Consider the following 56,601-nt stretch of genomic DNA (forward strand, 5'->3'; position numbering starts at 1 on the left):
GCGGATGGAGAAGTTCGAGAAGGAATTCATCGCGCAGACCGGGGTGAAACTGATCGTCGGCAAGGGCGGCATGGGTCCGCTGACCGAGGCAGGATGCCGGGAGCACAAGGCGGTGCACGCGATCTTTCCGGGCGGCTGCGCGGTGGTGGCGGCGACGCAGGTGGAAGAGATCGAGCGGGCCGAGTGGCTGGATCTCGGGATGCCGGAGACGCTGTGGGTGAACCGGGTGAAAGAGTTCGGACCGCTGATCATCTCGATCGACACACAGGGCAACAACCTGATCGAGAAGAACAAGGCCGAGTTCAACGCCAAGAAGGCGTCGATCGTCGCCAGGATCCATCAGCAGGTCGGCTTCATCAAGTAATCGCCGCTTCGCCATCGGCCTGACGGGCGTGATGGCGATGTCATGGGCGCCGGGTGTGTGTCGTCCGGCGCCTTTTTACATCATTGGCGGTGGGTCGAAGTGTGTTTCGCCTTGGTCGCCATGACCAGGATCGAGGTTCCGTCGAAGAACCAGAGGCCGGCGATCGCCCACCGGGTTTCTGCCTGGAGCAGCGCCAGCAGCGTGTACGGCGAATACCAGCAGCGCTGCCCCGGCGGCGCGATCTCGGTGAGCGCGCCGGCGTCCCGGTTATATTCGAAATGCGTATTGGCGCATTGGAATGCGTCCGGCACCGAGATCAGCAGGCAGTCGGTGCCGAGTGCGTCCAGACGTGCCAGAAGTCCGGCGGCGTCAGCGACGTGGCCGAGCAGTTCGGGAACGATCACCAGGTCATAGTCGTCCTGGATATCCTCGAAGCGTGTGTAGAGACGTCCCGGCGCTTGCGCCGCGATCGCGTCGAGGGCGCCCGGGCGCGGATCGATGCCATCGAGGCGTGCGCATGCCGGTGCCAGTGCGAGGTGCAGCGGCCGTTCGGTCGCGGTGCATGCGGGCGTGCCGCAGCCGACGTGCAGAACGCGCTTTCCGCCGCAGAGCTTGGTGAAGACGTCAAGGCGAGGGAGCGTGGCGATGTCGTTGCTGATGCCGACGCGCTGGACGCACGGGGCCGGGTGTTGCGCCGCGATCGGCTGGCGCAGGGCGTGCTGCGCTGCCTGTTCGGGCGATTCGCCGTCATCTTGGCGCGTCGGGGCCGAGATCTTTTCGGTCGCTTCCAGGTAAAGGCGGTCGTAGCGGCTCAGCGTGCTGCCCCATAGCTGGCTGGCATAGACCGGGCCCTTGCCGTGGTAACGCACTCCCGAGAAATGCTCGGGAATGAAATAGTGGCTCGGGTAGATGCTCAGGTCCTGATACTGGTAGCGGCGGTAGGCGTCGGTCAGCCGTTGCGGTCCGACGGTGCGCCAGGCGCGTTCGTTGATGACGCTGACTTCGTCATGGATGTCCTCGATGATCTGGTGCAGGAAGGCGTTGCCCGGCACGCTGCCGAAATAGCCGGCGGCGATCAGGCCGGGGCGGGCGATTTCGTTTTCCCAGCAGGCGAAGGCTTCGTTGTCCAGGAAGTCGTCTTCGAGCGCACGCAAGCAGATGCTGTCGGCATCGATGACGATGCCGCCCTCGCGATGGAGAATTTCCCAGCGCATCATGTCGGCGACGCCGTTGAGCTCGCGGGCGAACATCGCCTGCATGTGGCCGGCGTTCCGCCAGTCGCACTGTTCCAGTTCGCGGTTTCCCCAGACCTTGATCTGCCAGTCCGGGTGTCGTTCCTTCCAGGTGTCGACGCAGTTGTCGGGGCGTCGGGTTTCGTCTCCGACCCAGATGAAATGCAGTGTCTTGGGAATCATGATGGAATAGGGCGCGTGCGCTTGCCGATAACGTCGGGATCGGACCGGAGGTGCCGCTCGGGCCGGACCGTCTCTGCGCAGGCTCAGGATACGGTTCGGCCGGGCCGGCCGGCGGAAATGACGGATGCTACCGCCGGCGCAGCGAAATGGCTACCCGGCGCTATCAGAATTCCGCGTGGAAACGCACGCCGACGATGTGGATCGGTCCGCGATCGGCGTTGTAGGCCGGGTTGCGCACGTACTGGTAGTCGGCAGTGACCCACAGGGCCTTGTTCAGCTTGGCGCTGTAATAGCTTTCCATGACCTGTTCCGGCTTGTAGTTAAGCCAGCCGTCGCCGATGAAGTACGAAATCCCGCCTTTTTCGAGATACTCGCGCCGGTCCTTCGAGAGGAAGTGCGCCAGGTAGGAGAGGCCCAGCGTGTCGTTGCCGCGTCCCCATGCCGCGCCGCTGATCGAGACGCCGGTAGCGAGCGAGCGGTCGACCTCGGCGAAGGCGTAGGTTTCGGTGCGGCCATCCGCCCACATGCCTTTCAGGAAAACGCCGAGATTGTCCGAGATCTCCTGGTCAATGTTGACGCCGAAGCCGTACTTGGTCCTTTCTCCATTGCGCACGTTCAGGATGTATTCCATGCCGTTGGTCGCGTCGGGCGTCCAGCCGACCGTGTTGCCATAGTTGATGGCGTCGCGGAATGAAGCCAGGTTCGCCCGGTTGCGCCAGGCGGTGGCGCGGATGGCGCCAGGGCGTCCGGCGATCTCGTGGTCGTGTTCGAGCTCGAGTTGGTCGCCGTAGTGCTTGCCGATCCGGAAATCCGTCGGCAGTTCGTTCGGGCGCTTGGGGCCGGTCATGCGGCCGAAGCGCAGCACCCAGTCGCCCTGGTACCACTCGCCGGCGGCGCCCCAGCCCCAGCCGCGGGAGTCGGCGGCGTAGTCGAAGGCGACGTTGTTCATGTTGCCCCAGTTCATGAACTGGCGGCGGGGATCGCCGGCATAGCGGTTCTTGTCGAACACGTCGAGCACCGAGAAGTTGCCGGCGGTCAGGACGAAACGGTTCTTGTCGACGCTGCCGGCCATCCAGTTGAGGTCGGATTCGACTTCTTCGCTGCCGCCGCCCAGGTTCCAGGTCTGGCGCAGGAACAGGCGCTGACGGTAGATCGTCGGACGCGAGCCGGCCGCCCGCGTGATCTCGCCGTTGTAAAAGCCGCCGAGTCCGGTGAGCGAGCCGCCGAACGGAACGCCTTGAGTGACTTCGGGGTTGAGGTAGAGTTCGCCGCCGGTCCACGGACGGAAACCGAAGTAGCCGGTGAAGGTGGCCGTGTAGCTCTTGTCCTGTTGCTTCGGCAGGCTGTAGAGCGGATAGGCGCCGCTGTAATTGGCGCTGTTGACGGTCGATGGACGGCGCTCCGAGAAGGCGCCATGGCGCTGCCAGATGTAGGTCGCCTGGAACTTGGCCTGGGTGTCCTCGTAGTCCTCGTCGTGGACGTCGGTATGTTGCGGCATCGGCGTCAGATTGGCGAGCAGGATGGCCGGCGCGGAATCTTCGCGCAGCTGGGCGTGAGCCGACTTCGGCAGAAGGCCGCACAGGGCCATGCCGAGAACGAAAGCGACGAAAAAGCGAAAACGATGCAGATGAAATTTGAACAGCATGCTTACCCCTTTGGCCATTGCCTTGGCAACGCCAAATTGGCCGGAACGGCCTGAATTACTTTTCAATGGGAAGCGAATCTGCCGCCGGAAACGGCATTTTGAAACGGCTACCCGCCATGGCTGGCAAGGTAGCAGGAGCGTATTACGCCCGTATTACCTGCCAGTTATTGATCGGTCATCAACCGACAACTGGGACAGTCCATAGTCTGCGACTCGGCAAAAGAAGGAGCGGCATTATAACAGCGAAAATGACGTAATGCCAGCGCTGTGTCGCTTAAGTGGCTGTTATTCATGCAATTTGTCGTGACGAAGTCATCCCAGGAGGGCTCCTGCGCCTGTCGTCTGCGGCGTTGCGCGTCGTGTGGCCGTTCCGGCGCTGGAGGCCAGTCCGGCGCTCGTTGGCGAACACCTCTTAACGGTGCGCCGTGCCGTGGCGCAACGCCAGGAACCAGTGTCGGGCGTCCTCGACGCTGGGGAAAATCGCGATGGTCATCAGCTTGCGGATGGACAGCGTTGCCTGCATGATCATCCGCGCCAGGCGGCCGGAGGTGACGATGTAGGCTACCGGACATTGCGTGTTCGAACGGTGGGCGACATGTTTGAGGCAGGCGATCTCGTCGAGCTTTTCGCCGGTGAAATCGTCGCCGGTGATGCCGGTCGCATCGACAATGATGTATCTCAGTTCGTCGAAGCGCGCGTCGGTTTGCACGACATCGACCGATTGCCCGTATTCGTCGGCCGAAACATAGCCCGACAGCTTCTTGAAGACGCCCCGGGATTCCCAGGTGATTTCGTAGGACATGGCAAGTCTGGATCGGGGGCCGATCCGGTTTTGAGTGTGAGCGCTATAACGGCTTCGCGCGTCGAAACTTGAGGGCTGCCGGCGCGATGGATCCTTTTCGTTCAAGGCCTTGCCGGCGAGTTGTCCCGAGGGCGCCGCTTTTTTACCGATTTTATCAACATCCGGTTTGTGGCGTCCGTGTCGGTGTCGGGGCGGAGATTTCCGGTTCGGTGCGGCGACGATCGCGCGGTCCATTTGATCGGCGTCGCGTCGGCTGGCGATGCCTGCCGGATGCGGAGTCAGTCTCTTTCGATTCGCTGCAACTGCCGCCAGGTCTGGCTTTCAGGCAATTACCGAAGGAATGGGCGGGCATCTGGCGCCGTGTCCTCATCGAATTTGTGCTGGGGGGATGGCGGTCGCGAACGGCGCTGCCTAATATTTAAGCGTCGCCGACTATCGGTAAGCCTGGCGGCAGAATCTGACGACCTTCCACAGACTTATCCACAGAAAACGGTGGACTTGTAGGACAACGGGAAGCGATCTGTACGGCAGGTGATTTTTTGCCGGTGGAGACCGTCCGCGAGCCGGGAGGGCGACCTTTTTTTGTTTCGCTTCGTCGGCTTCGCGGTCGGAAAATTGCGGAAATCCGATACAGACGCCTGCTCTTGTCTGTCATACACTCCGTCCGTTGCTCAGTTCCCCTACTGACAACGTTTGCTTAACCTTCATCAGAAAGATGAATTTCAACCCGCACCCCCTCCGGTGCGGGTTTTTTTTGCGCGTCGGGTTGCCGGTGTTGCCGGGAGAGTCCGGGTCACTTGATAAAATGTCGGTCATTACGCCCCGGCGCGTGTCGCCGCGATGACGTTCATCGGAGGGCGGACACGCAACAGGATGACTCGATGCCTGACTTGAACTGGGACTTCCCCCATCCCTACACCTTGCCGATCGTTCCCTCTGAAAACGAGATCGACGGTCTGAACCATACCAATAACGCCGTCTATGTGCAGTGGTGCGAAACGGTTGCCTGGGCGCATTCGCAATCGCTGGGGCTTGGCATAGACGATTACCGGCGGCTCGATCGCGGCATGGCGATCCGTCATGCCGCCTACGACTATCTGCTGCCGAGTTTCCTCGGCGACGAGTTGCTGCTCGGCACCTGGCTGGTCGCCAGCGACGGGAATCTCCTGCTCGAACGGCGCTTTCAGTTGCTGCGCGTCGCCGATGCGGCCGTCATCCTGCGCGGTACCTGGAAGCTGGTTTGCATCGAGTTGAGCAGCGGCAGTGTCAGGCGTATGCCGCCCGAATTCCGCGACGCTTATCTGTCTGCCTTGGTCGACGCGGAAGCACCCGCCTGACCCCTTTGGGGGCCGGCGGCAACTCAGGCGATGAAGTCGGCGCAGACGCGATTGCGTCCGCCGGCTTTTGCCCGGTAGAGCGCCCGATCGGTCCGTGCGATGAGTTCGTCGAGCGTCTCGTTGCCGTTGGCATAGGCGGCGATGCCGACCGAAACGGTGATCGGGGCATCTCGTTTGTCCATATTGACGTAGGTCATTTTCTCGATGCGGGCGCGCAGGCGCTCGGCGACCTCGACGGCTTTGCTCAGTCCCGTCTCGGGCAGCAGGACGGCGAATTCCTCGCCGCCGATCCGCGCTTGCAGGTCGGTTGCCCGCAGTTCGTCCTGAACCGCTTGCGTGATGGCCTTCAGGGTCAGGTCGCCGGTTTCGTGTCCGTAGTCGTCGTTGATGCGCTTGAAGTGATCGACGTCGTAGATCAGCAGTGAAAGCGGCCGCTCGTAACGCAGGCAGCGTTCGAGTTCCTGGCTGCTGTGCAGCATGAAGAAGCGGCGATTGGCGATCTGCGTCAGGTCGTCGATATTGGCCTGCGCCATCAGTTCGCGCTGGGTGCTGTCGAGATAACGCAGCGAACTGCGCAGTCGCCAGAGCACGGCGATGCCGGCGAGCGTGGCGGCGATGCCGAAGGCGACCAGGCCGGTGGCCTTGGTGTGCCATTCGCTGAGGGTGTCGTCGAGTGACGAGGTGGCGATCGCAACGAGCGGATAATCGGGTACTTTGACGAAGGCGCCGATGCGTGCGAGGCCGTCGCTGGTCCCGGTGGTCAGTTCGAAAACGCCTTCATTCCGCGTCCGGTTCTCATCATTCCAGAGCCCGCTGCCGCGCAGCGACTTGCCGATCAGGCCGGCTTCCGGCGAGCGGAACAGGATGGTGCCGTCCTGATGCACCAGGACGATGCTGCCGTTGGGTTTGGTGCGTGCCGCTTCGAAAGGCTCCGAAAAGGCGATGTTTTCGATGGCGGCAAAAATCACCGCGATGCCGTGCGGCCGGGCTTTGAGGGGATAAGAGATCGGCAGGCCCCAGCGATTGGTGTATCGGCTCAGTACCGGCTGGGCGATGAACAGGCCGTGCGGCGGGGACTGCATCTGCGCCTGATAGTAATCGCGGTCGTCGACCTGGGCGCGTCCTTGTCCATCGGTATCGCCACGGTAATACAGCGTGCCGTCAGCCGAGACGAAACGAATGTCGACGAAACCCTGTGTGCGCGCCCGGAAGTTGTCCATCATGACGCGGAAGTCAGGGTCGGTGCGTGGATCGGAACGCGGATGTTTCTCGAAGCGGGAATCTGCCGCGACGAGGAAATAATCGACGAAGGAGAACAGCGCGTGCGTCTGCTCTTCCACCATGCGGGCCATCCGCGCGAGTACGCGTTGCTCCTCGCTGATCCGGGCTGCTCTCGATTCGGTCACGAAATAACCGATCGCCGCCCACATCGTGCCGAGAAACAGAACGGTACAGGCAATGACAAGGCGGCTGACCTGTCGTGCTTGGCGCTTTGAGTCAAAGTAGGGCATGCGGATTACTATACGGTTTCCTGTTCGCTTTGTCCCGTCCTCCGGCGGTTCGGCGCCGGGCGACTCCATGGGGACGGAACGTTCATGCGTGTTCTCGCGTTTTTTCTGCTGGTTGCGGTGGCTGAGGCCGGTGCCGATGAGTGCGCTGCATTGCCGCCGCCGTCGGTGACGGTCAAGCAGATCAGCGCACCGGTGACGGTCAATCCGGATCACGATTATAGGGCGATTTCGCTGCTGAGTACGCAGGAACACCGGACGAACCAGCGCGTGCTTGGCCTGACCCGCGGGACGGCGCGGGTCGTCTTCGAGATTCGCGCGCCGGCGATCGTCGACCGCACGCGGCAGTGGGAATGCGTCAGCCCGCAAATCACCATGTCCTACGGGTTCAGTCCGATGACGGTGTATGTCGCGCGGGAATTTCCGCCCGAAGGTTGCGCCTATCGGGAGATCCTTCAGCATGAGCAGCGGCATGTCAAAACCTATCTCGACCACCTTGCCGCGCTGGCGCCGGAATTGACGGAGGCGCTGCAGCGCAGGTTTGCCACCGGCACGCCGGCGCGCGCGCCGGTAGGCCAGACGCGTGCCCTGCTCGAGCGCGAGCTTCAGGAACGCTGGATGCCGTTCGTTCAGCGCGAGATGGAACGCGTCAGATCGTCGCAGGCGTTGATCGATACGCCGGAGGAATACCGGCGCGTGTCGGAAAGTTGCGGCGGAGAAATTCTGCGGGTCGTCCGCTGAACCTTGCCCGTGACCACGCCGGCGGACGGCGTGTGTGTGGCAGGCCCCATCGATTCAGGACTGGGGGGCGTCGATACTCGATGTGTCGTCGCGCCGCCGGACGTAGAGGCGCTTTTCCGATGGCCGGAAATCGTGGCGCAAATAGAACGCGTCGGCGGTGTCGGTGTAGAGGTAAATCGACTTCACCTCGCCGGCGGTCTCGACCAGCAGGTCCAGCAGTCGGCCGCCGATGCCCCGGTCCTGATGGTCGGGACTGACCGCCATATTGTTGATGTAGGCGGTGACCGCGCCGTCGGAGAGAAGGCGGCCGAATCCGACGAGGCGGTCGCCGGCACGTGCCGTGACGTAGGCCGTCGAGCCTTCGATCAGGCGGGTCAGCATGGCTTCGGTATAGGCGCTGCCGGCCGCGGCGGCGAGCAGTTGGCCGAGTTCTTCCGCGTCGAGGCGGGCGGAGACGGAATAGTGGATTTCCTCTGGGCTGGACATGGGATGCCTGTGCGTGCGGGTTGCTCTCGCTTCCCATGATAAACGGATAGGGGAGGGTCGTCCTGCCGGGATTGGGGCTTGCGGCGGCGTTCGTCCGATGCATCGATCGGATTCCGCCGCCCCCGATGGGGGAGCATGGCGGGGAGAGAGATTCTGCGGCCGGGTTGATTTTTTTCGTCAAAACAGGGCGATACCTGTCATTTCTGACGTGGTTTTTTTTCATCGGTCCCGGATATGCTGGGCATGGCGCCGGCGACGCGCATTTTTCGCTCGCGTCGTGACGCTTTGGTGCAGGCCGCGGCTTTCTTGCGGCATGAGAATTCCCCCGGCAGGCCTTCTTTCGGATCGGATGCAATGACCAAGACTCCCCCCGTTTTTCTCATCGGTATCGCCTGTCCTCTGGGCGGACTCGAGGCGCTTCTGTCTTTTCTGGAGGAGGTTCCCCGGGATGGCGGAATGTCCTTCGTCGTCATCCAGTCCGATGCCCCGGCGAATCCCGGTATGTTCACGCTAAGCCCCGAATGCTCGGCGTTCCTGCAGGTACGGCCGGTCGAGGATTGTCTGACGATCGAGGCCAACCAGGTTTATCTGGTGCCGGCCGGCAAGGAGGTTTCGCTGCGGAAGAACGTCTTGCACATGGGCAATCCGCGCAGCGATGGCTATCTGCGCCTGCCTGTCGATTATTTTTTCCGCTCGCTGGCCGAATGTTGTGCGCATCTTTCGGTCGGCGTCCTGCTTGGCGGCGAGAGCGGTGACGCGTGCGATGGCGTCTTCGGCTTGCGCGCCATCAAGGGTAAAGGCGGGCTGACGCTGGTGCAGGATCCGGGGCCGACTGCCGGCGAAGGCCTCGTCCGGCAGGCGATCGAGGCCGGTGTCGTCGATATTGTTGCGGCGCCGGAGGCGATGCCGGTGCGCATTGTCGACTATCTGCGGCGTGCCGATGCCGAACTGGAACTCGAATCGCCGCATCAGGCGTACATGCTCGACGCGCTCGACCGGATCGTCCAGATGTTGCGCGAGCGCCGCGGCAACGATTTCTCGCTGTACAAGCGCAGCAGTCTTTTTCGTCGGGTCGAGCGCCGCCTGGCAGTGCATCAGTTGCCGACGCTCGAGGATTACGTCCGCTATCTGAATGAAAATGCCTCGGAGCTCGATCTCTTGTTCCAGGAGTTGCTGATCGGCGTGACGCAGTTTTTCCGGGATTCGGAGGTCTGGGAAGTGTTGCGCATCGAGGCGATTCCCGGTCTGTTCGCCCGTTATCCGCGCGGAAAGAACCTGCGCGCCTGGGTTTCCGCCTGCTCGACGGGCGAAGAGGCGTATTCGTTGGCGATCGCGTTTCGCGAGGCGCTGGCCGACGTCAAGCCGAGCCGGCGCTTTACCTTGCAGATCTACGCTACCGACGTCGATCCGGCGGCGGTCGATTTCGCACGCAAGGGTTTGTATCCGCCGAGTATCGCGGCGGATGTCTCGAGCGAGCGCTTGGCCCGTTATTTCGTCGCCGAGTCCGGCGGCAGCGCCTATCGGGTATGCAAGTCGGTGCGCGAAATGGTCGTCTTCGCGGCGCAGAACGTGGCCGCCGATCCGCCATTTACCCGGCTCGATATCCTGTGCTGCCGCAACCTGATGATCTATTTCGGTGCCGAGGCGCAGAAGGCCATGTTGCCGGTGCTTCACTACGCCCTGAATCCGGAGGGCTTGCTGCTGCTGGGTAGTGCCGAGACGGTCAATGAAGACGATGCGCTATTTTCCCTCGTGCATTCGGGAGCGCGTCTCTATCGCCGTTGCGGCGAGCCGAACAAAACCCCCGAAAGGGCGATGACGACGCCTTTCCCGATGTTGCACGCCTTTATGCCGGTGCGTAGTGACGGCGTCGATAACATCGGTCAGCTGACCGACCAGCTGGTTCAGCAAAATTTTGCGCCGGCCGCGGTACTCGTCAATCGCAATGGCGACATCCTGTATGTGAGCGGACGGACCGGCAAGTATCTCGAGCCGCCGGCGGGCAGGACCAACGTCAATCTTCTGGCGATGGCGCGCGACGGTCTGCGCGAGGCGCTGATGGGCGTTACGTATCTGGCGCTGCGGACGCCAGAACGGGAAGTGGTGCTCAAGGGCGTTCGCATCCGCAATGAACGGGGCGTGCAGACGGTCGACGTGATCGTGCAGGGGCTGGAGCAGCCCGATGCCTTGCGTGGGCGGGTGCTGGTGGTTTTTCGCGATGTCAAGGCAGTACCCAAGCGGCGGCACGAGCAACTGGTACCGCAGTCCGACGCCGATCGCGCCATGTTGCGGGAAATGCAGCGGATGCGGGAAAACTTGCAGGCGACGCACGCAGAAATTCAGATGACGGTCGAGGATCTGCGGGCGAGCAACGAGGAATTGCAATCGACCAATGAGGAACTGCAATCGGCGAATGAAGAACTGACGATTTCCCGCGAGCAACTGCAGTCGCTCAATGAGGAACTGCAGCTCATCAACGGTGAATTGCAGTCGCGGATGCGCGATCTCGAGTGGGTGCGCAAGGATATGAAGATTGTGCTCAACAGTCTGGAAATCGCTGCGATATTTCTCGATCGGGATATGCGCTTGAGGCGTTTCACGACGTGCGCGACCGATCTGTTCAGGCTCATTCCCTCGGATATCGGCCGACCGCTCATTCATGTCATGACCGACCTCAATTATCCGAATCTTGTCGACGATGCGGACGAAGTCCTGAAAAAGGTCAAAACCCGGCGGACCTTGGCGATGAGCCACGACGATCGCTGGTATGGCGTGCGCATTATGCCTTTCCGCAGTCAGCTCGATGTCATCGATGGCGTCGTCATCACCTTCATCGATGTTTTCGAACGTTTGCAAGACGATTCCGACCCTGGATGCCGCCATGTCTCCCATTGATACTTTTGCCGGCTGTTTCGTCGTTCCGGCCTTCGAAACCCTGTGGCGTGAAGCCGAGATCGCGCTGGCGGCGAGACCGACCAAGGACGGGGAAAGTGAAGACGACACCATACGCCTGCTGCACAAACTGCAGGTGCATCAGGTCGAGCTTGAAATGCTCAACGGCGTCATGCGGGAACTGCAGGCCAAAGGCGAGGCGGTGCTGCGTCGTCTGTCGATGGCCTTGAGAGCGGCCAGAGCGGGCTGCTGGGACTGGGATGTCATGAGCGGTCGCTGGACCTGGTCGCCGGAGGTCTTCCCTGTCTATGGTCTCGATGCCGCGTCGGTCGAAGCGGGTATCGACAGTTGGCGCGCCGTGCTGCATCCGGAAGATCGCGACCTGGCCATTTCCGGCTTTGTCGAGGCCTTGGCGATGCGCCGCCCGCTGTCGATGGAATACCGCATTCTCACGGCGAGCGGCGATGTGCGCTGGATACTGGAACGCGGCGATATTTGCGGTGGCGAAGGCGACAGCTTCTGTGTCATGACCGGGGTGGCGATCGATATTACCGAGCAGAAGGAAAATGCCATCGAACTCGACCGGTACCGCTTCCGTCTTGAGGAGCTGGTCGGCGAACGCACAGCCGAATTGGCCGCCGCCAAGGCCGCGGCCGAGACGGCGAGCATTGCCAAGAGCGCCTTCCTCGCCAATATGTCGCACGAGATCCGGACGCCGCTCAATGCCATCTCCGGCGCGATCTACATGATCCGGCGTGACGGGCTGACGCCCGCACAGGCCGAGCGCGTCGATATGCTCGAGGCGGCGAGCGAGCATCTGCTCGGACTCATCGCTGCGATTCTCGATCTGTCGAAGATCGAGGCGGGAAAATTCGATCTGGAGGAGGTTCCGTTTCGCGTCGATACGCTCGTCGGCAATGTCGCGTCGCTGATCCAGGAGAAGGCGCATGCCAGGGATCTGCGGGTGCTGATCGACGTCAAGGGCTTGACCTCCTCATTTCTCGGCGACGCGATGCGGATCCAGCAGGCCTTGCTCAACTATGCCGCCAACGCCGTCAAGTTCACCGAGACCGGTTCAATCGTCCTGCGCGCCCGTTGTATTCGTCATCAGGGCCGGCGCAGCTTGCTCCGTTTCGAGGTCGAGGATAGTGGCATTGGCGTCGATGCAGCCGCGCTGCCGCGTTTGTTCCGGCCTTTCGAACAGGCCAACGCGTCGATGACACGGCGATACGGCGGGTCGGGTCTCGGTCTCGCCATCACGCGCAAGATTGCCTGCTTGATGGACGGAGACGCCGGTGCCGACAGCACACCCGGTGTCGGCAGCCGTTTCTGGTTCACCGTCTGGCTGGCGAGCGCCGAGCCCGGGGCCGTGCTGGCGTACAGGAAGTTCGGCGTCGCCGGCGAACTCTTGCGGGCCAATTATGCGGGAACGCGAGTCCTGCTGGTCGAGGATGAGCCGATCAATCGCAATGTCCTGGCGAGCATGCTGGCGGATGTCGGGTTGCGGGTCGATCTCGCCTGCGACGGCCTTGAGGCGGTCGTCCGGGCCACATAAAACGACTACGGCCTGATCCTGATGGACATCCAGATGCCATCGATGGATGGCATCGAGGCGACCCGGCGGATCCGCCGCAACGCGCGTCGGGGAAATGTCCCCATCATCGCCGTGACGGCGAGCGCGTTCGAGCAGGACCGCGTGCACTGCAATCGTGCCGGCATGGACGATTTTGTCGCCAAGCCCGTGCATGCCGAAGATTTGTACCAGGTGCTGGCGCGCTGGCTGAAAGACGTTGCCAGCGACGCGAACCGCAATTAGAGGAGGGCGGGGGCGCAATCAAGCTTCGGTTTGCGCCCCGCGCCGGTTGTCTGCGGCGCTGCGTATCTTGAAGCCGCTCCGGCGATCCGGCGGCTCATTGAAAACCCGCCCCGGGGTTTCCGCCGGCGTGGTCGATTTCTTCCTTCGCTCACCGGACGCTGGCCCAGCGTCCGGTGCCTTGCCATGACGATCGAGCGCACCTCCGGCGTGAAGGGGCGGGGGGGTTCGGCATGCCTGCCTTGACTGTCCTGGCGATCAGGAAAATATTTCCAGTTCAATATGGAAAATGTTTCCGGATAGGATTAGACTGCGCTCACGCATCAGGGCGCGGAAGCTCGCGCCGGTGCACCGGATTCGAAATGCGCGCCCGGTTTTTCATGAGGCGCATGGCATATAGGACGGATGGCGGGGACGAACGGCGATGGCGAATTTGAGCGTTTCTTCGGTCGAGCGCGGGCTGGCGATTCTCGAGTTGCTCGTCGATCATGCCGATGGCTTGCAGATCAGCGCGATCGCGCAGCACTTGTCGCTGCCGCTCAGCGCGACGCACCGCCTGTTGCAGGCGCTGGCCAATCGTCATTACGTGCGCCAGGACCGTTTCAGCGATCGCTATGTGCTGACCTTGAAGCTCGGCTCGATCGGTCTGCGCCAGCTGGCCGGGATGAATGTCACCGAGGCGGCGCAGCCGATTCTCGACGACTTGGCGCGGCAGACCGGCGAATTCGTTCGCCTCGCCGTCGTCGAGGACGACGAGATGACCTGGGTCGCCAAGTCGCAGGGCGCGACCGGCGCGATCCGCTGCGATCCGATCAGCGGGCGGCACGTGCCCTTGCACACGACGGCGATGGGCAAGGCCTGGCTGGCGAGCCTGCCAGAGAAAGAGGCGATCGCCCGTGTCGTCGAGCGCGGTTTCGGGAGCGAACTCCTGGGCCCGAACGCGGTGCGCACCGTCGCCCAGTTGCGCCGCGAGATCCGGGCGACGCGCACGCAGGGCTTTGGCATCAACGAACAGGAATCCGAACTCGGCTTGTCGGCGATCGCCATGCTGGTCAAGGATCCGACCAAGGCCAATCACGTCGTCGGCGCAGTGTCGATCGGCGGCCCGACCTTCCGTCTCGACCGGGCCCGGCTGGTCGCCTTCGCCGCGCCCTTGCACGAAGCGATCCGCCGCATCGAGGAGATCTGGCCGATCCGCTCGCAGTCGATTTTCACGGCGCAGCGCGCCGATTCGTCATTTCACATTTAGGGAGTTGTCATGGTTGCACAGCCCTCGCGGATGCGCGAGATATTGGCCCGAGTGCCGGTCATGCCGGTGCTGACGATCCATGATGCCGCCATCGCCGGCGAACTTGCGACGGCGCTGGTGGCGGGCGGGGTGACGGTGTTCGAGGTGCTGATGCGGACGCCGGCCGCGCCCGAAGCGATCCGCGCCATGCGTGCGGCGGCGCCACAGGCCGCCGTCGGTGCCGGCACCTTGCTGCGGCCGGCCGATGTCGAGGCGGCGGTGGCCGCCGGCGCCTCCTTCGGTGTCGCGCCGGGACTGACCGACAGGCTCGCCGCCGCCGTGCGTGCGGCCGACCTGCCGTTCTTGCCGGGCGTCGCCAGCGCCAGCGAGATCATGGCCGCGGTCGAGCACGGTTTCCGTGAACTCAAGCTCTTCCCGGCGCATGGCAGTGCCGGTATCCAGTGGCTGCAGAGCATGGCCGGCGTCTTTCCCGAGCTGACTTTCTGCCCAACCGGCGGGATTCGGAACGAGGATGTGCCCGGCTATATCTCCTTGCCCAACTGCAAGACGATCGGCTGTTCCTGGGTGGCGCCGAACGAGCTGATCAAGGCGCGCGACTGGTCGGCGATCACCGCCCTGGCTCAACGCGCCATGGCGATGCGGCAGGGCTGAACGATGTCAGGAAATAAGCGGCCGGTGGCGGGCGCACCCTTGCGTATGGTGACGGTCGGCGGACTGTGTCTGTCGAGCCTGTACCGCGTCGACGAAATTCCGCCGGTGCCGGGCAAGGCGCTGGCCTCGGGTTTTTTCCAGGTGGCCGACGGCATGGCCTTGTCGGCCGGGTTCGCGTTCCTGCGCCTGGGCGGGCAGGCGACGGTATGCGCGCGCATCGGCGACGACGAACTGGGCGCGTCGATCCGGCGCGGCTTGGCCGGTGAAGGGCTCGACACGTCGGGGCTGCACAGCGTTCCCGCTGCCAAGACCTCGCAGGCGGCGATCATCGTCGATCGGCGCGGCGACCGGCTGGTCGTTCCCTTTCATGACGAGCGGGTCGATAAGTCGCCGGATTGGCTGCCGGTCGGTGACATCGCTCAGGCCAGTATCCTGCATTGCGACGCGCGCTGGGTCGAAGGGGCCGAACACGCGATGCGCACGGCGCGCAAGTTCGGCGTGCCGACGATGATCGATGGCGACGTCGCCCCGCTCGAGGTGCTGCAGCGGCTGGTGCCGCTCGCCGATTACGCTGTCTTTTCCGATGCCGGCCTGCTGCTCTATGCCGGCGTCAATGACGTCGAGACGGCGTTGCGGCGGGTGGCGGCCGAGCATGCCGGGCATGTCGGCGCGAGTTGCGGCGCGGAAGGGTATTTCTGGATCGAGGAGGGTGCGCTGCAGCATGTGCGGGCGCCGCGCGTCGAGGTCGTCGATACGCTGTCCGCCGGCGACGTCTTTCATGGCGCCCTGGCGCTGGCCTTGTTGGAAGGGCGGTCGATGACGGCAGCGGCACGCTTTGCCTGCGCTGCCGCCTCGCTCAAGTGCACGCGGTTCGGCGGACGTCTCGGCTGCCCGCTGCGCGATGAGGTCGAGGCGCTGGTGCTTGCCACCTACGGCGCCGCATAAACGGTTTTTTGGAGAGAGGTAAACGAGTCGGAGTATTTTTTTGTCGCAGGGAATGTGTCACCACACGCATTTTTTGAGGAGATTTCCATGAAAAAAGTAACGTTGCTTTCCGCTGCTGTTTCGGCCACGGCGCTCTTTGCCGCCACCTTCAGCGCACCGACGCTGGCGCAGGGGACCTTCCCCCAGCGTGAAGTCACCATCGTCGTGCCTTTCAATCCGGGCGGCGCCTCCGACATGACCGCGCGGATCATCGCCAAGGGCATGGAAGCCGATCTCGGCAAGCCGGTCGTCGTCGTCAACAAGCCGGGCGGTTCGGGCGGTGTCGGCATGTCGTCGGTGGCGCGCAGCACGCCGGACGGCTATATGCTGACCTATGTGCCGGTCGAACTGGTGATGCACAAGGCCTTGAAACTCTCCGACCTGCAGCCGGAAACCTTCGATTTCATCGGCCAGACGACTGTCGTGCCGGCGGCGCTGACGGTGCCGGTCGATGCGCCCTACAACACGATCGCCGAGTTCATCAAGTACGCGCAGGCGAATCCGGGCAAGGTCCGCGTCGGCAACTCCGGCGCCGGTTCCATCTGGCATATTGCCGCGTCGGCGCTCGAACAGAATCAGAAAGTGACCTTCAACCATATCCCGTTTGAAGGCGCGGCGCCGGCGGTGACGGCGCTGATGGGCAAGCATATCGAGGCGGTGACGGTGAATGCCGGCGAGGTCAAGGCGGGCGTCGATGCCGGCAAGCTGAAGATCCTGGCGATCATGACGCCGGAACGCGATCCGGCCTTCCCGAAGGTGCCGACGGCGATTGAAAGCGGCGTCAAGATCGAGTTCGCCGGCTGGGGCGGTTTTGCCGCGCCGAAGGGAACGCCGAAGCCGGTGCTCGACCGTCTGAGCGCGTCCCTGAAGAAGGCTGCCAGCAGCGAAGAGTTCAAGACCTTCATCGCCTCGCGCGGCATGGTCGTGCATTACCGGTCGTCGGAAGAATTCAAGAAGTTCGCCAATGACCAGTATGTGTTCTTCAACAACCTGCTGTCGAAGATGGAACTCGGCAAGTAAGACATCGCGGTGCGTCCGGCCGGGCCCGTCGGTGCGGCCGGACGCCGTTGCGTGTCGATGATGAAAGGATTAGTCGTGACAGTGTTGAACCAGGGCGGAATCGAACGATTTCGCCAGGCCGTCGGCGCCCTGCCGTTGATTGCGGTGCTGCGGGGAATTCGTCCGGCCGAAGCGGCGACGCTCGGCAAGGTGCTCTATGACGAGGGCTTTCGCCTGATCGAGGTGCCGCTCAATTCGCCCGAGCCTTTCGAGAGCATCGCGCAGATTCGCAAGGCCTTGCCGGCCGATGCCGTCGTCGGCGCCGGAACGGTGCTGGCGCCCGAACAGGTGGTGTCGCTGAAAGCCTGCGGCGGCGATATCGTTTTCATGCCGCACTCGGATCTCGAGGTCGTGCGCGCGGCGAAGCGCGGAGGCCTGCTCTGCGTGCCCGGCGTCGCCACGCCGACCGAGGCCTTCGCCGCCCTGGCGGCCGGCGCCGATGCACTCAAATTGTTCCCGGCCGAGATGATCGTGCCGAAGATCGTCAAATCGATTGGCGTCGTCTTGCCCAAAGGCACCTGCCTGGTGCCCTTCGGCGGCATCACGCCGGATAACATGGGGCCGTATATCGAGGCGGGCGCCAGCGCCTTCGGCTTGGGGTCGGCCTTGTACAAACCCGGCATGCGCGCCGACGAACTCGGCGATCGCGCCCGCGCCTTCGTCGCCGCGCTGCGACGGGACTGGAAGGGCCGGTGAAGGTGGCGTCGGCCGTCACCCCGCAGACGCCGCGGATGATTGCCGTCGGCGCCGTCTGTTCGGCGACGATCTTTCAGGTCGAGACGATTGCGCCGCCGCCGGCCAAGCTGCTGGCGCAACGGCGCGTTCAGCTGGTCGACGGCATGGCGATATCGGCGGCCTACGCCTTCGCGCGATTGGGCGGCCGTGCCGACATCTGGTCGCGCATCGGCGACGACGCCCTCGGCGTCGAGGTGCGCAAGGTGCTGAGCGACGAAGCTTTCGACGTGTCGGGACTGCAGGTCGTACCCGGCGCGGCGACCTCGCAGGTGGCGATTATCATGGACCGGCGGGGCGACCGTCTGGTCGTGCCCTTTCACGATCCCTGCGCCGATACGCGGGCTGACTGGTTGCCCTTGCAGCATCTTGACGGCGCCGATTTCCTGCATTGCGAGACGCGCTGGCCGGAGGGCGCCGAGGTGGCCTTGCGGGCGGCCCGGGCGCGCGGTATTCCGTGCATGGTCGACGGCGATGTGGCGCCGCCCGAGGTGCTGCATCGACTGATGCCGCTCGCCGACTATGCCGTCTTTTCCGATGCCGGACTGGCGATCTACGCGGGGTGTGAGGATGTCGAGACGGCGCTGCGTTGTGTCGGTCGCGAACACCGCGGCCATGTCGGGGCGACCTGCGGCGCGCGCGGCTACGCTTGGCTCGAGCAGGACGAGGTCCGCTGGGTCGCGGCGCCGGCCGTCAAAGTCGTCGATACGCTGGGCGCCGGGGATGTTTTCCACGGAGCGCTGGCGCTGGCCCTGCTCGAAGGCTGCGACGTCGCCGCGGCAGCACGCTTCGCCTGCGCCGCCGCCTCGCTCAAGTGCACCCGTTTCGGCGGCCGTCTCGGTTGTCCGACGCGTTCCGAAGTCGATGCACTTGTGTTGACAATGACATAATATGCACTTGGGGCCGCGACGAATTTCAGGCCGGTGTTCGCCGGCGAAAAAAATACCTTAACGGAACGGCAGCAGGAACAGGATTTGAATCAGGATCAGGGGATATCCATGAACGCGGATCTTACGGGGAAAAAAGCGGTGATCACCGGCTCGACGGCCGGGGTCGGATTCGATATTGCCAGAACGCTGGCATTGGCGGGGGCGGCGGTGGTCATCAACGGCCGTCGTCCGGCGGCGGTCGAAGCCGCCGTCGCCAGGTTGGCCGCGGTGGCGCCGGGCGTCTCGGTACAGGGCGTCGCCTGCGACGTCGGCACGGCGGAGGGCTGCGCCCGGCTGCTTGCCGAGCATCCCGAGGCCGACATCTTCATCAACAACATCGGCATTTACGAATCGCGCGATTTCCTCGATGTCCAGGACGAGGAATGGTCGCGCTATTTCGAAGTCAACGTCATGTCGGCGGTGCGGCTTTCGCGGGCCTATCTGCCCGCGATGCTGAAAAAATACTTCGGGCGCATCATCTTCATCTCGTCGGAATGGGCGCTCAATATCCCGGCCGACATGATTCCCTACGGCCTCTCCAAGGCCGCGGTCTTCCATCTGGCGCAGAGCCTGTCGAAGCGGACGAGCTGTACCGGCGTCACCGCCAATGCCGTGCTGCTCGGGCCGATCCGCCCGACCGGCGAGGATTCGCGCGGCGCTGACGGCGAGGCCTGCCTGACGATGGAGGAGACGCTGTCGGCCTTCAGCAGCGAGCACCACGCGCTGGCCTCGGGCTTCCCGCACGTGGCGACCACCGACGAGGTGGCCGACACCGTGCTCTATCTCGCTTCGGCGCAGGCCTCGGCGACGACCGGCGCGCTCCTGCATCTCGACGGCGCCGTCGGTGTCGCTCGCTTGCGAACGAACTGATCGCGTCGCGATGCATCGTCTACGTCTTGCCGTCGTCGGCCTGGGAGAAGCCGGCCGCGCCCATGCCGAACGTCTTCGCGATCATGACGATTGCGTGCTGGCGGCGGTCTGCGATCCGGTGCCCGGCGCGATCGAGCGGGTCGCCGGCTATGGCGTGCCGCGCTTCCATCGTCTTGCCGAACTGCTCGATGCGCTGCGTCCCGACGGCGTCATCCTGGCGATGCCGGCGGCGTCGCAGGTCGAGGCGGCGCTGTAGTGCCTGGTCGCCGGCGTGCCGGTGCTGATCGAGCCGCCGCTCGCCGATGCGCCCGACATGGTCAGCGGCCTGATCCGGTGTGTCGAGGCGTCCGGCGTGCCGGTGCTGGTCGGTCATCGGCGGCGCTACAGCCCGATCATCGACGAGGCGCGCCGGATCATCCGCGACGGGCGCTTGGGACGCCTGGTGTCGGTGATGGGCAGCGCCACCTTCGCGCGCCCTGCGAGCGATTTTCAGGCGGCGCCGTGGCGCCGGCAGAAGGAAGGCGGCCCGATCCTCTCCGAACTCGCCGATGAAATCGACACCTTGCGCGTGCTGGCCGGCGAGATCGTCGATGTGCAGGCGATCGCTTCGCATGCCGTGCGCGGTTTCGACGTCGAAGATACGGTGGCGATCAGCCTGCGCTTCGCCAGCGGTGCGCTCGGCACCTTCATGCTTTCCGATTGCGCCGCCGGACCGTTCAACTGGACCCAGGCGAGTGGCGAAAGCGTCGGCCATGCGCAGGCGCCCGGCGCCAACTGCTATGTCCTGTCGGGGACCCGCGGCACCCTGTCGTTGCCGGGCTTGCGCCTGCTGACGCATCCGGGAGCGCCGTCATGGCGGTCGCCGCTGGTCGAGGCAACCTTGATGCGGGCCGAGGCCGATCCCTTGAGGCGGCAGCTCGATCACTTCTGTCGGGTGGTGCGCCGGACGTCGGCGCCGCTCTGTACGGTGCAGGACGCGGCGCGGACGCTGGCGGGCGTGCTGGCAGTGGCACGCGCAGCCGAAACGGGCGAACGGGTGGTGCTGGCGTAGACGCCGTGCAGACGCCCGCGTGCAGTCGTCGGGGCGGCGGCGGAGGTTCCTATTTCTTCTCGAAACCGGCGATCCAGGCGCGCGCGTCTTCGAGCGTCGAAAAGACCTTGCGCGGATAGGCGTCGAAGGGATAGGTCAGGGCGGTGCGGCAGACATCGATGATTTCCGGGTCGGTCGTGATGACGGCGACGACGATATGCGGATTGATGTGCTTCCAGTGCATGTTCAGCGCCAGCCCTTCGAGCAGCGTCTTGACCCCGATGTCGAAGATGCGGACCTCGCGGTAATCCTTGATGATGTAGCGCAGCGACGGGAAATCCGGGGTTTCCGGAATGGCTTTCAGCGAATCGAATAATGCGGGCGGCAGGAGGTCGCCCCAGAATTTCTGATAGATACCGTGGGCTTCGCGTTCTGTCTGGTAAGGCATTCTGCAACCTGCTGCGTATGAAATCAGGGACGGGACTATTCTAACCGCTCCGGAGCAAAGCTTCACGGCCGATTAGCGCGGGATCGCCACAAACGGTGGAATACGGCCTTGCGACTGGCGAATACCTGTATATAATGACAGTATTCCTTGTCGGTGCACTGCCCGTGTTTTTATCTTTCCGTCATGATCATGAAGTTCGAATCGCTCCCGGAGGAAGGCCGGAATGAATGCCGTGTCGCTGGCCGAGGTGCTGGTTCGTCCCGATGTCTGGCGCGGCGCGGCGGCGACCGCCGGGGTTCCCGTCGTGCGCAGCGGCTTCGCGCCGCTCGATGCCGAATTGCCGGGCGGTGGCTGGGCGCGTGGTGGCTTGAGCGAACTCTTGTGCGCCGGGTCGGGCATCGGCGAGTGTTCGTTGCTCTTACCGGCATTGGCGAGCGTGCAGGCCGAAGGGCGCTGGGTGGTGCTCATCGCGCCACCCCAGGTCGTTTATGCGCCGGCCTGGGCCGAGCGGCTCGATCTCGCGCGCTTGCTCGTCGTTGCGCCGGAAACGCAGCGCGACCGCGTGTGGGCGGCGGAACAGAGCTTGTCGAGCGGGGCGCCGGGGGCCGTGCTGTGCTGGGCGCCCCAAGTCGAGAGCACAGCGGTGCGGCGCTTGCAGGTCGCTGCCGCGACTGGCGGCGCGCTGGGGTTTTTGTTTCGTCCCGAGTCGGCCGGGCGGGAGCCGTCGGCGGCGCCGCTGCGCCTGCAGCTTGGCGCGACGCCCGAGGGGCGGCTTGCCGTGCGGATGCTCAAGCGACGTGGTCCGCCCTGCGCGGAGACGCTGCTGCTCGATATGTCGTCGCGATTGATGCGGAGCGTCGCGCATGAAAGCGCCGATCTGGCTGGCGTTGCACCTGCCGGCGCTGGCGCTCGAGGCCTTGCCGTCGTCTCCGTCGCCTAGCGCCGTCGTGGCCCAGGGACGTGTTCTCCTGGCCGATGCAGCGGCGCAGCGCGCCGGCGTGATGGCGGGGGTCGGCGTGTCATCGGCCCGGGCCTTGCTGCCAGCGCTGAGCTTGCGGCCGCGCGATCTTGCCCGGGAAAGCGCCGCCATGCAGGCAGTGGCCTGCTGGGCCGGCCGTTTTACGCCGCGCGTCAGCCTGGCGGACGATACCGTCCTGCTCGAGATCGGCCGTTGTCTGCGTTTGTTCGGTGGCTTGCGCGCGCTCGTGGCGACGATCGGCGAGAGCGCCGCCTCGCTCGATCTGTCAGTGGCCCTGGCGGTGGCGCCGACGCCGCTGGCGGCGCACTGGCTGGCGCTGAGCGGCGTCGCTGTCGTCTGCACCTCACCGGCACGCTTGGCGCAGCATCTCGATCCCTTGCCGGTGACGCTGCTGCCGGCACGCGCGGCGGCAGCGCTGCAGGGTTTCGGTTCGACGACGCTGGGCGCGGCGCGGCGCCTGCCAGCCGCAGCGCTGGCCCGGCGCATCGGCGCCGACGCCGTCTGCCTGCTGGCGCGCGCGTTCGGCGAGTTGCCCGATCCCCGCCCCGATTTCGTCTTTCCCGAACAGTTCTCCATGTCCTTGCCTTTGCCGGCTGCGGTCGAGCATGCGCCGGTGCTGGTGTTCGCCGCGCGCCGCCTGGTCGCGGCCTTGTCCGGCTGGCTGACTGCCCGCCAGGCCGGCGTGCGCCGCGCGACCTTGCGCTTGCGGCATGTGTCCGGCGAGACGGCGCTGTCGCTCGGTTTTTCCGAACCGATCGCCGATGCCGGACGCATCGAGCGGGTGCTGCGCGAACGGCTCGACCGCCTGACGTTGACGGCACCGGTCGAGTCGCTGTGTCTCGATGCGCTCGAGGTGGCGGCGCGGCCGGGGCACGACGGTGCGCTGTTTGGCGATGCCGGCGGCGAGCGCGAGCGGATGGGTGCGCTGCGCGAACGCCTCGGCGCGCGGTTGGGCGAGACGCAGGTGGTCTTTCCGGCGGTGTGCAACGATCACCGGCCCGAGTGCGCGACGCGGTGTGGCGCACAGCCGGAGGCTTCGCCGCCGTTGTCGTCAGCGCTTTTGTCATCGCTTTTGTCATCATTGCCGCCGCGTCCCCTGTGGTTGCTGGCTGCGCCGGAATCCCTGCGCGAGGTGGCCGGGCGACCGTATCGCGGCGGGCGGCTCGACTTATTGACCGGGCCGGAACGCATCGAATCGGGCTGGTGGGACGAAGGCGAGCGTGGCACTGAGACCGGCGCCGTCGATGTCCGTCGCGACTATTTCATCGCCCGCGACGCGGGCGGCCGCGCCGTGTGGATTTTTCGCGAGTGCCGCGCACCGGGCGGCTGGTTCCTGCACGGTTTCTTCTCATGACGAATGAATTGCCCGGCTATGCCGAGCTGCATTGCCTGTCGAACTTCAGCTTTCTGCGCGGCGCCTCGCATGCCGAGGAACTGGTGGCGCGGGCGCAGGCGCTCGGTTATGAGGCCCTGGCGATCACCGACGAGTGTTCGCTGGCCGGCGTCGTGCGCGCCCATGTCGCGGCCAAGGCGGCCGGCCTGAAGCTGATCGTCGGCAGCGAACTGGTGCTCGCCGATGGGGAAAAGCTGGTGCTGCTGGCGCAGGATCGTGCCGGCTATGGCAATCTTTCGGCGATCGTCAGCCTCGGCCGGCGCCATGCCGCCAAGGGCGAGTACCGCCTGACGCGCGGCGATCTGGCGCGCGGTGTGCCCGATTGCCTGGCACTCTGGATACCGGCCCCGGCGTCGGCGGCGACCTGGGCGGCGACGGCGGCCTGGCTGGCCGAGGCCTTTCCCGGTCGCGCCTGGATCGCGTATGAGCGCCATCTGCTGCCCGAGGATCGCGATCGGCTGGCCGCCTTGCGCATGCTCTCGGCAACGAGCGGGGTGCCGATCGTCGCCGCCGGCGATGTGCATATGCATGTGCGCAGCCGGCGTCCGCTACAGGATGCGCTGACCGCCCTGCGCCTGAAAACGACGGTCGATTCGGCCGGGCGCGCCCTGTTCGCCAATGGCGAGCGGCATCTGCGCTCGCGTGCGCGGCTGGCGCAGTTGTATCCGTCCGAGTTGTTGGCCGAGACGCTGCGGATCGCCGAGCGTTGCGATTTTTCGCTCGATTCCTTGCGTTACGAGTATCCCGACGAGGTCGTGCCGCCGGACATGACGCCGTCGGCCTATCTGCGCGCCGAAACCGAAAGCGGGCTGCTGCGGCGTTATGCCGACGGCGTTCCGGCGGCGGTGCGCGATCAGGTCGAACAGGAACTCGCGCTGATCGCCGAATTGGTCTACGAGCCGTACTTCCTTACCGTCTATGACATCGTCAAGTTCGCGCGCGGGCGTGGCATCCTCTGCCAGGGGCGGGGTTCGGCGGCGAACTCGGCGGTCTGCTATGCGCTCGGTATTACCGAGGTCGACCCGGCGCAGTCGGCGCTGCTCTTTGCCCGTTTCATTTCACGCGAACGCGACGAGCCGCCGGATATCGACGTCGATTTCGAGCACCAGCGACGCGAAGAGGTGATCCAGTACCTCTATGACAAATACGGTCGCGAGCGCGCCGCGCTGGCGGCGACGGTGATCTGTTACCGAACGCGCTCGGCCTTGCGCGATGCCGGGCGGGCGCTCGGCATCGATCGCGAGTGCATCGACGCGCTGACCTCGTCGCTGGCCTGGTGGGACAGTCGCGAGCAGTTGCCGCAACGCTTCGCCGAAGTCGGTCTCGATCCGGCGGCGCCGCGGGTCGTCAAGTGGTTGCTGCTGGCCGAGCAATTGCGCGGTTTTCCCAGGCATCTGTCGCAGCACGTCGGCGGCTTCGTCATCAGCCGCGGCCGCCTCGACCGTCTGGTGCCGATCGAAAACGCGGCGATGGCCGGCCGCAGCGTCATCCAGTGGGACAAGGACGACATCGAGGCGCTGAAACTGATGAAGGTCGATGTGCTGGCGCTCGGCATGCTGACGGCGATCCGGCGCGCGCTCGAGAGCGTCGGCGCTCGCCGGGGGCGGCCGTTCGTCCTTTCCGACATTACGCGCGAGGACCCGGCCGTCTATGAGATGATCGGCCGCGCCGATACCATCGGCGTTTTCCAGATCGAGTCGCGCGCGCAGATGGCGATGCTGCCGCGCCTGCGTCCGGCCCGGTTCTATGACCTCGTCGTCGAGGTGGCGATCGTCCGTCCGGGGCCGATCCAGGGCGACATGGTGCATCCCTATCTGCGCCGGCGCCAAGGGCTTGAAGCCATCTCGTATCCTTCGCCGGAAGTGCGCGCCGTGCTCGAACGCACGCTCGGCGTGCCGATCTTCCAGGAACAGGTGATGCAGCTGGCAATCGTCGCTGCCGGTTTTACACCGGGCGAAGCCGATCAGTTGCGCCGTTCGATGGCGGCGTGGAAGCGCCAGGGCGGTCTCGGCCATCTGCGTGAGCGACTCATCGAAGGCATGCGAACCCGTGGTTATGACATCGCCTTTGCCGAGGCGATCTATCGCCAGATCGAGGGCTTTGGCGAGTACGGCTTTCCCGAATCGCATGCCGCCAGTTTTGCGCTGCTCGTTTATGTCTCGGCCTGGCTCAAGCGGCATGAGCCGGCAGCCTTTCTCGTCGGCCTGCTCAACGCCCAGCCGATGGGGTTTTATTCGGCGTCGCAACTTGTCCAGGATGCGCGTCGACACGGCGTCGTCGTCTTCTCGCCCGACGTTCAGCACAGCGACTGGCTGGCGGCGCCGGCAGGCGAGCGCCGTGATGCCGTTCGCCTGGGCCTCGGCCAGATCGGCGGACTCGGCGCCGCCGCCGGGTTGCGCATCGCCGCCGCCCGGCCGTTTCGCGATGTCGCCGATCTCGTTCGGCGTGCTGCGCTCGGCCGCGACGATCTCGATGCGCTGGCGGGTGGCGGTGCGTTGGCGGCGCTCGCCGGCCATCGTCGTCAGGCCGCCTGGGCGGTGGCCGACGCACCGTTGCAGCGCGACCTCCTGCTCGAAGCCTCGTCATGTCAAGACGACGTCATTTTGCCGGCGCTGAGCGAAGGCGAGGACCTCGTCGCCGATTTCGCCAGCCTGCGGCTCTCGCTCGGCCGGCATCCGCTGGCGCTGTTGCGTGAGACCTTGACGCGGCGGCACTATGCGACGACGGCCGCCCTGGCTGTGATAGAACACAATCGCCCGGCGCGCTGCGCCGGCATCGTCACCTGCCGGCAGCGGCCGGGGACGGCGCAGGTGATCTTCCTCACACTCGAGGATGAACACGGCCTCCTCAATGTCATCGTCCATCCGCGCCTGGCCGAGCGGCAGCGGCGCGAGTTGCTGTCGGCACGCCTGCTCGGTGTGCTCGGCGTCGTTCAACGCGAGGGCGGTGTGCTGCATCTGGTCGCCGGTCGCCTCGTCGACCATACGCCCTTACTCGGCGCGTTGGCGACGTCGAGCCGCGATTTTCACTAGGGCTCGTCCTTGTGAACATGCCGCTTTTTTAAGCAAGGTAAAAAAATCCTTTTGCGCCAATGGAGTTGGCTCGTCTGTCCCAAGGCTATCCACAGGCTTTTCAACGGGAATTGTGAACGGGGAACGCTGTTTTCGCCCGTGTTATGCGATTAGCATTGATACGGCGCGATCTGTCGGTATTTGGGCGACGCGGTAGCGCCAGATGCGCGTGTCCGGCAGTGTTTGCCTATTTTTTGGGCGAGTGAAAAAAATCCTTTCGCACCAATGGACTTGGCGCATCCGTCCCAAGGCTATCCACAGGCTTTTCAACGCAAAATGTGAACGAGTGGCGAAGGGGTGGGCGATTCTATGCGTTTGGCATTGAATCTCCGCGCTTTCTAGCCAGTGCAATCGACAAACACGCCTGTATCGTGGCGTTTGCCTGTTTTTTAGGCAAGTGACAAAAGTCCTTTTCCACCAATGGGCTTAGCGCATCTGTCCAAGGGCTATCCACAGCCTTTTCAACGCGAACTGTGAGAATGCCGTACGGCCCGGGATCTGTGCGATGCCGAGAGACTGTCAGATTTGTCAGTTATGTCATGAAGGCCTTCGCGTTAGCCTTACGGCGTCGCTATCGGCGGTGTGTTTCCGGGGAGTGAGAGTGTGCGGTTTTTCACCAGCAAGCCGGGGTGAGCGACTTTGTATCGCAAGACGACGAACAACCCATTGAGGCTTTTCATGCGAACGTTGTTGCTGGTGTCGATACTCTGCAGCGCATTCTTGCCTGGCGCGCATGCGGCCATGGACGACTGCGGGAAGGAGGTGTACTTCGCTCGCGAGGATATGCTTAATGAATTGCCGCTGGCGCGACCGGCGCCCGAGTTCATGAAGCGTCTCCGTGCCGCCGGGAATGGAAACGCGGCCGAGCAGCGCAACCTGGCGGCGAGTTACGAGAGTGGCTATCTCGTCAGTTCCTGCAAGGAGAAAGCCGTTCGCTGGTACCGCCAGGCCGCCAGGAATGGCGATGAACAGGCGCAGCGCTGGGTGGCGCAGTTCGAGGCACTGGAGAAACTGGCTCAGGGGCCGGAGTGCAGCGATTATCTGTGCGATGCGTCGGCGGGTGACGACGGGCCTCGGGTGATGACCTTGCGATCCGGTCGGTACGGGCACTTTTTCGCCGACCTCACCATCAACGGCGTGACGGCGCGTGATGCCGTGATCGACACCGGGGCATCCGACGTCGCCATCAGCACGGCGACCGCCGGACTCATGGGAATTTCGCTTCAGGGGACCGAGACGCGCGCTAGTACGGCCAACGGGGTTGTCGCCGGGATCACCAAGATCGTGCCGCAGCTCCGCGTCGGGCAGATCACGCTGAAGGGTGTGCGCGTGACGATCCTGCCCAATCTGGGCAGGCCGCTGGTCGGCATGAGCTTTCTCGGGCGGCTGAAGATGAGCGCCGCCTACGGCCAGATGGTCCTGTCGAGATAGGTCGGTGCGGCGGATCCGGAGCGGCGGCGCCAGCTCAGGTTTCGTCGTTCCAGAGATCGTCGAGGGCGCGGGCGGCCTTGGCGAAACGCGCGAACTTGCGATCGTAGACAGGCTTCTTGCTGGCGTCGGGCCGCAGTCTTTCCTTGACCGTGACCATCTGCCGCGCCGCGTCGGCGAGGTCGCGACAATGGCCGGTGGCAACCGCGGCCGTCATGGCGCAGCCAAGGGCGCCGAGTTCGGCGGCGTCGACGATCTCGACCGGCAATCCGATGACATCGGCGAACATCTGCGCCCAGGTGCGATTGGCGGCGGCGCCACCGGCAAGCCGGATGGCCTCCGGTGGTGTCGTGCGGTTGGCGAGCAGGCGTTCGATATGAACGCGGTGCGAGAAGACGATGCCTTCCAGCACCGCGCGGATCAGTTGCGGGCGTGTGTGTGCGCTGTCGAGTCCGATGAAGGCGGCTTTGGCCTGCGGGTTGTCGTTCGAGCCGTAGAGGAAGGGCAGGAAGAGGATCGACTGGGCGTCATGGGCGACCGTCGCGGCCATCTCCTCGGCCAGCGCGTGCAGGCTGATACCGCGCGCGGCCGCTTGCGCGCGCTCCGGGTCGAGGAAGAGCGTCGAAAACCAGTCGTAGTTGCTGGCCGAGGTCGGGCTCGATTCCTCGATGAGATAGAGGCCGGGCAGGCAGAACAGCGAATTCATCCGGATCGAGCGGTCGAGCACCGGCTGGCGCGACACGTATTCGTTGATGCCCCAGGTGCCGGCGATGACGCAGAGATAACGCTCGTCGACGACGTCCATGGCCACCGCGCAGGCGTCGATGTCGAACATGCCGCCGGCGACCGGCGTGCCTTCGCGTAGTCCGGTGAGCGCTGCGACCGTCGCCGTGACGCGTCCGCAGAGTTCGGTCGAGCCGCGCAACGGCGGCAGCTTGTCGCCGATGTCGGCAATGCCAAATGCATCAAGAACGCTCGGGTCGAAAACGGCGCGGCGCAGGTCCATCAGGCTGGTGCCGGAGGCGTCGGTGATCTCCGAGTACGCGTCGCCGGTGAGCCGGAAGCGGATGTAGTCCTTGACGGCGAAGACCCAGCGTGTGCGTGCGAGCACCTCCGGACGGTGGTCCTGGAACCAGCGCCAGAGCGCGACCGGTTGGCAGGCCAGCGGCGTCTGCAGCGTCCGCTCGAAGACCCGGTCGGCGGTGCCGTCCTGTTGCCACTGCCGGGCGTAGGCCCAGGCGCGGCCGTCGGTCGACACGATGCCGTCGGCGGCCGGTGCGTCGTCCTTGCCCCAAAGGTAGAGGCCCTTGCCGTGTCCGGTGCAGGCGATGCCGCGAATCGCTTCGACAGGGACCTTGGCCGCGGCGACCGTGTCGCGGATGACGGCGACGTTGGCCTGCCACAGCGCTTCCATGTCGCGTTCGGTGAATCCCGGCTGCGGTCTTTGCATCGGCACGCGCGCCGATGCGCTGGCGACGGCCTGGCCGTGCGCATTGAATAGAACGGCCTTGGTCAGCGTGCCGCCATTGTCGATGCCGAGAAAATAGGTGTCCATGCGCGATATCCTGGGGCGGTGAGTGCGGGCGCGGGCGGGGACGGCAATCGGCGCCCGGATTCCCGGCCGTCATGGCCATGACGCGATTATAGCCAAGGCAGGGCGGACGATCGGCGCCTTCTGTTATACTTTTTCCATCAACGATTCTCATTTGCCAATATCATGCCCATCAAATACCAAACCGTGCCGGTGACTCCGTTCGAGCAGAACTGTTCGATCCTTTGGTGCAGTGAAACGATGAAGGCAGCCATCGTCGATCCGGGTGGCAACATCAACCGCATCCTGGCGGCGATCGAGAAGAACGGGCTGACGCCCGAGCGCATTCTCGTCACGCATGGACATATCGATCATGCCGGTGGCGTCGCCGAATTGTCGGAGAAGCTCTCGGTGCCGGTCGAAGGGCCGCAACGCGAGGATGCGTTCTGGATCGAAGGGATGCCAGCGCAGAGCAAGCTCTACGGCTTTCCCGGCGTGCGCGCGTTTATCCCGGATCGCTGGCTGGAGCAGGACGATGTCGTGCGCTTCGGCAATGTCGAATTGAAAGTGCTGCATTGTCCCGGACACACGCCGGGGCACGTGGCCTTCTTCAACGAGCCCGGGCGTCTGCTGCTGGTCGGCGATGTGCTGTTCAAGGGCTCGATCGGGCGCACCGATTTTCCCAAGGGCGACTTCGATACGCTGATTGCGTCGATTCACGACAAGCTCTGGCCGCTCGGCGACGATGTCGCCTTCATTTCCGGCCACGGCCCGATGTCGACGATCGGCTATGAGCGGCGCCACAATCCCTTCTGCGGCGGCTGATGCGCCGTTCGGCGAGGCGCGCACCTACCAGTTGCTGATCCGGGTGGCGCGTCCGCTGACGGTGACGGTCGGTCGCTTCGGCACCTTCGATTTTCCCGCCGGGTGGTATGTCTATACCGGCAGCGCCAAACGCAATCTCGAGGCACGCGTGCGCCGGCATCTGTCGGCGCATAAGACGCTGCGTTGGCATATCGATTATCTGCTGGCGCAGCCGGGCGTGGCTGTCCGCGAGGTCCGGCGCTTTGCCGAGCCGGAGTGTGCGCTCAATCAGCGCCAGACGGGCGACATCCTGATTCCCGGTTTTGGCGCCAGCGATTGCCGCGCCGGTTGCGGCAGTCACCTGAAGCGCCTGCCGTCGCGTCTGTCGTTTAGAGCCTATTTCGGTAGGGATCGTGGGCCGCGCCGTTTCGTTGCGGGATGTAGCGCAAGGCGTGGGCGATGAAGTGGAGTTATTCTCCACGAATCGGCCACAACGTAGCGATACGCCCGCAACGAAACGGCCCTCCGGGTTGCCGATACGGGCGGCGTCTGCGGCGTTGCTCCGCTTGCGCATGGAACAACCATGCGCTGCGCCTCGCGCCTTGCATCCATCCGCCCGTATCGACAACGCGACCCGCGAGCCCTACCGAAATAGACTCCTAGTTGCTGTCGATGTTGATGCGGGCCGCCCAGTGCAGCGCCAGCACCTGGGCGGCGGCATGCGTGTCGGGGGAAATGTCGAGTTCGTCGAGCAGCAGCGAGGCGCGGCCGAACTGGCCCTTTTCGGTGTGGGCGACGATCGACAGCAATTTGCCGAGTATGCCGCCGTTCTCCGGGTCGGCGAGCGCGGCGACGACTTCTTCCTGTAGCGGCAGTTCCTTGAGGATTTCCGGCATCGGCATGTTGAGCAACACGTCGAGCAGCGAGAACAGCCCGGTCATGAAGGCGTTGTCGCAGCGTTCGGCGGTGCCCGAGGGCGAATTGATCGACTTGCACAGGAGTTCGATCAGACGTCCGCGGGTGGCGGCAAGTTGCATCAGCGGATTCGGGTGGTTGCCCTCGGCCAGGTTGTTGGCATAGATCAGCAGTTGCAGCCAGCGCTGCAACTGGCGTCGCCCGAGAATGGCGATCGCCTGCGAGAAGTTGCTGATGCGCGTGCGGGCGCCGACGGCGACCGAGTTGACGAGCCGCAGCAGGTTGTACGAGAGCTTCGGTTCTTCGCGGAAGATCGATTCGATCTCGCGCGTGTCGCCGTCGTGTTCGACGATGCTGAGCAGCTTGAGCAGTTTCAGGCGGGCGAGATCGGGCTGGCGGCCGCCGGCCGGGTTGCGCTCGGCGAGGAAGCCGCAATGGCTGGCGGCAAAGTCGTGCGCGCTGATCCAGCCGTACATCTCGTGGGTGGTGACCTCGGTCGCGATCTTGCGGAACCCGAGGTCGGAAAAATACCCGCTACCGCTCGTCGTCAGTTCATCGCGGGCCAACGCGGCCGTCATGGCAACGTGGTCGAAGGAGAGCCGCGGCACGCGCCGCACCATGTCCTTGTCGGCGATGGTGATGCCGATATGATAACCGTCGGCGAGCAGGGCCTTGCTGGTCGCCAGCACTTTCTCGTCGTCGAGGGCTGCCGGCGGCAGCATGAAGATCGCCTGGTTCGGCTTGAGCGCTTCGCGTAGTTCCGCTTGCTCCAGCCAGGCGGGCTTGCTGGCGATAATCAGCGGATGGACTGAAGCGAGCGAGCCGGCGTTGGCTTCGCGCAGACAACGGACGATGTCCTGGCTGCCGAGCTTTTCCTCGAGGCGTGTGCCGAGATCGAACGCGACCCAGCCATGGGCGGCGGATACGAGCGGGCGGAAGAAGAAGTATGTCAAACGCATTAGTGTGCGCGATCGGCGTGATAACTGGTTCGGGCTATTTTAGCTTGAGTGTGTTGATTTTACGGGCGCAGGCGCCGGAATCCGTCCTTTTTGCGCGCGGCTGTTGCTTTTCTGGTGCATTGTCCGCGAATGACGATGGATTCGACGCGTCAGGGCTGGCTGCTTTTTAGGTTTTTTCCGTTTTTCTCAATTCGTCGCGAAGTTCCCGGCGCAGGATTTTGCCGATCGGCGTTTTTGGCAGTGCGTCGCGGAATTCGATCTGACGCGGCAGTTTGTAGGCGGTCAGTTGAGTGCGGCAGTAGGCGAGCAGGACTTCGGCAGTCAGCGTCGGGTCCTTGCGCACGACCAGCAGACGCACCGCTTCGCCCGAGTGTTCGTTGGGCACCCCGATCGCCGCGCACTCGGCGACGCCCGGATGCGCCATGGCGATGCTTTCGATCTCGTTGGGATACACGTTGAAGCCGGAGACGAGGATCATGTCCTTTTTACGGTCGGTGATGCGGACATAGCCGTGATGGTCCATGTAGCCGATGTCGCCGGTCTTGAGCCAGCCGTCCTGCAGGGTGCGGGCGGTTTCCTCGGGGTTGTTCCAGTAGCCCTTCATCACTTGCGGTCCGCGCACGCAGATTTCGCCGGTGCAGGCGTCGATATCCGACTGCCCGTCCCAGAGTGGCAATTCCTCGAAAGCTTCGTTGCGGATGCTGACCAGTGTCGACGATACCGGCAAGCCGATGGTGCCGTCCCAGGGCGCGCCGAGGGGCACGCAGCAGACGCCGGGCGAGGTTTCGGTGAGGCCGTAGGCTTCAGTGACGTAGGCGCCGGTGACTTCGCGCCAGCGCTCGGCGACCGGCTTCTGCACGGCCGCGCCGCCGCCGACGACGACCTTGAGCGAGGAAAAATCGAGCGTGTCGAAGCCGGGTGTGTGCAGCAGTCCGTTGAACAGCGTATTGACGCCGGTCATGACGCTGAACTTCCAGCGCCGGAGTTCGCGAACGAAGCCGGGCAGGTCGCGCGGATTGGTGATCAGCACGTTGAGGCTGCCCCACTTCATGAAGCCGAGCGTCGAGGTCAGGCAGAAGATGTGATACATCGGCAGCGGCGAGATCACCACTTCCTGCGCCTCGCGGAAGCTGACGGAGATCCACTTGTTGATCTGCTCGAGGTTGGCGAGCAGGTTGGCATGCGTGAGCATGGCGCCCTTGGAAATGCCGGTGGTGCCGCCGGTGTATTGGAGGAATGCAATGTCGTCGTGGTGGCTGCGGACCGGCGTGAACGGCCGCGCGCTGCCGTGTGCGAGCGCCTGGCGCAGCGGCACGGCGCCGGGGATGCGCCAGGACGGCACCATCTTGCGCACATGCTTGACGGCGGCATTGAGCAGCCAGCGCTTCGGCGTCGAGAGCATGTCGCCGATCTGTGAGGTGACGACGTGTTCGACGGCGGTATTGGCGAGCACCTTCTGCAGTGTCGCGGCGAAGTTTTCGAGGACGACGATGGCTTTGGCGCCGGAGTCGCGCAACTGCGCTTCGAGTTCGCGGGCGGTAAACAGCGGGTTGATGTTCACGACGGTGAGGCCGGCGCGCAGGATGCCGAAGAGCACGACCGGGTATTGCAGCAGGTTCGGCATCATCACGGCGACGCGGTCGCCCTTGTCGAGCGTGCCGAGTGTCTGCAGATAGCTGGCGAATTGTTGCGACAGCGCGTCGAGACCGGCGAAACTCATGCGTTTGCCGAAATTGGAGAACGCCGGCTTGTCGGCGTACTTGCGGATCGTCTCATCGAAGAAATCGAGGACGGAGCCGTAGCCGGAGATGTCTATGTCGGCTGGGATGTTGGCCGGGTAGCTTTGCAGCCAGACGCGTTCTGTCATGTCGTTTTTATCGCGGAGAAAGCGTTTGAATTTCCCGATCTTGCCGCGTTGCGAGTGTTAAATCGTGCGAAGATTAGCCAAAATCCTCGGGCGCTGCAAACGCTTTTTGCATGCGCCGGAATTTCGACAACTCCCTGATTTCTCCGCAATAATGACGATCAAGTACTGGCGCGCGGCGCTGCGCGCCTTGTCTGAAAGCGATCCGGTCATGGCCGGCATCATCCGCAGCCATCCGGGCAGCGTTCTCGTTTCGCGCGGCGACCCCTTCGGGACGCTGGCGCGTTCGATCGTCGGCCAGCAGATTTCGGTGCGCGCCGCCGACAGCGTCTGGTCGCGACTCGCTGCGGCCATGCCCGAGGTGACGCCGGCGGCGGTACTGGCGCTCGACAGCGAGGCACTGCGCGCCTGCGGCCTGTCGGCACGCAAGACCGAGTACCTGAGCGATCTCGCGCGGCACTTCGCCGACGGCACGATCGAGGTCGAACAGTGGGCAACGATGGACGACGCGGCGCTGATCGCAGCACTGACCGCCGTGCGCGGGATCGGCGTGTGGACGGCCGAGATGTTCCTGATCTTCAACCAGATGCGTCCCGACGTCTTTCCGCTCGACGATCTCGGCCTGCAGAAGGCGGTGGCGCTGCATTATTGTGCCGGTGAGCGTCCGACGCGACGGCAGTTGATTGCCTTTGGCGAACGCTGGCGGCCCTGGCGTTCGGTTGCCACGTGGTACCTGTGGCGCAGCCTCGATCCGGTGCCGGTAGCCTATTGAGCGTCGCGCGCGCCGGTGTGCGTACAATGCCGTATCTCCTTCATTCCCCCATGAACTTCTGATGGCCTCTTCCCGCGATTCCACCGCCTGCATCGACGCGGCGCTTGTCGAGGCGCTGGCGCCGGACCTCGCGCAGGCGCCGCGTCTGTGCGTCGCGCTTTCCGGCGGGCGCGACTCCATCGTGCTCCTGCATGCGCTCAGCCGCCTCGTTGCCGCCGGGCAACTGGCCGCCGAACTGACGGCGCTGCATGTGCATCACGGCTTGAGCGACAACGCCGAGGCCTGGGTCGCGTTCTGCGCGGCCCGCTGCGACGAGCTCGGCGTGCCGCTGCGGGTCGCGCGCGTCGAAGTGCGGCGCGATAGCGGCGAGGGGATCGAGGGGGCGGCACGGCGCGCCCGCCATGCGGTGTTCGCGGCGACGCAGACCGACTGGCTGGCGCTGGCGCACCATCGCGACGACCAGGCCGAAACCGTGCTGCTCAACCTGCTGCGCGGGGCCGGCGTCGCCGGCGCCGCCGGGATGCCGCGCGCACGCAGGGTCGCCGGCGGTCCGGCGCTGGTTCGACCCTTGCTCGATGTGCCGCGGCGGGCGATCGAGCGCTATGCCGATGCGCACGCCTTGCGCTGGATCGAAGACGAGAGCAATGCCAACCGGCACTTCCGGCGCAATTTCCTGCGCCATGAGGTGCTGCCCCTGCTGGAAACGGCTTTTTCCGGCGCGCGCCAGTCGCTGGCCCGGGCTGCCGATCACTTCGGCGAGGCGACGCAGTTGCTCGACGAATTGGCCGGGCAGGACGCGGCGGCGATACGGCAGCCCTCCGGGCGCCTCGGGCTGACGGCCTTCAAGCGCTTGCCGCCGGCGAACGCGCGCAATGTGCTGCGCCACGCCTTGCGGGCCGCGGGTTTCCGTGCACCGGCAGCGCGCTGGCTCGAAGAAGCCTGTCGCCAGTTGGCGGCGACCGAAGCCGCGTCGGAAACCTGTGTGACGACGCCCGATGGTGCCTTGCAGGTGTATCGCGGCGAGCTCTATTTCGTTGCCCATACGCCGCCGGCGCCGGCGGCGCCTTTGCTCTGGGCCGGCGAGACGGAAGTGGCGTGGGCGGGTGGTCGCGTGCGTTTCGAGCGGGTTCGCGGGGCCGGCATCCGCGCTGCGGCGCTGGCTGGCGGCGCGATCGAACTGCGCGCTCGCCAGGGCGGCGAGCGTTTCCGTCCGCAGGCCGGACGTCCCCGCCGCAATTTGCGCAATCTGCTGCAGGAGGCGGCGCTGCCGCCGTGGGAGCGCGCCCGCCTGCCGCTTGGCTGGAGCGGCGATCGCCTGGTCTGGGTCGGCGGCTTCGGTGCTGATGCTGATTGCATGGCCGCCACCGACGAGACGGGTCTGCTGCCGGTCTGGTTGCCGGAGGGCTAGGGCGGCAACGTCCTTGCAGCCGTTGCTGCGACGCTGCGGTTCATTGGCGTCGCGACCTTCCTGTCGTTCCTACCATTCGACCAGCGAGATGCCGGCGCCGAACATCGTTTGCCGGTGGTTGTAATCGATCATGCTTTCGCCATAACCCGAGAAGACCGAGAGGTGCGCCTTGAGATGGCCCGAGATCGGGATTGCCCAGTCGAACTTGACCGATCCGCGCGAGTTCTCGCCGAAGCGCAGCGAATGGCGGCCCTGCAGCGACAGTACATGCTCGCCGAGCCGTTGTGCGACGATCACCTCGGCGCGACCGACGTAGTTCTCGATGCCGGGGTTGTTGTCGTCGACGGCCTGTTCCTTGATGCGTATCCAGGGGCGGATCTGCAGGCTCGTGTCGCCGCGCTCGGCGCCGACGTAGCCGACGATCCGGTTCCAACTGCGCGAGAGCGGATTGGCGCGTCCGTTCGACTGGTGGTTGATGCCGATGCCGGCCATGCGCCAGTCCCAACCGGCGAAGGACGACGAGGTCGGGAACATCAGCATGGCTTCCGGTTCGTAGTTCGTCTCGCGGAACGGGCGCGAGATGCCGCCGCTATAGACCTGCCAACGCGAGCTTTGCGTATAGCCGACCCAGAGGTTGCCGCGGCTGCCCAAAATGTTCTCCCAGACCTTGGTCTTGAAGCTCAGCTGGAACTGCGATTCGTTCGACAGCAGGCCGGGTAGTGGGCTGTTCACCGAGTTGATCGGGTTGGCCGACTGCGGCTGCCGGTTGATGTCGTTGGTATGGGTGCCGAGCAGGATGTAGACCGGCTTGTACTTGCGGATCTCGAAGGGCGAATGTTCATTGGCCGGCGAGAGGTCCCAGTCCTCGCTCATTTTCGAAATGCTGGCGGCGACCGGTGGCTTGAGGTCGGCGGTGCGCTCGGGCACCGGTGCCGCGTTCGGCGTCGCCACGACGGTTGCCGGCGCGCGGAACTGGCGGTCGTAGCAGGCGAGGCGTTGCGCGTCGTCGGCGATGGCCGGGCAGTCGGTGCCTTCGGCGCGGCTGGTCGAGGCGCTTGCGGCGACGGCGAGGCCGGACAGGGCGAGGAGGAGTTTGTTGGACATGACGTTGAAGACCTGATCAATGGGCGCCGAATCGAGGGGAGGGGGCTACGGTCGCTGCGGGACTTAGTCGTTCCAGAGCCAGGCCGCGCCACGCACGCCCGAGGAGTCGCCGTGGCGGGCGCGGACCAGCCGGGTGCGGACTTCGTCGGAGAAGACGTAAGGATCCCAGCGTTGCGGCGTCTCGGCGTAGAGGGCCTCGACATTCGACAGGCCGCCGCCCAGCACGATGACGTCGGGGTCGAGCACGTTGATGACGGTGGCGAGCGCCCGCGCGAGGCGTTCGATGTAGCGGTCAAGCGTGGCGATGCAGCCGGCGTCGCCGCCGATCGCGCCGGCGACGATCGCTTCCGGCGCCAGCACCTGGCCGGTGACGCGCGTGTGATCCTTGGCGAGCCCGGGACCCGACAGATAGGTTTCGATGCAGCCGGCGCGGCCGCAATAGCACTCGGGCAGCGGTTGGTCGAGCGCTTGCGGCCAGGGCAGGGGATTGTGGCCCCACTCGCCGGCGATCGCGTTGGCGCCGCGCAGCACCTGTTGGCGGACGACGATGCCGCCGCCGACGCCGGTGCCGAGGATGACGCCGAAGACGAGTTCGGCCCCGGCGGCGGCGCCGTCGGTCGCTTCGGAAAGCGCGAAGCAGTTGGCGTCGTTACTCAGGCGCACCGGGCGCCCGAGGCCTTGTTCGAGGTCGTGGCGCAGCGGCTGGCCGATCAGCCAGGTCGAGTTGGCGTTCTTGATGTTGCCGGTGAGCGTCGATTCAGCACCGGGAATGCCGAGTCCGACCGTCCCGGTCGTGGCCGTTTTCGTTTCGAGTGCGTGCACCAGCGAGACGATCGCTGCGAGCGTGTCGGGGTAGCTGCCGCGTGGCGTCGGGATGCGGATGCGGGCGAGTTCCTCGCCGTCGGGGGCGAGTGCGATACCTTCGATCTTGGTGCCGCCGAGGTCAATGCCGATGCTTGTCATTGTCGTGAGTGGGGTGTTCGGTTGTGATGCTATTGGAATTAGTCGGCGCTGATCACGCAATTGCGTCCGTTGCGTTTGGCTTCGTACATGGCGAGGTCGGCGCGGTTGAGCAGCGAGTCGTAGCTGTCGCCGGGACGGCATTGGGCGATGCCGAGGCTGGCCGTGACGCGCAATCCCGAGGGCGAAAGTTCTTCGAGCATTTCGAGCAGCTTTTCGCCTTGTCGGGTGGCGGCGAAAGTGTCGCAGTCCTTCAGCACGAGCATGAATTCCTCACCACCGATGCGGGCGGCGACGGCGTTTTCATCAAGGCTCTCCGTCAGTGCGCTGGCGACGGCGACGAGCACCATGTCGCCCATGGCGTGACCGTGCGCATCGTTGATGCGCTTGAAATGGTCGATGTCGAGGACGGCCAGGCAGAGCGGCCGGCCGCTGGCGTGCGCGGCCTTGATCAGGCTTTGCGTATGTTCGTTGATGTAATAGCGGTTGTAGAGCGAGGTCAGGCGGTCACGCATTGCCATGTCATAAAGCGTCTGCTGCTGTTCCTCGAGGAAATCGAGGGCCTGGCGCCACTGGATCAGGTTGCCGACGCGCACCTGCAGTTCTTCGGCGACGACCGGTTTGGCGACGAAGTCGTTGGCGCCGGAGCGCAGCATCTCGATGCGTCGCGCCGTGTCGTCGAAGCTGGAGATGGCGAGCAGCGGAATCTTGCCGGCGCGTCCCGGCAGCGCCCGGATCTGCCGGATGACGGCGAGCCCGGTCATGCTCCCTTCGAGCACGTAGTCGATCAGCGCGAGGTCGCAGCGATCCTGGCCGATCAGGGCGAGCGCCGCTTCGCCGCTGGCGGCATGCGCGGTGCTCAGGCCGAAGCCGTCGAGCAGGCGTTCGAAATGTGCCGCCTGCATCGCGCTGTCCTCGACGACGAGAACACGGCCGCGCAGCTTCGACGTGGCTGTTGTCGCCCAGTGGGTGACGAAGTCTTCGAAGACCGCCGGCTCATTCTTGGAAAAGCATTCGGTGACGCCGAGCGCCAGCGCTTGGGCACCGATGCCTTCCTGCGATCCGGTCAGGAGTACCGAGGGGTGTTGGCCGATCAGGTCGTTGGCCTTGGCATGCGCATAGAACTCGAGTCCGGTCATGTCGGGTAACTGCATGGCGAAGCAGAGGAAGTCGACCGGCGCGCGGGCCAGTTCGTCGAGCGCTTTGCTGGCCGTGGTGACGCCGATGGCGCGGACATTATTCTTGGCGAAGAGCGCGGCGAAGACGTTGCGGATCATGCGCGAGGGATCGACGATCAAGGCTCTCATGGCGGCTCCTGACGAGGTCAAAGGGCGGGTGTCGCGCGGGCCATTGTGTCGCGTTCTGCGGCCGAGGTCCAGCCAAGCGTCGCGAGGACGCCGGCGAAATCGTCGGCGAGCGGGGCGCTGAGCGTCAGCGACGCGCCGGTCAGCGGATGCTGCAGACGCATTTCGCTGCAGGCGAGCAGCAGACGCCGACAGTCGAAACGCTCGGCGAAGAAACGGTTGTGCCGGCCCTTGCCGTAGGTGGCGTCGCCGATGATCGGGTGGGCAATATGCTTGAGGTGGCGTCGGATCTGGTGGCGTCGGCCGGTCTCCGGTTTGAGTTCGAGCAGCGCATAACGGCTCGTCGGGTAGCGGTCGACGGCGACCGGCAGTTCGACGGCGGCCAGTCGGCGATAGTGCGTGACCGCCTCCTGCGGCGGGGTGTCCGGCGCATCCGCCCGGAATTCGTAGTCGTCATACTGGCGCGTCAGCGCATGGTCGATGCAGCCCGCCTCGGGTGGGTGGCCGCGGACGACGGCGAGATAGGTCTTGTCGATCCGCTGCGTTTCGAAAGCGGCACCGACCGTGGCGGCAGTCGCCGGATCGAGGGCGAAGAGCAGCACGCCGGAGGTGCCGCGGTCGAGGCGGTGCGTCGGATAGACGCGCTGCCCGATCTGGTCGCGCACGATCTGCAGCGCAAAACGTGTTTCGTGGCGGTCGAGCATGCTGCGGTGCACGAGCAGGCCCGAGGGCTTGTGCACGGCGATCAGTGCCGCGTCGCGGTAGAGCACCGGCAGCGTTTCGCTCATGCCGGCGTGGCGTCCGCAGCGTGTTCCGGAAAGTCGCCGTCGACGTAGAACCAGCGACCGTCTTCGCGCACGAAGCGGCTGATTTCATGCAGTCGCTGCGCGCGTCCGCCGATCTTGTAACGGGCGACGAATTCGACGATGGCGCGGTCGGTGGCGGGCGTCTCATGACGACGTACCTGGAGGCCGAGCCAGCGTGCCGTGTCGGCGGCGAGATCGAGTGATGCCGGTCGGGTACTGGCGTGCCAGGTGGCGAGCAGGTACGGTTCGAGGCGCAGGACGTAGGCGCTGTAGCGCGAACGCATCAGCGCCTCGGCCGTCGGTGCCGCCGCGCCGCCATGATAGCGGCCGCAGCAGTCGGCATAGCGCTTTGTCGTGCCGCAGGGACAGCCGTCGGGCGTGGCTTTCGGCTTAATGCTTCATTCCTCCGTGCATCATGCCCTCGGCATGAATCGGGCGCGCCGGCGCCTCGATGCGGAGCTGCGTCCCGTCGTCGAAGCGCAGCGTGATTGGCACGCTATCGCCGGCCTTGAGCGCCTGCTTCATGCCGATCAGCATGACGTGGTAGCTGCCCGGCTTGAGTTCGGTGCTGCCGCCGGCGGGAATCGGGATGGCCGGCACGGCGCGCATCTTCATCATGCCGTTTTCATTGATGTGGGTGTGCAGTTCGACGGTCTCGGCAGCGGGGCTGTCGGCGCGGACCAATTGGCGTGCGCTGCTGCCGTCGTTGTCGATGCGCATGAAGGCGCCGGTGGCGGCGGCGCCGGGCGGCGGCAGCCGCAGGTAGGGGGCGTCGACGCGCAGCGCGGCGGGGTCGGCCGCCAGGGAACAGGTCGTCGCGAGTGCCAGCAGGGCACCGATGAGTGGCTTGCGCATGAGGCTCCTCAGGGCTTGAGCAAAGCCCGGATTTTATCAACGATCACCTCGGGCGGCGTGCCGTGCGCCAGACGGGCGGCGAGGCGGCCGTCGGGAGCGACGAGGTAGGTGAAGGAGGAGTGGTCGACCGGATACGGGCCGCTGCCGTCGCCTTTCTGTTTCATGTAGCGTACGTCATAGAGGGCGGCGGTGCGGGCGATCTCCTCGGGCGTGCCACGCAGTCCGGTGATGGACGGGTGGAAGTAGGGGACGTAGACCTTGAGCACGTCGAGCGTGTCGCGTTCGGGATCGACGGTGATGAACAGGCCTTTGACGCGTTCGAGTTCGGCCGGCGTGAGTTGCGCGAAGGCCTGGGCAAGGCCGACGAGGGCGGTCGGGCAGACGTCGGGGCAGAAGGTGTAGCCGAAGTAGAGGGCGACGACCTTGCCGCGGAAATCGGCGAGGGCGACCGGGCCGTCGGCGCTGTCGAGCCGGAAGTTGCCGCCGCGCGGCAGGTCGGCGGAGGTCGGCGCGGTCGGCGAGGCGGCGCTGTCGGGCATCGGTTGCCAGAAGAAGGCGAGCCAGACGAGGAGTGCGGCAAGGGCGAGCGTCAGGGCGAGCCAGAACGGGCGTTGGGTCATTGCGGCCCCCTGGCGGCAACGTCGAAGTGGAAGGGGATGGCGAGCGTGCCGCCGCGCCGCGTCAGGCGCACGGTGGCGGCCCAGGTCATGGCGCCGGTGGTGCAGATCGGCAGCATCGCCTGGCCGTCGAATTGGCGGCCGTCGCCGGCGAGCGGAGCGCGTTGCTCGCCCATGTCCATGTGCACGCCGGTGAAGACGACCTCGACGCGTTCGGCCGGCGTCTCGTCGAGCGTGACATGAAGTTGCAGGGGGACAAGCGGGCGCACCGGATTTGGCGTCATCGACAAGGTCATGCGACTGCCGTCGGGCAGTGTCGTCGCGCAGCGTTCTGCCGCCGGGTCGCAGCGCTGTGGCGTCAGCGCCTGGTCGCCGTTGCCGGGTCGCGAGGCGGCGAATTTGAAGGCGATCACGCCGCTGCAGGCCACTGCCAACAGCAGCGCCAGTGCAGGCAGGCGGTGTTTGCGAAGCGGGGTGAAGCGATCGGAATCCATGCTTTGGGTATAAAAATTAGCTTTATTTTGGCGAAAACAACCCGATAATAACAGGGTGGTCGGCTTTCATAGCGCCGACCGAACCTTCTGTGAGGAATCGACCGGTAATGATGACGGATGTGCTCGACGAGCGTCTCGGGGCGCGTTTGCTGAACGAGTGGCAGCAGGATTTTCCCTTGTGCCCAGCGCCTTTCGCCGAATTGGCGAGCAAACTCGGGGTGGCCGAAACGGCTGTGTTGCGCATGCTCGAACGCCTGCGGCGCGAGGGGCGCATCGCCCGCGTCGGCGCGGTGTTCGCGCCCAAACGCATCGGCGCCAGTTCGCTGGCGGCGATGGCGGTGCCGGCGGACAAGCTGGCGCGGGTGACCGAGGCGGTCAATCGCTTCCCCGAGGTCAATCAGAACTATGTCCGGCAGCATTTCTACAATTTCTGGTTCGTCGTCACCGCCGGCTCGCCGGGGCGCCTGCAGGCCGCGCTCGGCGCGATCGAACAGGCGGCGGGCCTGCCCGTGTTGCGCCTGCCGATGGTGAGCGAATACCGGCGCGACGACGATCGCCGCCGCAGCGTCTCTGCCGACACTGATGGTGTGCTCGCCGCCGGTCTCGACGAGATTGGCCGGCGATTGGTCATGGCCTTGCAGGAAGGGCTGCCGTTCTTCATCCGGCCCTTCTCGGTACTGGCCAGCCGGGTCGGTTGCGAAGAGCGCGAGGTGATCGAGCGTATCCGTCGCTGGTCCGACGAGGGCGCGATCAAGCGCTTCGGCGTCGTCGTCCGGCGTCGCGCCAGCGATCGCGAGGTCAAGGCGCTGCTGGTGATGGATGTGCCCGATGCCGAGGTTGGCAGCGTCAGTCGCCGGCTGCTCGACGAAACCGGTGTCATTCTTGTCGACGAACGCGAGCGTGCCCTGCCGGCATGGCCGTACAACCTGTTTTGCACAGTTGGCGCGCCGTCCGAGGCGGCCTTGATCGAGCGTCTCGACGCCTTGCGGGGCCTGCCGGCACTGTCCGGATTCGTCCGCGAAGTCCTGCTCCACGCGCCGGAAGCGCCGGCGGCCTGATTCCCGCGTTCGTTCGCGAAGGTTTTCCGGCAGCCCCGTCGGGGACTGCCGGTGTCTCAGGTCGTGCGCCGCCGATTAGCCGGCAGCGACGCGCCCGGCGATGTGGGCGAGCGCTTCCTCGACCTGGTCGATGAGGACCAGGCAGAGATCGCCGGGCTTGAGCTCGGCGAGCGCCGTGTCGATGGCCGTGAATTCGCCGCGAATCTCGCAGACGTCCTTGGCGCGGCGCGTCTTTTCAAGGCCCTGGCGCAGCAGCGCCAGGACTTCGCCGTCGGCGCGTCCGCGCTGGCACTGATCCTGGTAGAGCACGACGCGGTCGAAGGCGTCGCCGAGGATTTCCGTTTGCTGGCGGATGTCCTCGTCGCGCCGGTCGCCGGCGCCGCTGATGACGACGGTGCGGCGTCCCGAGGATTTTTCCGGCATGCTGTCGATCGCGTTGACCAGCGCCTGGACGGCATCGGGATTGTGGCCGTAGTCGGCGATCAGCGTCGCGCCGCGGTAGTCGAAGAGGTTGAAGCGGCCCGGCGCACTGGCGGCGTCATTGACGAAGCCGGCGAGTCCGGTGCGGATGATGTCCCAGTCGAGGTTGAGCGCCCAGCCGGCGGCGGCCGAGGCCATCGCGTTCTCGATCTGGAAGCCGATGCTGCCGTTGGCTGTCACCGGGATGTCGGCGAGTTTCAGGCGCTCTTTGAAGTCGCCCTGTTCGGCGACGATCGCGTCGCCGTCGGTATAGACGATGCGCTGGCCCTGGGCGCGGTGCATGGCCATGACCGGATGGCTGCGGTCGCGGGCAAAGAAGATGACCTTGCCGGGGCAGGCCGGCGCCATGCGCACGACCATCGGATCGGCGGCGTTGAGGACGGCGTAGCCGGTATCGGGTTTGACGTTCTGGACGATGACGCGCTTGACCACCGACAGGTCCTCGACCGTACTGATGTAGGAGAGGCCGAGGTGGTCGCCGCTGCCGATATTGGTGACGACGGCGACATCGCAGCGATCGAAGCCGAGGCCTTCGCGCAGCACGCCGCCGCGCGCCGTTTCGAGGACGGCGGCATCGACGTCGGGATGGAAGAGGACGTTGCGCGCGCTCTTCGGGCCGCTGCAGTCGCCGGTGTCGATGCGCTTGCCCTGGATGTAGACGCCGTCGGTGCTGGTCATGCCGACGCGCAGGCCCTTGCTGCCGAGGACGCTGGCGATCAGGCGCACGGTCGTGGTCTTGCCGTTGGTGCCGGCGACGGCGACCAGCGGGATGCGGGCGTCATCGCCATCGGCGAACATCGTCGAGATGATCGCCTCGCCGACGGCGCGGCCCTTGCCGAAGGACGGCGTCAGGTGCATGCGCAGGCCCGGCGCGGCGTTGAGTTCGACGATGCCGCCGCCCTGCTCTTCGAGTGGGCGCAGCACGTTGTTGCAGACGATGTCGACGCCGGCGATGTCGAGGCCGACCATCTGGGCGGCGGCGACGGCGCGTGCGGCGAAGTCGGGGTGGACGTCGTCGGTGACGTCGGTGGCGGTGCCGCCGGTCGACAGGTTGGCGTTGTTGCGCAGGATGACGCGCTGGCCCTTGGTCGGGATCGATTCGGCCGTCAGTCCGTCCTGGGCAAGGCGCGCCAGGGCGATGTCGTCGAAGCGGATCTTGGTCAGCGAGGTGGCGTGACCTTCGCCGCGGCGCGGGTCGGCATTGACCAGCTCGACCAGTTGGCGGACGGTGTGCACGCCGTCACCGATGACGGTCGGCGGTTCGCGCCGGGCGGCGGCGACGAGCCGGCTGCCGACGACGAGAATGCGGTGGTCATGGCCGGGCAGGAAGCGCTCGACGAGGACGTCGTCGCTGATCTTGTAGGCGGCGGCGTAGGCGGTTTCGACCTGGGCACGCGTCGTCAGGTTGACGGTGACGCCCTTGCCCTGGTTGCCGTCCTGCGGCTTGACGACGACAGGTACGCCGGTTTCGATGCCGATTTCGCAGGCGGCCGCCCAGGCGTCGTCGACGTCCTTGACCGGGCGTCCGGTCGGCACCGGCACGCCGGCCGTCTGCAGCAGCCGTTTGGTCAGTTCCTTGTCCTGGGCGATGGCTTCGGCGACGGCGCTGGTGCGGTCGGTTTCGGCCGCCTGGATGCGCCGCTGCTTGCTGCCCCAGCCGAACTGGACGAGGCTGCCGCCGGTCAGGCGGCGGTAGGGAATGTTGCGGGCGACGGCGGCATAGACGATCGAACCGGTGCTCGGCCCGAGGCGGATGTCTTCGTCGATGTCACGCAATTGCTTGAGCGCGCCTTCGAGGTCGAAGGGCGTGTCGTCGAGCGCTGACTGGCACAGCTGCTGCGCCAGCTTGAAGGCATGCCGGCCGACGTCTTCTTCGCTGTATTCGACGACGACCTGATACACGCCGGTCTCGATGGTCTGCGCCGTGCGGCTGAAAGTGACCGGGCAGCCGGCTTGCGCCTGCAGTCCGAGCGTGGCGAATTCGAGGGCATGGGCAAGCGAGACCGGGCTCGTCGCGTCGGTCGTCTGCAGCATCGCGAGTTCGGGAAAGCGTTCGCGCAGACGTGCTTCGAAGCCGGCCAGATGGGCGATGTTGCGTTCGTCTTCGCTGCAGGAAACGATCGCTTCGATGGAGGTATGTCGGCTCCAGAGGTTCGGGCCGCGCAATGCCCTGATGCGGGAAACTTCCATAGTATGTTTTCCAGTGGCGTCAGGCGCTCAGGCCTGCGTTGAGTCAGCGGGAATAAAAGTGGTGATGCCGGTACGGATCAGGTCCGGCGGCAGATCGAGCGCCCAGGCGGCGGCAACGGCAGCGAGCAGGTTGTCGACGGCGTGGGCCGGCGTGCCGGCGGCGAGCATCGGCACATCCCCGGTCTGCACCAGCGACTGCTCGTTCATGCCGTGGGCGAGGATCACCCAGCCGTGGCGGACGAAGACGCAGCGGCCATTCTTCTTGCGGTGCTCGCCGAGCAGTTCGAGTTCCGGGTTGCGTCCGAAGAACAGGACCTCGCCGTCGGAGAGGTCGGCCATTTCGGCGACACGCGGGTCGTCGGCGTTGAGAATGGCGGCGCCGCTGTCCAGAACGACGTCGACCTGCGTGCGCATGACCTTGAAGACCTGGTCGAGATCATGGACGTCCCAGGCCTGGAGGCCGGTGGCGTCGTTGAGGTTGGTGACGATGCCGATCTGGCAACGGTCGTAGGCGAGACCGTTTTCGAGGATGCCGGCGACGCCGTTCTCGAAGACGGCGGCATCGACGGCGCGCGACATCAGCATCTGGTGGGCCGCCGTCCAGTTGGCGCAGTCCTTGCGGTCGAGCTGGCGGCGGCCGAGATAGAGACCGTCGCTGCAGGCGAGGCCGACGTTCTTGCCGGCGAGCAGCAGCAGGTGGCGGACGAGATGGGCGACGGCGGTCTTGCCCTGCGAGCCGGTGACGCCGACGAGCGGGATGCGGCTCATGGCGGCGTCGGGGAAGAGGTGGGCGACGATCGCCTCGCCGACCGGACGCGGCTTGCCGACGCCGGGCTTGAGGTGCATCAGCAGGCCGGGGCCGGCGTTCACCTCGACGATGGCGCCGCCCTGTTCGGCGAGCGGACGCGAGATGTCGTCGGCGACCATGTCGATGCCGGCGATGTCGAGGCCGACGATGCGCGCCGCCAGTTCGGCGATGGCGGCGGTGTCGGGATGGACGTCGTCGGTGACGTCGAATTCGTGGTTGGCGTTACGCTGGATCAGGACTTCGCGACCGGCCGCCGGGATCGAGTCCGGCGTCAGCTGCTGGCGTTGCAGTTCGATGCGCGCCGCCGAATCCATGCGGATCAGGTTGAGCGGGTGGTTCTCGCTGGTACCGCGGCGCGGGTCGTTGTTGATCTGGCTGGCGACGAGTTCGACGACCGTCGATTGGCCGTCGCCGGTGACCTTGACCATGTCGCCGCGACAGGCGGCGACGAGCTTGCCGCCGATCACCAGCAGGCGATGTTCGGTGCCCGAGATCGAACGCTCGACGAGTACGCCGCTGCCTTCGTCCTTGGCGACCATGTAGGCCTTTTCGACGTCCTCGCGGGTTTTCAGGTCGATGAAGACGCCGCGCCCGTGGTTGCCGTCGAGCGGTTTGACGCAGACCGGCAGGCCGACGTCTTCGGCGGCTTCCCAGGCGTCTTCGGGGCTATCGACTTCGCGGCCTTCGGGGACCGGGACGCCGCAGTTGCTGAGCAGCGCCTTGGTCAGGTCCTTGTCGCGCGAGATGCCTTCGGCGATGGCGCTGGTCTGGTCGGTTTCGGCCGTCCAGATGCGGCGCATCGCGGCGCCGTAGCCGATCTGCACGAGGTTGCCGGTTTCGAGCAGGCGGATCGTCGGGATGCCGCGGTCGTCGGCGGCCTTGACGATGCTCGCCGTCGACGGGCCGAGGCAGAGCGAATCGACGAGGTCGGCGATGCGTTCGACCGCCGCGTCGACGTCGAAGGGCCGGTCTTCCATGGCCGCCATGATCAGGTCGCGCGCTTCGTGGATCGCCGTGTGCGTCACCTGTTCCTGCCAGGCGGTGACGACGACCTTGTAGACGCCGCGCTTGGAGGTCTCGCGCGCCCGGCCGAAGCCGCCGGGCAGGCCGGCGAGGTTCTGCAGTTCGAGCGTGACGTGTTCGAGAATGTGGGCCGGCCAGGTGCCTTCCTCGACGCGGCGCAGGAAGCCGCCGCGTTCCTCGTAGCTGCAACGGTGCTCGATCAGCGAGGGCAGCATTGCCTTGAGGCGGTCGTAGTAGCCGGGGATGGTGTTCGACGGACAGTCTTCGAGGTCGCCGATGTCGACGATGGCTTCGAGGGCCGGTTGATAGGTCCAGGTGTTGGGACCGTTCAGGAGGCGGAATTCAAGAAACTTGATGTCTTTTGTCGTCATGGGGTCGATGGCTATACGGAGGTCTGTCCAATGATGGGGCACACTCGGGGCTGTTGGCAATAACGCGGGAGCATGCGGGCGGATGACAAGCGGATTATAGAAAACGATCGAGGATCTTGCGGCTGTGCGCGTCGAGCGCGTTGCGGTCGCGGATCAGGTAGTGGATGCCGTGGCTGTCGGCGATCATCAGCGCCGGCGGTGCGAGGCGGCGGATATCTTCTTCGCCCTTGAGGATGAAGTCGGTGCGGCCGTGGTCGGTCTCGACCGTCCACACGCAGGGCGTGGCGTAGCCTGAGACGGCGACGATCTGCGCGATCACCGGCATGAATTCGCGGCTCGCCAGTTCTTCGGCGAGCAACGTCCGCCACGCCTCGGGAACGTCGTCGAGGCGGTCGATCCAGGCCAGTTCGTGACCGTAGGGATCGACCAGTGCGAAACCGGCGTCGGCGGCCGAGATCGGGAAGGCACGCACCAGCGCGACGCCTTCGCAGACGGCGCCGTCGGCGGCGGTGAACACCAGGCGCCCGAAGGCGTTGCGATGCAGTCGATAGTCGGGTGCGGCGCTCATGCGCGATCTTCCTCCTTGTCGGCGTTGCCGGCGCGGCTGTCGCCCGGGCCGCTGCCTTCCTCGTTCTGGACCTGTGCCTGGTAGAGGCGGTAGTAGTGGCCTTCGCAGGCCATCAGTTCGTCATGATTGCCGGTCTCGACGATGCGGCCGCGGTCGAGCACGATCAGCCGGTTGGCGTCGCGCAGCGTCGACAGGCGGTGGGCGATGGCGATCGTCGTGCGGCCGCGCACGAGGTTGTCGAGCGCCTTCTGGATTTCCTTCTCGGTCGTCGTGTCGACCGACGAGGTGGCTTCATCGAGGATCAGGATCTTCGGGTCGATCAGCAGCGCGCGGGCGATCGAGATGCGCTGGCGCTCGCCGCCCGACAGTGCCTGGCCGCGTTCGCCGACGAGCGAGTCGTAGCCGTGCGGCAGGCGCAGGATGAATTCATGGGCGTGGGCGGCGCGGGCGGCGGCGACGATTTCCGCGCGCGTCGCGTCGGGCTTGCCGTAGGCGATGTTCTCGGCGATCGTGCCGAAGAACAGGAAGGGCTCCTGCAGCACCAGGCCGATATGCTTGCGGTATTCGGCGACCGGGACCGAGCGGACGTCGACGCCGTCGATCAGGATGGCGCCTTCGGTGACGTCGTAGAAGCGGCAGATCAGGTTCACGAGCGTGCTCTTGCCCGAGCCGGAGTGGCCGACGAGGCCGATCATTTCGCCCGGTTCGATGCTCAGGCAAATGTCGCGGGTGACGCTGCGGGTGCCGTAGCGGAAGCCGACGTCGCGCAGTTCGATGCGGCCGGTGACGGCCGGCAGGTGCACCGGCGTGACGGGTTCCGGCACGCTCGAGACGTGGTCGAGCACGTCGAAGATGCGCTTGGCGCCGGCGGCGGCTTTCTGCGTCACCGAGACGATGCGGCTCATCGAGTCGAGGCGCAGGTAGAAGCGGCCGATATAGGCGAGGAAGGCGGTGAGCACACCGACGGTGATCGTGTCCTGCGAGATCTGCCAGATGCCGAAGGCCCAGACGACGAGCAGGCCGGTTTCGGTGAGCAGCGTGACGGTCGGGCCGAACACCGACCAGACCTTGTTCACGCGGTCATTGACTTCGAGGTTGTGCTGGTTGGCGGCGCGGAAGCGGGCGGCTTCGCGGTTTTCCTGGGCGAAGGCCTTGACGACGCGGATGCCGGGGATGGTGTCGGCGAGGACGTTGGTGACTTCCGCCCAGATGCGGTCGACGCGCTCGAAGCCGGTGCGCAGCTTCTCGCGCACGGTGTGGATCATCCAGGCGATGATCGGCAGCGGCAGCAGGGTGACGAGTGCCAGCCAGTGGTTGATCGAGACCAGGATGCAGGTGGTCATCGTGATCATCAGCACATCGGTGGCGAAGTCGAGGAAGTGCAGCGAGATGAAGATGTTGATGCGGTCGGTTTCGTTGCCGATGCGGGCGATCAGGTCGCCGGTGCGTTTGCCGCCGAAGTATTCCTGCGAGAGCTTGAGCAGGTGTTCGTAGGTGGTTGTGCGCAAGTCGGCGCCGATGCGTTCGGAGACGAGCGCGAGGATGTAGGTGCGCGCCCAGCCGAGCGCCCAGGCGAGCAGGGCGGCGCCGAACAGGCCGGAAAGATAGAGCCCGACGAGTTGAACATTGATCGGTGCGCCGTTCTGGTAAGGAATCAGCACGTTGTCCATCAACGGCATCGTCAGGTACGGCGGCACCAGCGTCGCGGCGGTCGAGGCCAGTGACAGCAGGAAACCGGCGAGCAGCCGCCAGCGGTAGGGGTGGGCGAAGCGCCAGAGCCGGAACAGCGTCCAGGTCGAGGGCGGTTCGTTGAGTTCCTTGCTGCAGTTCGGGCAGTCGTCCTGGCCTTCGAGCAGCGGCGTCTCGCAGAGCGGGCAGAGCGCCTGGGCGGCGGCGGGCGGCAGGACACCGGTGGTGTGGAAGGCGATCTGGCGGTCGAAGTGGTCGATCAGCCGGCCGGCGGCGACATCGGCGCCGAGCGTGTAGCGCCAGACGGCGAGGCGGCCGGCATCGTCCAGGAGTTCCAGGCTGCCGACGCCGGCATGATCGTGGCGCTGCAGGCGCAAGCCGGCGCGGCACGGATGGCTTTGCCAGTCGGCGTCGCCACCGGCATGGGCAAGCAAGCGCCGGTCGGTCAGTATCACGAGCCCCGGCGAAAAACGCAGGCGTGCGTCGAGATCGATCTCCAGCCAGGCGAGGACGGTCTCCTGCGCGGCGAGTTGCGCTTCGAGCCGGGGGCGCCAGGCCTCCGGCACAGGCAGCGCCGACGTTCCGGCGGGTATCGAAACGGCGGGAGAGGGCGATGCGTCGCGGTTATTCATGAGGATGTTTGCTTGTCTCGTTTCTGGACAAAGTCCGACAGTATACTCGTCTTCCCCGGACCAGTCGCATGCGTGCGGGCCGGTATAATCGCCGGGGTCGGATCGGGCCCGGCCGGGTCGGGAAAGAGGATTGAAGGCATGAACAGGATTAAACGCATGAACGGGATTTCCGTTGTCCTGGCGGGTCGGCGATGACAGACAGGCTCGATGTCGCGCCGCTGGCCTTCGGGCCGGATGGCACGCCGGTTTCGGCGGCTTATGGCGACGTCTATCATTCGACCGCCGGCGGTCCGGCGCAGGCGCGCCATGTCTTTCTCGGCGGCAACGGCCTGCCGGCACGCTGGCGCGGACGCGCGCGTTTCGGCATCGTCGAGACGGGCTTTGGCCTCGGCCTCAATTTCCTGGCGACCTGGCAGGCCTGGCGTGACGATGTCGAGGCGTGCGATGTCCTCGACTACGTGGCGTTTGAAAAGCATCCTTTCCGCGCCGAGGACCTTGGCCTGGCACAGGCGGCCTGGCCGGAATTCGCCGATCTGGCGGCCGATCTGCGCGCTGCCTGGCCGGCGCTGACGCCGGGTGAGCACCCACTGCGGTTGGCCGGCGGGCGTCTCCGTCTTGTACTGGTCTTCGGCGATGTGCGGACGATGGCGCCCGGCGTGACGGCCGCGGCCGACGCCTTCTATCTCGATGGTTTTTCACCGGCCAAAAATCCCGACATGTGGTCGCCGGAGGTGTGTGCCGAGTTGTCCCGGCTGGGCGCGCCGGGGGCGACGCTGGCGACCTGGTCGGTCGCCGGCAGCGTGCGCCGCGCCGTGCAGTCGGCCGGCTTTGCGGTCGAGAAGCGGCCGGGCTTCGCCGGCAAACGCCAGATGCTGGTCGGCGCGCTCGCTTAAGAGCCTGTTTTGGTGGGGATCGTGGGCCGCGAGCCCAACCGAAACAGGCTCTAAGCCGTCGCCTTCAGTTTGCTTTGGCGTCCTGCGCCGGCTTGTTCCACCAACCGCCGCCGAGCGCCTGGAAGAGCAGCGCCGTGTCGCCAAGGCGGGTCGCCTGGGCCTGCGCCAGCGCCAGCGCCGACTGGCGATAGTTCTGTTCGGCGGCAATCAGCGCGAGCCGGTCGATATAGCCGCGCTGGAACTGCTTGCGCAGCAGTCCGAGCGAGGTCTTCGCCGTGCGTTCGGCGTCGCTGGCGGCGCTCAGCGCGGCGGCGTCGGAATGCACCGCATAGACCGCGTCGGCAACGTTTTGGTAGGCATTGAGGACGGTCGATTGGTACTGCGCCGTCGTCTGCTTGACCGTTTCTTCCATCGCCCGTTGCCGGTATTTCAGCGTGCCGCCGTCGAAGATCGTCTGCGCCAGCGTGCCGGCGATGTTGAAGAACTTGCCCGAACTCCAGAACATCTGGGTGAATTGGCTGGCGGCGCCGCCCCAGGTGGCGTCGATGGTGAATTGCGGCAGCCGGTTGGCGATCGCCGCGCCGAGTTGCGCCGTGACGATGTGCAGCTGTTCCTCGGCAGCGCGCACGTCGGGACGCTGGTCGATGATGTCGGACGGCAGGCTGAGCGGCAGTTCGCGCGGCAGCTTCAGCGAATCGAGCGTGAAGGTTTCGCTCATCGCCTGGTCCGGCGTGCCGCCGATCAGCGAAGCGAGCAGGTGGCGCGTCTGTTCGAGCTGCTTCTGCAAGGGCGGCAACAGCTGGCGTGCCTGCGCCAGCGCGTTTTCCTGCAGCGACAGGTCGAGCTGCGAGGCGTAGCCGTTCTTGAACTGGCGGCCGACGAGCTCGACGGCGCGGACGTTGTCGGCGACGATCGCCTCGACGAGTTCGAGCTGGCGGCGCAGCAGCGCTTCCTGCACGGCGGCGGCGACGACGTTCGAGGCCAGCGTGACGTAGGCGGCTTCGAGCTGGAGCGCCTGGATGCGGGTCTGCGCCTCGAAGGCTTCGACGAGGCGGCGGTTGAGGCCGAAAATGTCGGGCGTATAGCCGACGCTGAACTGCGCCGTGTGGAAGTTGTAGACGACCGGCTGGTTGAACGGTGCCGTGCCGCCCTGGCTGGCCGGCGTGTTTTGCGTCGTCGAGATAACCGAGCCGTTGCCCTGGACGCCGGGCGAGTTGCCGCCGACGTTGCCGGCGATCTTGGTGCGGCTCGGCGAATAGCTCGCCTGAATGGTCGGGAAGAAGTAGCCGCGCTGCGCCTGGACGGTGTATTGCGCGGCGCGCAGGGCGGCCTGCGCCGCTTCGATCGTCGGGTTGGCAGCGAAGGCTTTCTCGATCAGCGCCGTCAGTTGCGGCGATTCGAACAGCGTCCACCAGTCGGCCTGGATGGCCTTGCCGGCGACGAAACGCTGGGCTTCGCTGCCGCTTGTCGTCTCCGGCAGCGCCTGCGTCGCGTAGGCTTTGGCCGCGGGCAGCGTCGGCCGTTGGTAGTCGGGGCCGACGGCGCAGCCGCCGAGCAGTGCGGCGAAGAGTGCCGCGGTGAGGCCTGCGCGCCCGGCGGAAATGGTCGGGACGGACATGTGCGTGGGCTGGGTTCCGGTCTTCATGATCACATGGTCTCGTTGGCCGAATCGGCGTCGATGTTGCGGTCGAAGCCGCCGAACAGGTAGGCGACGACCGGCAGGATCATCAGCGTGAAGATCGTGCCGCTGACGATGCCGCCGACGATGACGCAGGCGAACGGCCGTTGCGTCTCGCTGCCGATGCCGTGCGAGAGTGCCGCCGGCAGCAGGCCGAGGCCGGCCATCAATGCCGTCATCAGGATCGGGCGCAGCCGGATGGCGGCGCCTTCGAGGATCGCGACGCTGGCTTCGGCGCCTTCCTGGACGCGCTTGACGACTTCCTCGACCATGATGACGCCGTTCTGGACCGAGATGCCGGCGACGGCGATGAAGCCGACCGCCGCCGAGATCGACAGGTGCAGTCCGGCGAGCCCGAGCGCGGCGAGGCCGCCGATCAGCGTGAAGGGCACCATGCCGATGACCAGCGTCGCCAGCCGCACCGAGCGGAAAGCCCAGAACAGCAGCGAGAAGATCAGCAGCGCGGTGAGCGGGACGATGACCATCAGGCGCTTGGTGGCGCGCTGCGAGTTCTCGAACTGTCCGCCCCAGGTCAGCTGGTAGCCGGGCGGCAGGCTGACCTGCTTGGCGACGGTCTTCTGCGCTTCGGCGACGAAAGTGCCCTGGTCGCGGCCGAGCAGGTTCATTTTGACGATGACCATGCGCGAGCCGGCTTCGCGGAAGATGCGCGAGGCGCCGAGACGGACGTCGACGGAAGCGATTTCACCGAGCGAAATGGTGCCGGGGCCGTTGCCGACCTGCGTGTTGGGCAGCGCGATCTGCAGGTTGCGGATGGCATCGACGGCGTTGCGGTACTTCTGGCCGACGCGGACGACGACGTCGAAACGCTTGTCGCTGTCATAGAAGGCGGTGACGGCCATGCCCGACATCGCCTGGTTGATTAGCGTGCTGACGTCGTTGATGGCGAGGCCGTAGCGGGCCAGGCGGGCGCGGTTCGGCGTGATGACGACTTCGGTCTGGCCGCCGATGCGCGTGGCGGCGACGTCGGTGGCGCCGCGGATGCCGCGGATCACCGAGGCGACTTCCTCGCCCTTGTCGTCGAGGATGTCGAGGTTCGGTCCGATGATCTTGGCGACGATCTCGCCGCGGAAGCCCGACAGCGCTTCTTCGACGTTATCCTGGATGACCTGCGAGAAGTTGGTCGAGACGCCGGGGATGACCGACAGCTTCTCGGTCATGTCGGCAACCAGCTGTTCCTTGTTGTCGAAACGCCATTCGCCGCGCGGCTTGAGGTCGACGAGCAGTTCGAGGTTGTTCGGGCCTTTCGGGTCGGAACCGTCGTCGGGCCGGCCGACCTGCGTGATGACGTGGGCGACTTCCGGGTATTCGCGGATCTTGGCGCGGACCAGGTGTTCGACGCCCTTGGTCGTTTCGAGTGCCGCCGAGGTCGGCAGCGTCACGGTCAGCCAGATGTTGCCTTCGTCGAGCTTGGGCAGGAATTCGCTGCCGAGCTTCGGCGCGAGGCCGAGGGCGATGACAACCGGGATGACCGAGAGGGCGGACGCGAGCTTGGCGCGACGCATGAGGAAATCGACGGCATGGCGGTAACGCTGTTGCAACCGGTCCAGCCAGGGCTTGTGCTTTTCCGCCAGCGTGCGCGTGTCGAGCGTGTAGGACAGCAGCGTTGGCAGCAGCGTGAAGGTCAGCAGCACGGCGCCGAGCAGCGCGAAGCTGAGCGTCAGCGATACCGGCGTGAAGATCTTTCCTTCGACGCGCTGGAAGGTGAAGATCGGTACGAAAGCCAGGATGATGATGGCCTTGGAGAACAGCACCGGGTGCGCCATGTCAGAAATCGATTTCTGCAGGATGCCCTGGCGCTGGTGGCGGGCCATGTTCGATTCGGCGTCGGTCGAGGGCTTGAGCGCCAGCCGCACCATCAGCGTCTCGACGATGACGACGGCGCTGTCGATGATGATGCCGAAGTCGACGGCGCCGAGCGAGATCAGGTTGGCCGAGACGCCGCGCGCGTTCATCAGGATGAAGGCGAAGAGCAGCGAGAGCGGGATGACGGTGGCGACGATCAGCGCGGCGCGCCAGCTCGACAGGAAGATGACGAGCACGGCGACGACGAGCAGGGCGCCGACAACGAGGTTCTCGGCGACCGTCGCGACGGTATGCCGGACGAGTTCGGTGCGGTCGTAGATCGGGGCGATGCGCACGCCCTTGGGCAGCTTGGCCTGGAGCAGTTCGATGCGCTGCTTGAGCTCGGCGTTGATCTTGGCCGGGTTGCCGCCCTTGGTCATCGAGACGATGCCCTCGATGATGCTGGTGCGGTCGTCGGATGCGGCGATACCGTAGCGCGGACGTTCGCCTTCGCGTACCTCGGCGACGTCGCCGACGGTGATCGGGCGGCCCTGGCGCGAGGCGATGACGACGTTGCGGATGTCGGCGAGGCTCGAGAAGAGGCCGTCGGAACGAACGACCAGCGAGGCGTCGCCGTGGCGCAGGAGACCGCCGCCGGCAGCGCCGTTGCCGAAGCCGACCGCCTGGTTGAGCTGGTCGAGCGTGACCTGGTACTTGCGCAGCGCCATCAGGTCGACTTCGATCTGGTATTCGCGGATCGCGCCGCCGAAGCTGACCACGTCGGCAACCCCCGGCGTCATGCGCAGGAAGGGACGCACGGTCCAGTCCTGCAGCGTGCGGATTTCGCGGTCGGAGAGTCCCTGGGCTTCGATTGTGTAGCGATAGACCTCGCCGACCGCCGTCGATAGCGGTGCCAGCTGCGGCTGCACGCCGGTCGGCAGGGCGATGGTGTTGAGGCGCTCGGTGACCTGCTGCCGGGCGAAGTAGTCGTCGGTGCCGTCGGCAAAGGTCAGCGTGACGATCGACAGGCCGCTCATCGTCACCGAACGGACGTTGATCAGGCGCGGGATACCCGAGACTTCGCGCTCGATCGGCAGCGTCACCGTCCGTTCCATGTCCTGCGGCGCCTGTCCGGGCAGCTGCGAGATGACGCGCACCTGCACGTCCTGGACGTCGGGGAAGGCCTCGA

General features: G+C 65.5%; 49 protein-coding genes (1 of these 49 only partly in view). 25 read left to right on the forward strand and 24 right to left on the reverse strand.

The annotated features are described in order from the left end of the window. Window positions 1-364, forward strand: a 364-nt coding sequence (locus BLR25_RS15870) for a fumarate hydratase C-terminal domain-containing protein (RefSeq protein ID WP_176785937.1), incomplete at its 5' end; no start/stop codon positions are given. An 80-nt stretch (window positions 365-444) separates the two neighbouring features. Here the strand turns inward: BLR25_RS15870 and BLR25_RS15875 are convergent. The 3 genes from BLR25_RS15875 to BLR25_RS15885 all read right to left on the reverse strand — a co-directional run bounded on the left by BLR25_RS15875 (window position 445) and on the right by BLR25_RS15885 (window position 4,226). Next, complete coding sequence (locus BLR25_RS15875; RefSeq protein ID WP_091938885.1) at window positions 445-1,779, reverse strand: glycosyltransferase; 1,335 nt, start codon at window positions 1,777-1,779, stop codon at window positions 445-447. A 163-nt stretch (window positions 1,780-1,942) separates the two neighbouring features. Beyond that, the gene (locus BLR25_RS15880; RefSeq protein WP_245715589.1) at window positions 1,943-3,424 is read right to left on the reverse strand and encodes a carbohydrate porin; all 1,482 of its coding nucleotides are present in this window, start codon (window positions 3,422-3,424) and stop codon (window positions 1,943-1,945) included. A gap of 412 nt (window positions 3,425-3,836) precedes the next feature. Further along, window positions 3,837-4,226, reverse strand: coding sequence for a hypothetical protein (locus tag BLR25_RS15885; RefSeq protein WP_091938886.1), 390 nt, complete (start codon window positions 4,224-4,226; stop codon window positions 3,837-3,839). A gap of 881 nt (window positions 4,227-5,107) precedes the next feature. Here BLR25_RS15885 and BLR25_RS15890 point away from each other — a divergent pair. Next, window positions 5,108-5,563: an acyl-CoA thioesterase gene (locus tag BLR25_RS15890; RefSeq protein WP_091938887.1), complete on the forward strand. Its 456-nt coding sequence runs from the start codon at window positions 5,108-5,110 to the stop codon at window positions 5,561-5,563. Window positions 5,564-5,586: 23 nt separating this feature from the next. On the opposite strand, the gene BLR25_RS15895 is transcribed toward BLR25_RS15890, so the two are convergent. Continuing rightward, window positions 5,587-7,074 carry a GGDEF domain-containing protein gene (locus tag BLR25_RS15895; RefSeq protein ID WP_176785938.1) on the reverse strand — a complete coding sequence of 496 codons (1,488 nt, stop codon included), beginning with the start codon at window positions 7,072-7,074 and terminating at the stop codon, window positions 5,587-5,589. 84 nt (window positions 7,075-7,158) lie between these two features. Here BLR25_RS15895 and BLR25_RS21365 point away from each other — a divergent pair, with 84 nt between their 5' ends. Further along, entirely contained in the window at window positions 7,159-7,812 is a 654-nt protein-coding gene (locus BLR25_RS21365) for a hypothetical protein (protein WP_176785939.1), read from the forward strand. A gap of 54 nt (window positions 7,813-7,866) precedes the next feature. On the opposite strand, the gene BLR25_RS15905 is transcribed toward BLR25_RS21365, so the two are convergent. Next, window positions 7,867-8,298 carry a GNAT family N-acetyltransferase gene (locus tag BLR25_RS15905; protein ID WP_091938892.1) on the reverse strand — a complete coding sequence of 144 codons (432 nt, stop codon included), beginning with the start codon at window positions 8,296-8,298 and terminating at the stop codon, window positions 7,867-7,869. Window positions 8,299-8,652: 354 nt separating this feature from the next. Here BLR25_RS15905 and BLR25_RS15910 point away from each other — a divergent pair, with 354 nt between their 5' ends. The 12 genes from BLR25_RS15910 to BLR25_RS15960 all read left to right on the forward strand — a co-directional run bounded on the left by BLR25_RS15910 (window position 8,653) and on the right by BLR25_RS15960 (window position 20,528). After that, window positions 8,653-11,193 (forward strand): CheR family methyltransferase, encoded by a 2,541-nt coding sequence (locus BLR25_RS15910; protein ID WP_176785940.1) that lies wholly within the window; start codon window positions 8,653-8,655, stop codon window positions 11,191-11,193. Further along, the gene (locus BLR25_RS15915) at window positions 11,180-12,745 is read left to right on the forward strand and encodes a PAS domain-containing hybrid sensor histidine kinase/response regulator (RefSeq protein WP_176785941.1); all 1,566 of its coding nucleotides are present in this window, start codon (window positions 11,180-11,182) and stop codon (window positions 12,743-12,745) included. Before BLR25_RS15910 ends, BLR25_RS15915 begins: the two co-directional genes overlap by 14 nt. A gap of 15 nt (window positions 12,746-12,760) precedes the next feature. Beyond that, window positions 12,761-13,006, forward strand: coding sequence for a response regulator (locus tag BLR25_RS15920; RefSeq protein WP_342718640.1), 246 nt, complete (start codon window positions 12,761-12,763; stop codon window positions 13,004-13,006). Between the two features lie 421 nt (window positions 13,007-13,427). Beyond that, window positions 13,428-14,252: an IclR family transcriptional regulator gene (locus BLR25_RS15925; RefSeq protein ID WP_091938899.1), complete on the forward strand. Its 825-nt coding sequence runs from the start codon at window positions 13,428-13,430 to the stop codon at window positions 14,250-14,252. Between the two features lie 9 nt (window positions 14,253-14,261). Next, window positions 14,262-14,903 carry a bifunctional 4-hydroxy-2-oxoglutarate aldolase/2-dehydro-3-deoxy-phosphogluconate aldolase gene (eda, locus tag BLR25_RS15930; RefSeq protein WP_091938901.1) on the forward strand — a complete coding sequence of 214 codons (642 nt, stop codon included), beginning with the start codon at window positions 14,262-14,264 and terminating at the stop codon, window positions 14,901-14,903. A 3-nt stretch (window positions 14,904-14,906) separates the two neighbouring features. Next, window positions 14,907-15,848 carry a PfkB family carbohydrate kinase gene (locus tag BLR25_RS15935; protein ID WP_091938903.1) on the forward strand — a complete coding sequence of 314 codons (942 nt, stop codon included), beginning with the start codon at window positions 14,907-14,909 and terminating at the stop codon, window positions 15,846-15,848. Window positions 15,849-15,935: 87 nt separating this feature from the next. Then, the gene (locus BLR25_RS15940; RefSeq protein WP_091938905.1) at window positions 15,936-16,907 is read left to right on the forward strand and encodes a tripartite tricarboxylate transporter substrate binding protein; all 972 of its coding nucleotides are present in this window, start codon (window positions 15,936-15,938) and stop codon (window positions 16,905-16,907) included. Window positions 16,908-16,982: 75 nt separating this feature from the next. Beyond that, window positions 16,983-17,642 (forward strand): 2-dehydro-3-deoxy-6-phosphogalactonate aldolase, encoded by a 660-nt coding sequence (locus BLR25_RS15945; RefSeq protein WP_245715590.1) that lies wholly within the window; start codon window positions 16,983-16,985, stop codon window positions 17,640-17,642. Next, complete coding sequence (locus BLR25_RS15950; protein WP_091938907.1) at window positions 17,639-18,568, forward strand: PfkB family carbohydrate kinase; 930 nt, start codon at window positions 17,639-17,641, stop codon at window positions 18,566-18,568. Before BLR25_RS15945 ends, BLR25_RS15950 begins: the two co-directional genes overlap by 4 nt. Before the next feature lie 108 nt (window positions 18,569-18,676). Then, window positions 18,677-19,477: an SDR family NAD(P)-dependent oxidoreductase gene (locus BLR25_RS15955; RefSeq protein ID WP_091939050.1), complete on the forward strand. Its 801-nt coding sequence runs from the start codon at window positions 18,677-18,679 to the stop codon at window positions 19,475-19,477. Between the two features lie 10 nt (window positions 19,478-19,487). Then, window positions 19,488-19,733, forward strand: coding sequence for a Gfo/Idh/MocA family oxidoreductase (locus BLR25_RS21565; RefSeq protein WP_218122777.1), 246 nt, complete (start codon window positions 19,488-19,490; stop codon window positions 19,731-19,733). A gap of 15 nt (window positions 19,734-19,748) precedes the next feature. Beyond that, window positions 19,749-20,528, forward strand: a complete 780-nt coding sequence (locus BLR25_RS15960; protein ID WP_218122778.1) for a Gfo/Idh/MocA family protein — start codon at window positions 19,749-19,751, stop codon at window positions 20,526-20,528. Window positions 20,529-20,577: 49 nt separating this feature from the next. On the opposite strand, the gene BLR25_RS15965 is transcribed toward BLR25_RS15960, so the two are convergent. Further along, window positions 20,578-20,955, reverse strand: coding sequence for a hypothetical protein (locus BLR25_RS15965; RefSeq protein ID WP_091938909.1), 378 nt, complete (start codon window positions 20,953-20,955; stop codon window positions 20,578-20,580). A gap of 223 nt (window positions 20,956-21,178) precedes the next feature. Between BLR25_RS15965 and imuA the strand changes: the two genes are divergently transcribed. The 3 genes from imuA to BLR25_RS15980 are packed head-to-tail and all read left to right on the forward strand — an operon-like array spanning window position 21,179 to window position 26,359. Then, on the forward strand, window positions 21,179-21,895 hold the full coding sequence (gene imuA, locus BLR25_RS15970) for a translesion DNA synthesis-associated protein ImuA (protein ID WP_091938911.1): 717 nt from the start codon (window positions 21,179-21,181) through the stop codon (window positions 21,893-21,895). Further along, window positions 21,819-23,288 carry a Y-family DNA polymerase gene (locus BLR25_RS15975; RefSeq protein ID WP_245715591.1) on the forward strand — a complete coding sequence of 490 codons (1,470 nt, stop codon included), beginning with the start codon at window positions 21,819-21,821 and terminating at the stop codon, window positions 23,286-23,288. Before imuA ends, BLR25_RS15975 begins: the two co-directional genes overlap by 77 nt. Continuing rightward, on the forward strand, window positions 23,285-26,359 hold the full coding sequence (locus tag BLR25_RS15980; protein ID WP_091938913.1) for an error-prone DNA polymerase: 3,075 nt from the start codon (window positions 23,285-23,287) through the stop codon (window positions 26,357-26,359). Before BLR25_RS15975 ends, BLR25_RS15980 begins: the two co-directional genes overlap by 4 nt. A 599-nt stretch (window positions 26,360-26,958) precedes the next feature. Here the strand turns inward: BLR25_RS15980 and BLR25_RS21370 are convergent. Next, window positions 26,959-27,225 carry a hypothetical protein gene (locus BLR25_RS21370; RefSeq protein ID WP_176785943.1) on the reverse strand — a complete coding sequence of 89 codons (267 nt, stop codon included), beginning with the start codon at window positions 27,223-27,225 and terminating at the stop codon, window positions 26,959-26,961. Between BLR25_RS21370 and BLR25_RS15985 the strand changes: the two genes are divergently transcribed. Further along, the gene (locus tag BLR25_RS15985) at window positions 27,224-27,829 is read left to right on the forward strand and encodes a retropepsin-like aspartic protease (RefSeq protein ID WP_176785944.1); all 606 of its coding nucleotides are present in this window, start codon (window positions 27,224-27,226) and stop codon (window positions 27,827-27,829) included. The two genes, BLR25_RS21370 and BLR25_RS15985, sit on opposite strands and share 2 nt — an antisense overlap. Window positions 27,830-27,863: 34 nt before the next feature. Here BLR25_RS15985 and BLR25_RS15990 read toward each other — a convergent pair whose 3' ends face one another. Beyond that, complete coding sequence (locus BLR25_RS15990) at window positions 27,864-29,381, reverse strand: FGGY-family carbohydrate kinase (RefSeq protein ID WP_091938917.1); 1,518 nt, start codon at window positions 29,379-29,381, stop codon at window positions 27,864-27,866. Window positions 29,382-29,543: 162 nt separating this feature from the next. Here BLR25_RS15990 and BLR25_RS15995 point away from each other — a divergent pair, with 162 nt between their 5' ends. Continuing rightward, complete coding sequence (locus BLR25_RS15995; RefSeq protein ID WP_091938919.1) at window positions 29,544-30,182, forward strand: MBL fold metallo-hydrolase; 639 nt, start codon at window positions 29,544-29,546, stop codon at window positions 30,180-30,182. Next, a complete protein-coding gene (locus BLR25_RS16000) occupies window positions 30,148-30,624 on the forward strand; it encodes a GIY-YIG nuclease family protein (protein ID WP_091938921.1) in 477 nt (158 codons plus the stop codon). Before BLR25_RS15995 ends, BLR25_RS16000 begins: the two co-directional genes overlap by 35 nt. A gap of 196 nt (window positions 30,625-30,820) precedes the next feature. On the opposite strand, the gene BLR25_RS16005 is transcribed toward BLR25_RS16000, so the two are convergent. Both BLR25_RS16005 and BLR25_RS16010 read right to left on the reverse strand, forming a co-directional pair. Then, window positions 30,821-32,035, reverse strand: coding sequence for an EAL and HDOD domain-containing protein (locus BLR25_RS16005; RefSeq protein WP_091938924.1), 1,215 nt, complete (start codon window positions 32,033-32,035; stop codon window positions 30,821-30,823). A 166-nt stretch (window positions 32,036-32,201) separates the two neighbouring features. Then, window positions 32,202-33,902 (reverse strand): AMP-binding protein, encoded by a 1,701-nt coding sequence (locus BLR25_RS16010; protein WP_091938925.1) that lies wholly within the window; start codon window positions 33,900-33,902, stop codon window positions 32,202-32,204. Between the two features lie 151 nt (window positions 33,903-34,053). Here BLR25_RS16010 and BLR25_RS16015 point away from each other — a divergent pair, with 151 nt between their 5' ends. Next, entirely contained in the window at window positions 34,054-34,671 is a 618-nt protein-coding gene (locus BLR25_RS16015; RefSeq protein WP_091938928.1) for a DNA-3-methyladenine glycosylase family protein, read from the forward strand. Between the two features lie 61 nt (window positions 34,672-34,732). After that, entirely contained in the window at window positions 34,733-36,079 is a 1,347-nt protein-coding gene (gene tilS / locus BLR25_RS16020) for a tRNA lysidine(34) synthetase TilS (protein ID WP_091938930.1), read from the forward strand. A 69-nt stretch (window positions 36,080-36,148) separates the two neighbouring features. Here tilS and BLR25_RS16025 read toward each other — a convergent pair whose 3' ends face one another. From BLR25_RS16025 to BLR25_RS16060, 8 genes are all read right to left on the reverse strand, one after another. Further along, window positions 36,149-37,183, reverse strand: coding sequence for a phospholipase A (locus BLR25_RS16025; RefSeq protein ID WP_091938932.1), 1,035 nt, complete (start codon window positions 37,181-37,183; stop codon window positions 36,149-36,151). Window positions 37,184-37,246: 63 nt separating this feature from the next. After that, the gene (locus BLR25_RS16030) at window positions 37,247-38,146 is read right to left on the reverse strand and encodes an ROK family protein (protein WP_091938934.1); all 900 of its coding nucleotides are present in this window, start codon (window positions 38,144-38,146) and stop codon (window positions 37,247-37,249) included. A 38-nt stretch (window positions 38,147-38,184) separates the two neighbouring features. Then, window positions 38,185-39,450 carry a diguanylate cyclase domain-containing protein gene (locus BLR25_RS16035; RefSeq protein WP_091938935.1) on the reverse strand — a complete coding sequence of 422 codons (1,266 nt, stop codon included), beginning with the start codon at window positions 39,448-39,450 and terminating at the stop codon, window positions 38,185-38,187. Between the two features lie 17 nt (window positions 39,451-39,467). After that, entirely contained in the window at window positions 39,468-40,235 is a 768-nt protein-coding gene (locus tag BLR25_RS16040; RefSeq protein ID WP_091938937.1) for a tRNA pseudouridine(65) synthase TruC, read from the reverse strand. Next, window positions 40,232-40,540 carry a YchJ family protein gene (locus tag BLR25_RS16045; RefSeq protein WP_342718641.1) on the reverse strand — a complete coding sequence of 103 codons (309 nt, stop codon included), beginning with the start codon at window positions 40,538-40,540 and terminating at the stop codon, window positions 40,232-40,234. Before BLR25_RS16045 ends, BLR25_RS16040 begins: the two co-directional genes overlap by 4 nt. Window positions 40,541-40,643: 103 nt before the next feature. Next, a complete protein-coding gene (locus BLR25_RS16050; RefSeq protein ID WP_091938941.1) occupies window positions 40,644-41,108 on the reverse strand; it encodes a copper chaperone PCu(A)C in 465 nt (154 codons plus the stop codon). 8 nt (window positions 41,109-41,116) lie between these two features. Next, window positions 41,117-41,728 (reverse strand): SCO family protein, encoded by a 612-nt coding sequence (locus BLR25_RS16055; protein WP_091938943.1) that lies wholly within the window; start codon window positions 41,726-41,728, stop codon window positions 41,117-41,119. After that, window positions 41,725-42,219, reverse strand: a complete 495-nt coding sequence (locus BLR25_RS16060; RefSeq protein WP_091938945.1) for a hypothetical protein — start codon at window positions 42,217-42,219, stop codon at window positions 41,725-41,727. Before BLR25_RS16060 ends, BLR25_RS16055 begins: the two co-directional genes overlap by 4 nt. Window positions 42,220-42,326: 107 nt before the next feature. Here BLR25_RS16060 and BLR25_RS16065 point away from each other — a divergent pair, with 107 nt between their 5' ends. Beyond that, window positions 42,327-43,277: an Lrp/AsnC family transcriptional regulator gene (locus BLR25_RS16065; protein WP_091938946.1), complete on the forward strand. Its 951-nt coding sequence runs from the start codon at window positions 42,327-42,329 to the stop codon at window positions 43,275-43,277. Between the two features lie 75 nt (window positions 43,278-43,352). Here BLR25_RS16065 and cphA read toward each other — a convergent pair whose 3' ends face one another. The 4 genes from cphA to BLR25_RS16085 all read right to left on the reverse strand — a co-directional run bounded on the left by cphA (window position 43,353) and on the right by BLR25_RS16085 (window position 51,038). Continuing rightward, complete coding sequence (cphA, locus tag BLR25_RS16070; protein WP_091938948.1) at window positions 43,353-45,947, reverse strand: cyanophycin synthetase; 2,595 nt, start codon at window positions 45,945-45,947, stop codon at window positions 43,353-43,355. 27 nt (window positions 45,948-45,974) lie between these two features. Further along, the gene (locus tag BLR25_RS16075; RefSeq protein ID WP_091938950.1) at window positions 45,975-48,149 is read right to left on the reverse strand and encodes a cyanophycin synthetase; all 2,175 of its coding nucleotides are present in this window, start codon (window positions 48,147-48,149) and stop codon (window positions 45,975-45,977) included. Window positions 48,150-48,243: 94 nt separating this feature from the next. Continuing rightward, on the reverse strand, window positions 48,244-48,717 hold the full coding sequence (locus BLR25_RS16080; RefSeq protein WP_091938952.1) for a cyanophycin metabolism-associated DUF1854 family protein: 474 nt from the start codon (window positions 48,715-48,717) through the stop codon (window positions 48,244-48,246). Continuing rightward, window positions 48,714-51,038 (reverse strand): cyanophycin metabolism-associated ABC transporter, encoded by a 2,325-nt coding sequence (locus BLR25_RS16085; protein ID WP_091938954.1) that lies wholly within the window; start codon window positions 51,036-51,038, stop codon window positions 48,714-48,716. The genes BLR25_RS16080 and BLR25_RS16085 overlap by 4 nt, the downstream gene beginning before the upstream one ends. Before the next feature lie 191 nt (window positions 51,039-51,229). On the opposite strand from BLR25_RS16085, the gene mnmC2 reads away from it, so the two are divergent. Then, entirely contained in the window at window positions 51,230-51,931 is a 702-nt protein-coding gene (mnmC2, locus tag BLR25_RS16090; protein ID WP_091938956.1) for a tRNA (5-methylaminomethyl-2-thiouridine)(34)-methyltransferase MnmC2, read from the forward strand. Window positions 51,932-51,995: 64 nt separating this feature from the next. Here the strand turns inward: mnmC2 and BLR25_RS16095 are convergent, their stop codons facing one another. Beyond that, on the reverse strand, window positions 51,996-53,576 hold the full coding sequence (locus BLR25_RS16095; protein WP_218122779.1) for an efflux transporter outer membrane subunit: 1,581 nt from the start codon (window positions 53,574-53,576) through the stop codon (window positions 51,996-51,998). Window positions 53,577-53,578: 2 nt separating this feature from the next. Next, window positions 53,579-56,601, reverse strand: partial view of an efflux RND transporter permease subunit gene (locus BLR25_RS16100; RefSeq protein WP_091938958.1) — the 3' portion only. Its footprint extends 106 nt past the window's final position; the window shows 3,023 of its 3,129 coding nt (coding positions 107-3,129); its start codon lies beyond the right edge, outside the window — the gene reads right to left on this strand; the stop codon is at window positions 53,579-53,581.

Source organism: Propionivibrio dicarboxylicus, assembly GCF_900099695.1.
Classification (GTDB): domain Bacteria; phylum Pseudomonadota; class Gammaproteobacteria; order Burkholderiales; family Rhodocyclaceae; genus Propionivibrio; species Propionivibrio dicarboxylicus.

Bases quoted from the DNA above. Each gene is read 5' to 3' on its own strand.
- BLR25_RS15875 (WP_091938885.1), bottom strand. From the start codon at position 1,779: ATGATTCCCAAGACACTGCATTTCATCTGGGTCGGAGACGAAACCCGA.
- BLR25_RS15880 (WP_245715589.1), bottom strand. From the start codon at position 3,424: ATGCTGTTCAAATTTCATCTGCATCGTTTTCGCTTTTTCGTCGCTTTC.
- BLR25_RS15885 (WP_091938886.1), bottom strand. From the start codon at position 4,226: ATGTCCTACGAAATCACCTGGGAATCCCGGGGCGTCTTCAAGAAGCTG.
- BLR25_RS15890 (WP_091938887.1), top strand. From the start codon at position 5,108: ATGCCTGACTTGAACTGGGACTTCCCCCATCCCTACACCTTGCCGATC.
- BLR25_RS15895 (WP_176785938.1), bottom strand. From the start codon at position 7,074: ATGCCCTACTTTGACTCAAAGCGCCAAGCACGACAGGTCAGCCGCCTT.
- BLR25_RS21365 (WP_176785939.1), top strand. From the start codon at position 7,159: ATGCGTGTTCTCGCGTTTTTTCTGCTGGTTGCGGTGGCTGAGGCCGGT.
- BLR25_RS15905 (WP_091938892.1), bottom strand. From the start codon at position 8,298: ATGTCCAGCCCAGAGGAAATCCACTATTCCGTCTCCGCCCGCCTCGAC.
- BLR25_RS15910 (WP_176785940.1), top strand. From the start codon at position 8,653: ATGACCAAGACTCCCCCCGTTTTTCTCATCGGTATCGCCTGTCCTCTG.
- BLR25_RS15915 (WP_176785941.1), top strand. From the start codon at position 11,180: ATGTCTCCCATTGATACTTTTGCCGGCTGTTTCGTCGTTCCGGCCTTC.
- BLR25_RS15925 (WP_091938899.1), top strand. From the start codon at position 13,428: ATGGCGAATTTGAGCGTTTCTTCGGTCGAGCGCGGGCTGGCGATTCTC.
- eda (WP_091938901.1), top strand. From the start codon at position 14,262: ATGGTTGCACAGCCCTCGCGGATGCGCGAGATATTGGCCCGAGTGCCG.
- BLR25_RS15935 (WP_091938903.1), top strand. From the start codon at position 14,907: ATGTCAGGAAATAAGCGGCCGGTGGCGGGCGCACCCTTGCGTATGGTG.
- BLR25_RS15940 (WP_091938905.1), top strand. From the start codon at position 15,936: ATGAAAAAAGTAACGTTGCTTTCCGCTGCTGTTTCGGCCACGGCGCTC.
- BLR25_RS15955 (WP_091939050.1), top strand. From the start codon at position 18,677: ATGAACGCGGATCTTACGGGGAAAAAAGCGGTGATCACCGGCTCGACG.
- BLR25_RS21565 (WP_218122777.1), top strand. From the start codon at position 19,488: ATGCATCGTCTACGTCTTGCCGTCGTCGGCCTGGGAGAAGCCGGCCGC.
- BLR25_RS15965 (WP_091938909.1), bottom strand. From the start codon at position 20,955: ATGCCTTACCAGACAGAACGCGAAGCCCACGGTATCTATCAGAAATTC.
- imuA (WP_091938911.1), top strand. From the start codon at position 21,179: ATGAATGCCGTGTCGCTGGCCGAGGTGCTGGTTCGTCCCGATGTCTGG.
- BLR25_RS15975 (WP_245715591.1), top strand. From the start codon at position 21,819: ATGAAAGCGCCGATCTGGCTGGCGTTGCACCTGCCGGCGCTGGCGCTC.
- BLR25_RS15980 (WP_091938913.1), top strand. From the start codon at position 23,285: ATGACGAATGAATTGCCCGGCTATGCCGAGCTGCATTGCCTGTCGAAC.
- BLR25_RS15985 (WP_176785944.1), top strand. From the start codon at position 27,224: ATGAAGCGTCTCCGTGCCGCCGGGAATGGAAACGCGGCCGAGCAGCGC.
- BLR25_RS21370 (WP_176785943.1), bottom strand. From the start codon at position 27,225: ATGAACTCGGGCGCCGGTCGCGCCAGCGGCAATTCATTAAGCATATCC.
- BLR25_RS15990 (WP_091938917.1), bottom strand. From the start codon at position 29,381: ATGGACACCTATTTTCTCGGCATCGACAATGGCGGCACGCTGACCAAG.
- BLR25_RS15995 (WP_091938919.1), top strand. From the start codon at position 29,544: ATGCCCATCAAATACCAAACCGTGCCGGTGACTCCGTTCGAGCAGAAC.
- BLR25_RS16000 (WP_091938921.1), top strand. From the start codon at position 30,148: ATGAGCGGCGCCACAATCCCTTCTGCGGCGGCTGATGCGCCGTTCGGC.
- BLR25_RS16005 (WP_091938924.1), bottom strand. From the start codon at position 32,035: ATGCGTTTGACATACTTCTTCTTCCGCCCGCTCGTATCCGCCGCCCAT.
- BLR25_RS16010 (WP_091938925.1), bottom strand. From the start codon at position 33,902: ATGACAGAACGCGTCTGGCTGCAAAGCTACCCGGCCAACATCCCAGCC.
- BLR25_RS16015 (WP_091938928.1), top strand. From the start codon at position 34,054: ATGACGATCAAGTACTGGCGCGCGGCGCTGCGCGCCTTGTCTGAAAGC.
- tilS (WP_091938930.1), top strand. From the start codon at position 34,733: ATGGCCTCTTCCCGCGATTCCACCGCCTGCATCGACGCGGCGCTTGTC.
- BLR25_RS16025 (WP_091938932.1), bottom strand. From the start codon at position 37,183: ATGTCCAACAAACTCCTCCTCGCCCTGTCCGGCCTCGCCGTCGCCGCA.
- BLR25_RS16030 (WP_091938934.1), bottom strand. From the start codon at position 38,146: ATGACAAGCATCGGCATTGACCTCGGCGGCACCAAGATCGAAGGTATC.
- BLR25_RS16035 (WP_091938935.1), bottom strand. From the start codon at position 39,450: ATGAGAGCCTTGATCGTCGATCCCTCGCGCATGATCCGCAACGTCTTC.
- BLR25_RS16040 (WP_091938937.1), bottom strand. From the start codon at position 40,235: ATGAGCGAAACGCTGCCGGTGCTCTACCGCGACGCGGCACTGATCGCC.
- BLR25_RS16050 (WP_091938941.1), bottom strand. From the start codon at position 41,108: ATGCGCAAGCCACTCATCGGTGCCCTGCTGGCACTCGCGACGACCTGT.
- BLR25_RS16055 (WP_091938943.1), bottom strand. From the start codon at position 41,728: ATGACCCAACGCCCGTTCTGGCTCGCCCTGACGCTCGCCCTTGCCGCA.
- BLR25_RS16060 (WP_091938945.1), bottom strand. From the start codon at position 42,219: ATGGATTCCGATCGCTTCACCCCGCTTCGCAAACACCGCCTGCCTGCA.
- BLR25_RS16065 (WP_091938946.1), top strand. From the start codon at position 42,327: ATGATGACGGATGTGCTCGACGAGCGTCTCGGGGCGCGTTTGCTGAAC.
- cphA (WP_091938948.1), bottom strand. From the start codon at position 45,947: ATGGAAGTTTCCCGCATCAGGGCATTGCGCGGCCCGAACCTCTGGAGC.
- BLR25_RS16075 (WP_091938950.1), bottom strand. From the start codon at position 48,149: ATGACGACAAAAGACATCAAGTTTCTTGAATTCCGCCTCCTGAACGGT.
- BLR25_RS16080 (WP_091938952.1), bottom strand. From the start codon at position 48,717: ATGAGCGCCGCACCCGACTATCGACTGCATCGCAACGCCTTCGGGCGC.
- BLR25_RS16085 (WP_091938954.1), bottom strand. From the start codon at position 51,038: ATGAATAACCGCGACGCATCGCCCTCTCCCGCCGTTTCGATACCCGCC.
- mnmC2 (WP_091938956.1), top strand. From the start codon at position 51,230: ATGACAGACAGGCTCGATGTCGCGCCGCTGGCCTTCGGGCCGGATGGC.
- BLR25_RS16095 (WP_218122779.1), bottom strand. From the start codon at position 53,576: ATGAAGACCGGAACCCAGCCCACGCACATGTCCGTCCCGACCATTTCC.